This window comes from Streptomyces sp. NBC_00414, from assembly GCF_036038375.1.
GTDB lineage: Bacteria > Actinomycetota > Actinomycetes > Streptomycetales > Streptomycetaceae > Streptomyces.
Window position 1 is genome coordinate 4763906 of the sequence record NZ_CP107935.1, and the last position, 57408, is coordinate 4821313.

At 71.7% G+C, this 57408-nt stretch carries 49 protein-coding genes and 1 pseudogene (2 of these 50 only partly in view); 27 read left to right on the forward strand and 23 right to left on the reverse strand.

What is annotated here, in order from left to right:
• The 5 genes from OHS59_RS20440 to OHS59_RS20460 form a co-directional block, all read left to right on the forward strand.
• Window positions 1-120: the 3' portion of a roadblock/LC7 domain-containing protein gene (locus tag OHS59_RS20440; protein ID WP_328494855.1), read on the forward strand. It extends 363 nt beyond the left edge of the window; only the last 120 of its 483 coding nucleotides appear in the window; the start codon falls outside the window, past its left edge; its stop codon occupies window positions 118-120.
• Window positions 117-473, forward strand: a complete 357-nt coding sequence (locus tag OHS59_RS20445; RefSeq protein WP_328494856.1) for a DUF742 domain-containing protein — start codon at window positions 117-119, stop codon at window positions 471-473. Before OHS59_RS20440 ends, OHS59_RS20445 begins: the two co-directional genes overlap by 4 nt.
• A gap of 18 nt (window positions 474-491) precedes the next feature.
• Entirely contained in the window at window positions 492-1742 is a 1251-nt protein-coding gene (locus tag OHS59_RS20450; RefSeq protein ID WP_443061473.1) for a cytochrome P450, read from the forward strand.
• Between the two features lie 236 nt (window positions 1743-1978).
• The gene (gene serC / locus OHS59_RS20455) at window positions 1979-3097 is read left to right on the forward strand and encodes a phosphoserine transaminase (RefSeq protein ID WP_328494857.1); all 1119 of its coding nucleotides are present in this window, start codon (window positions 1979-1981) and stop codon (window positions 3095-3097) included.
• Window positions 3098-3351: 254 nt separating this feature from the next.
• Complete coding sequence (locus OHS59_RS20460) at window positions 3352-4296, forward strand: NADP-dependent oxidoreductase (protein WP_328494858.1); 945 nt, start codon at window positions 3352-3354, stop codon at window positions 4294-4296.
• Between the two features lie 82 nt (window positions 4297-4378).
• Here the strand turns inward: OHS59_RS20460 and OHS59_RS20465 are convergent, their stop codons facing one another.
• From OHS59_RS20465 to OHS59_RS20475, 3 genes are all read right to left on the reverse strand, one after another.
• Window positions 4379-5941, reverse strand: coding sequence for a cellulase family glycosylhydrolase (locus OHS59_RS20465; RefSeq protein WP_328494859.1), 1563 nt, complete (start codon window positions 5939-5941; stop codon window positions 4379-4381).
• Between the two features lie 195 nt (window positions 5942-6136).
• Window positions 6137-6916 (reverse strand): ABC transporter permease, encoded by a 780-nt coding sequence (locus tag OHS59_RS20470; protein WP_328499292.1) that lies wholly within the window; start codon window positions 6914-6916, stop codon window positions 6137-6139.
• Window positions 6917-7020: 104 nt separating this feature from the next.
• A complete protein-coding gene (locus tag OHS59_RS20475) occupies window positions 7021-8001 on the reverse strand; it encodes an ATP-binding cassette domain-containing protein (protein ID WP_328494860.1) in 981 nt (326 codons plus the stop codon).
• Window positions 8002-8109: 108 nt separating this feature from the next.
• Between OHS59_RS20475 and OHS59_RS20480 the strand changes: the two genes are divergently transcribed.
• The 3 genes from OHS59_RS20480 (at window position 8110) to OHS59_RS20490 (ending at window position 11016) form a co-directional block, all read left to right on the forward strand.
• Entirely contained in the window at window positions 8110-8877 is a 768-nt protein-coding gene (locus OHS59_RS20480; RefSeq protein ID WP_328494861.1) for a TetR/AcrR family transcriptional regulator, read from the forward strand.
• Between the two features lie 322 nt (window positions 8878-9199).
• Complete coding sequence (locus OHS59_RS20485; protein ID WP_328494862.1) at window positions 9200-10198, forward strand: ATP-binding cassette domain-containing protein; 999 nt, start codon at window positions 9200-9202, stop codon at window positions 10196-10198.
• Entirely contained in the window at window positions 10195-11016 is an 822-nt protein-coding gene (locus tag OHS59_RS20490; RefSeq protein ID WP_328494863.1) for an ABC transporter permease, read from the forward strand. The genes OHS59_RS20485 and OHS59_RS20490 overlap by 4 nt, the downstream gene beginning before the upstream one ends.
• On the opposite strand, the gene OHS59_RS20495 is transcribed toward OHS59_RS20490, so the two are convergent.
• Complete coding sequence (locus OHS59_RS20495; RefSeq protein WP_328494864.1) at window positions 10997-14212, reverse strand: ATP-binding protein; 3216 nt, start codon at window positions 14210-14212, stop codon at window positions 10997-10999. The genes OHS59_RS20490 and OHS59_RS20495 overlap by 20 nt on opposite strands.
• Before the next feature lie 120 nt (window positions 14213-14332).
• A complete protein-coding gene (locus OHS59_RS20500) occupies window positions 14333-15340 on the reverse strand; it encodes a YncE family protein (RefSeq protein ID WP_328494865.1) in 1008 nt (335 codons plus the stop codon).
• An 87-nt stretch (window positions 15341-15427) separates the two neighbouring features.
• Here OHS59_RS20500 and OHS59_RS20505 point away from each other — a divergent pair, with 87 nt between their 5' ends.
• Entirely contained in the window at window positions 15428-16129 is a 702-nt protein-coding gene (locus OHS59_RS20505; protein WP_328494866.1) for a GDSL-type esterase/lipase family protein, read from the forward strand.
• A gap of 42 nt (window positions 16130-16171) precedes the next feature.
• Here the strand turns inward: OHS59_RS20505 and OHS59_RS20510 are convergent, their stop codons facing one another.
• Together OHS59_RS20510 and OHS59_RS20515 are read right to left on the reverse strand one after the other, a co-directional pair.
• Window positions 16172-16510, reverse strand: coding sequence for a hypothetical protein (locus OHS59_RS20510; RefSeq protein WP_328494867.1), 339 nt, complete (start codon window positions 16508-16510; stop codon window positions 16172-16174).
• Between the two features lie 91 nt (window positions 16511-16601).
• Window positions 16602-17558 carry a hypothetical protein gene (locus tag OHS59_RS20515; protein WP_328494868.1) on the reverse strand — a complete coding sequence of 319 codons (957 nt, stop codon included), beginning with the start codon at window positions 17556-17558 and terminating at the stop codon, window positions 16602-16604.
• A gap of 396 nt (window positions 17559-17954) precedes the next feature.
• Here OHS59_RS20515 and OHS59_RS20520 point away from each other — a divergent pair, with 396 nt between their 5' ends.
• On the forward strand, window positions 17955-18419 hold the full coding sequence (locus tag OHS59_RS20520) for a DUF6924 domain-containing protein (protein ID WP_328494869.1): 465 nt from the start codon (window positions 17955-17957) through the stop codon (window positions 18417-18419).
• 101 nt (window positions 18420-18520) lie between these two features.
• Here the strand turns inward: OHS59_RS20520 and OHS59_RS20525 are convergent, their stop codons facing one another.
• Window positions 18521-19804, reverse strand: coding sequence for an MFS transporter (locus tag OHS59_RS20525; protein ID WP_328494870.1), 1284 nt, complete (start codon window positions 19802-19804; stop codon window positions 18521-18523).
• 60 nt (window positions 19805-19864) lie between these two features.
• On the opposite strand from OHS59_RS20525, the gene OHS59_RS20530 reads away from it, so the two are divergent.
• On the forward strand, window positions 19865-20857 hold the full coding sequence (locus OHS59_RS20530) for an aldo/keto reductase (protein ID WP_328494871.1): 993 nt from the start codon (window positions 19865-19867) through the stop codon (window positions 20855-20857).
• Between the two features lie 256 nt (window positions 20858-21113).
• Here the strand turns inward: OHS59_RS20530 and thpR are convergent, their stop codons facing one another.
• The 3 genes from thpR to OHS59_RS20545 form a co-directional block, all read right to left on the reverse strand.
• Window positions 21114-21737, reverse strand: a complete 624-nt coding sequence (gene thpR / locus OHS59_RS20535) for an RNA 2',3'-cyclic phosphodiesterase (protein WP_328494872.1) — start codon at window positions 21735-21737, stop codon at window positions 21114-21116.
• Between the two features lie 47 nt (window positions 21738-21784).
• Window positions 21785-23134 (reverse strand): MFS transporter, encoded by a 1350-nt coding sequence (locus OHS59_RS20540; protein WP_328494873.1) that lies wholly within the window; start codon window positions 23132-23134, stop codon window positions 21785-21787.
• 145 nt (window positions 23135-23279) lie between these two features.
• Window positions 23280-23717, reverse strand: a complete 438-nt coding sequence (locus OHS59_RS20545; RefSeq protein WP_328494874.1) for a MarR family winged helix-turn-helix transcriptional regulator — start codon at window positions 23715-23717, stop codon at window positions 23280-23282.
• 164 nt (window positions 23718-23881) lie between these two features.
• On the opposite strand from OHS59_RS20545, the gene OHS59_RS20550 reads away from it, so the two are divergent.
• Window positions 23882-24064, forward strand: coding sequence for a ribbon-helix-helix protein, CopG family (locus tag OHS59_RS20550; protein ID WP_328494875.1), 183 nt, complete (start codon window positions 23882-23884; stop codon window positions 24062-24064).
• An 80-nt stretch (window positions 24065-24144) separates the two neighbouring features.
• On the opposite strand, the gene OHS59_RS20555 is transcribed toward OHS59_RS20550, so the two are convergent.
• Window positions 24145-25596, reverse strand: a complete 1452-nt coding sequence (locus OHS59_RS20555) for an NCS2 family permease (protein WP_328494876.1) — start codon at window positions 25594-25596, stop codon at window positions 24145-24147.
• Between the two features lie 144 nt (window positions 25597-25740).
• On the opposite strand from OHS59_RS20555, the gene OHS59_RS20560 reads away from it, so the two are divergent.
• Complete coding sequence (locus OHS59_RS20560; RefSeq protein WP_328494877.1) at window positions 25741-25989, forward strand: DUF2530 domain-containing protein; 249 nt, start codon at window positions 25741-25743, stop codon at window positions 25987-25989.
• A gap of 676 nt (window positions 25990-26665) precedes the next feature.
• A complete protein-coding gene (locus OHS59_RS20565; protein ID WP_328494878.1) occupies window positions 26666-29113 on the forward strand; it encodes an HAD-IC family P-type ATPase in 2448 nt (815 codons plus the stop codon).
• Between the two features lie 138 nt (window positions 29114-29251).
• On the opposite strand, the gene OHS59_RS20570 is transcribed toward OHS59_RS20565, so the two are convergent.
• The 3 genes from OHS59_RS20570 to OHS59_RS20580 all read right to left on the reverse strand — a co-directional run bounded on the left by OHS59_RS20570 (window position 29252) and on the right by OHS59_RS20580 (window position 35032).
• The gene (locus OHS59_RS20570) at window positions 29252-30175 is read right to left on the reverse strand and encodes a hypothetical protein (RefSeq protein ID WP_328494879.1); all 924 of its coding nucleotides are present in this window, start codon (window positions 30173-30175) and stop codon (window positions 29252-29254) included.
• A gap of 241 nt (window positions 30176-30416) precedes the next feature.
• Complete coding sequence (locus OHS59_RS20575; protein WP_328494880.1) at window positions 30417-33617, reverse strand: sacsin N-terminal ATP-binding-like domain-containing protein; 3201 nt, start codon at window positions 33615-33617, stop codon at window positions 30417-30419.
• A gap of 491 nt (window positions 33618-34108) precedes the next feature.
• Window positions 34109-35032, reverse strand: coding sequence for a DUF3027 domain-containing protein (locus tag OHS59_RS20580; protein WP_328494881.1), 924 nt, complete (start codon window positions 35030-35032; stop codon window positions 34109-34111).
• Between the two features lie 368 nt (window positions 35033-35400).
• Between OHS59_RS20580 and OHS59_RS20585 the strand changes: the two genes are divergently transcribed.
• From OHS59_RS20585 to OHS59_RS20600, 4 genes are all read left to right on the forward strand, one after another.
• A complete protein-coding gene (locus OHS59_RS20585) occupies window positions 35401-36822 on the forward strand; it encodes an MFS transporter (protein WP_328494882.1) in 1422 nt (473 codons plus the stop codon).
• 123 nt (window positions 36823-36945) lie between these two features.
• Window positions 36946-37434, forward strand: a complete 489-nt coding sequence (locus OHS59_RS20590; RefSeq protein WP_328494883.1) for a hypothetical protein — start codon at window positions 36946-36948, stop codon at window positions 37432-37434.
• A 37-nt stretch (window positions 37435-37471) separates the two neighbouring features.
• Window positions 37472-38245: a futalosine hydrolase gene (locus OHS59_RS20595; protein ID WP_328494884.1), complete on the forward strand. Its 774-nt coding sequence runs from the start codon at window positions 37472-37474 to the stop codon at window positions 38243-38245.
• Window positions 38229-39116, forward strand: coding sequence for a 1,4-dihydroxy-6-naphthoate synthase (locus OHS59_RS20600; RefSeq protein WP_328494885.1), 888 nt, complete (start codon window positions 38229-38231; stop codon window positions 39114-39116). Before OHS59_RS20595 ends, OHS59_RS20600 begins: the two co-directional genes overlap by 17 nt.
• A gap of 139 nt (window positions 39117-39255) precedes the next feature.
• On the opposite strand, the gene OHS59_RS20605 is transcribed toward OHS59_RS20600, so the two are convergent.
• Window positions 39256-39639, reverse strand: coding sequence for a cold-shock protein (locus OHS59_RS20605; protein ID WP_107015351.1), 384 nt, complete (start codon window positions 39637-39639; stop codon window positions 39256-39258).
• A 188-nt stretch (window positions 39640-39827) separates the two neighbouring features.
• On the opposite strand from OHS59_RS20605, the gene OHS59_RS20610 reads away from it, so the two are divergent.
• The gene (locus OHS59_RS20610; RefSeq protein WP_328494886.1) at window positions 39828-40076 is read left to right on the forward strand and encodes a hypothetical protein; all 249 of its coding nucleotides are present in this window, start codon (window positions 39828-39830) and stop codon (window positions 40074-40076) included.
• Window positions 40077-40080: 4 nt separating this feature from the next.
• Here OHS59_RS20610 and OHS59_RS20615 read toward each other — a convergent pair whose 3' ends face one another.
• A complete protein-coding gene (locus OHS59_RS20615) occupies window positions 40081-40701 on the reverse strand; it encodes an HAD family hydrolase (protein WP_328494887.1) in 621 nt (206 codons plus the stop codon).
• A gap of 108 nt (window positions 40702-40809) precedes the next feature.
• Between OHS59_RS20615 and OHS59_RS20620 the strand changes: the two are divergent.
• Window positions 40810-40917: pseudogene (locus OHS59_RS20620) on the forward strand (cobalamin/Fe(3+)-siderophore ABC transporter ATP-binding protein); the annotation flags it as partial.
• A 31-nt stretch (window positions 40918-40948) separates the two neighbouring features.
• On the opposite strand, the gene OHS59_RS20625 reads toward OHS59_RS20620, so the two are convergent.
• Entirely contained in the window at window positions 40949-42028 is a 1080-nt protein-coding gene (locus tag OHS59_RS20625) for a hypothetical protein (RefSeq protein ID WP_328494888.1), read from the reverse strand.
• A gap of 141 nt (window positions 42029-42169) precedes the next feature.
• Between OHS59_RS20625 and OHS59_RS20630 the strand changes: the two genes are divergently transcribed.
• Both OHS59_RS20630 and OHS59_RS20635 read left to right on the forward strand, forming a co-directional pair.
• A complete protein-coding gene (locus OHS59_RS20630) occupies window positions 42170-44797 on the forward strand; it encodes a helicase-associated domain-containing protein (protein ID WP_328494889.1) in 2628 nt (875 codons plus the stop codon).
• Between the two features lie 417 nt (window positions 44798-45214).
• A complete protein-coding gene (locus OHS59_RS20635) occupies window positions 45215-45547 on the forward strand; it encodes a hypothetical protein (RefSeq protein ID WP_328494890.1) in 333 nt (110 codons plus the stop codon).
• Here OHS59_RS20635 and istB read toward each other — a convergent pair.
• Complete coding sequence (gene istB / locus OHS59_RS20640) at window positions 45525-47123, reverse strand: IS21-like element helper ATPase IstB (RefSeq protein WP_328494891.1); 1599 nt, start codon at window positions 47121-47123, stop codon at window positions 45525-45527. The genes OHS59_RS20635 and istB overlap by 23 nt on opposite strands.
• A 234-nt stretch (window positions 47124-47357) precedes the next feature.
• On the opposite strand from istB, the gene OHS59_RS20645 reads away from it, so the two are divergent.
• Window positions 47358-49001 carry a DNA repair helicase XPB gene (locus tag OHS59_RS20645; RefSeq protein ID WP_328494892.1) on the forward strand — a complete coding sequence of 548 codons (1644 nt, stop codon included), beginning with the start codon at window positions 47358-47360 and terminating at the stop codon, window positions 48999-49001.
• A 37-nt stretch (window positions 49002-49038) separates the two neighbouring features.
• Here the strand turns inward: OHS59_RS20645 and OHS59_RS20650 are convergent, their stop codons facing one another.
• Window positions 49039-49227: a hypothetical protein gene (locus OHS59_RS20650; RefSeq protein ID WP_328494893.1), complete on the reverse strand. Its 189-nt coding sequence runs from the start codon at window positions 49225-49227 to the stop codon at window positions 49039-49041.
• A 387-nt stretch (window positions 49228-49614) separates the two neighbouring features.
• On the opposite strand from OHS59_RS20650, the gene OHS59_RS20655 reads away from it, so the two are divergent.
• A complete protein-coding gene (locus OHS59_RS20655; protein WP_443061641.1) occupies window positions 49615-51678 on the forward strand; it encodes a HelD family protein in 2064 nt (687 codons plus the stop codon).
• A 170-nt stretch (window positions 51679-51848) separates the two neighbouring features.
• Here OHS59_RS20655 and OHS59_RS20660 read toward each other — a convergent pair whose 3' ends face one another.
• Both OHS59_RS20660 and OHS59_RS20665 read right to left on the reverse strand, forming a co-directional pair.
• Window positions 51849-52502, reverse strand: a complete 654-nt coding sequence (locus OHS59_RS20660) for a GOLPH3/VPS74 family protein (protein ID WP_328494895.1) — start codon at window positions 52500-52502, stop codon at window positions 51849-51851.
• A complete protein-coding gene (locus tag OHS59_RS20665; protein WP_328494896.1) occupies window positions 52499-54388 on the reverse strand; it encodes a S9 family peptidase in 1890 nt (629 codons plus the stop codon). The genes OHS59_RS20660 and OHS59_RS20665 overlap by 4 nt, the downstream gene beginning before the upstream one ends.
• A 240-nt stretch (window positions 54389-54628) precedes the next feature.
• Between OHS59_RS20665 and OHS59_RS20670 the strand changes: the two genes are divergently transcribed.
• Together OHS59_RS20670 and OHS59_RS20675 are read left to right on the forward strand one after the other, a co-directional pair.
• Window positions 54629-55312: a DUF3159 domain-containing protein gene (locus tag OHS59_RS20670; protein ID WP_328494897.1), complete on the forward strand. Its 684-nt coding sequence runs from the start codon at window positions 54629-54631 to the stop codon at window positions 55310-55312.
• A 132-nt stretch (window positions 55313-55444) separates the two neighbouring features.
• A complete protein-coding gene (locus OHS59_RS20675) occupies window positions 55445-56098 on the forward strand; it encodes a TetR/AcrR family transcriptional regulator (RefSeq protein ID WP_328494898.1) in 654 nt (217 codons plus the stop codon).
• A gap of 248 nt (window positions 56099-56346) precedes the next feature.
• Here OHS59_RS20675 and OHS59_RS20680 read toward each other — a convergent pair whose 3' ends face one another.
• Window positions 56347-57039: a copper homeostasis protein CutC gene (locus tag OHS59_RS20680; RefSeq protein ID WP_328494899.1), complete on the reverse strand. Its 693-nt coding sequence runs from the start codon at window positions 57037-57039 to the stop codon at window positions 56347-56349.
• A 179-nt stretch (window positions 57040-57218) separates the two neighbouring features.
• Between OHS59_RS20680 and OHS59_RS20685 the strand changes: the two genes are divergently transcribed.
• A protein-coding gene (locus OHS59_RS20685; protein ID WP_328494900.1) for a DUF5753 domain-containing protein crosses the window boundary here: on the forward strand, window positions 57219-57408 show its 5' end (the start). 587 nt of this gene lie beyond the right edge of the window; only the first 190 of its 777 coding nucleotides appear in the window; the start codon lies at window positions 57219-57221; the stop codon falls past the right edge of the window.

Here is a 57408-nt window from a genome sequence, read left to right on the forward strand (position 1 = left end):
GGCGCCCACCTGGCCGTGGTCACGGCCGAGGAGGCGGACACCGGGCTCGTCGGACACAACATGGGCCAGCTCGTGGAACAGCTCGACGGACACCTGAGCGCGCCACCGCGTACGCCATGAGCCGGCCGGGCAGGGACGACGCGCCCGACCGGCTCTACACCCTCACCCAGGGACGCACCCGGTCCGCGCCCGGCACCCCCTTCGACCTGTTGACGCTGGTCGTCGCCGAGTGCGATCCGGTGCCGGGCATGCAGTCGGAGCACGCGGCGATCCTGCGCCTCACCGGGCGGCCCACCGCCGTCGCCGAGGTCGCCGCCGAGCTCGGGCTGCCCGTCACCATCACGAAGATCCTGCTCTGCGACCTGCTCGCCGAGGGCCGCGTCAGCGCCCGCCATCCCCGCCGGGCCGAGCTCGGCGGCCGACCCGACCCCCACATCCTGGAGCAGGTGCTCGTTGGACTCCGCAACCTCTGACACCCCGGGGACGGCCCGGTGAACCCCACCCCGGGCCCCGGCCCCCACCTCGGCCCCGACCCCGTACGCCTCGGTGGTACTCGGTTCCTCTCCGCCGAACCCGCCGTGCTGTACCGGGAGTTGCGGCGCGAGTTCGGCGCGGTGGCTCCCGTGCTGCTCGACGCGGACATCCCGGCGTGGCTCGTACTCGGTTACCGCGAGCTGCACCAGGTCACCGGGGATTCCGTGCTGTTCAGCCGCGACTCCGGCCTGTGGAACCAGTGGGACCGCGTCCCCGACGACTGGCCGATGCTGCCGATGATCGGCCGCGGGCACTCCTCCGTCCTGCACACCGTCGGCGAACGCCATCGCGCGCGGGCCGCGGTGATCGGCGGCGCCCTCGAAGCCGTCGACCCCTACGAGCTGCGCGCCCTCGTCGAGCGGCTCGCCGACGAACTGCTCGACGAGGTCTGCGCGAAAGGCGAGACGGACCTCGTCGCGCAGTACGCGGCCCTGCTCCCCGTACGCGTACTCGCCACCCTCTACGGATTCGCCGACGAGCAGGGGCCGGGCCTCGTCGCCGCGCTGAACGACATGGTCGACGGACACGAGGACGCCCTCGCGGGGCAGTTGCACGTGGCCGCGTCCATGGCACGGCTGGTGGCCGACCGGGCGGTGCGGCCCGCGGACGACGTGGTCAGCCGCATGCTCGCGTCGGGGCGTACGGCGAGTGGGCCCGCCCTCACGCACGAGGAGATCGCCAAGGACCTGATCGTCATGCTGGCCGCGGGCCACCAGCCGACCGCGGGCTGGATCGGCAACTCGCTGCGGCTGATGCTGACGGACGCGCGGTTCGCCGCCTCGCTGTTCGGCGGGCGGCGCAGTGTCGCCGAGGCCATGAACGAGGTGCTGTGGGAGGACACGCCCACGCAGAACGTGGCCGGGCGGTGGGCGGCCCGCGACGCCCGGCTCGGCGGGCGCGCCGTCCGCGCCGGGGATCTGCTCCTTCTCGGCATCCAGGCGGCCAACCACGACCCGCAGGTCCGGACCCACGGGACGGCGCTGCCCGGGGGCAACGGTGCGCACTTCTCCTTCGGGCACGGGGAGCATCGGTGCCCGTTCCCCGCGCAGGAGATCGCGGAGGTGGTCGCGCGTACGGCGGTCGAGGTGGTCCTGGACCGCCTCCCCGACCTCGACCTCGCGGTCCCCGCGGCCTCCTTGACGCGCCGCCCCTCCCCTTGGCTGGGCACCCTGACCACCCTGCCGGTCCGCTTCACCCCGACCCGCTGATCCCGCGGGTCCGGTGGGGGCGGGCCCAAAGGATCGCGCGGTTCCCCGCGCCCCCGGATACCCGGGCCCTCAGGGGCGCGGGGAACTGCGCAAACGGGGGCGAGGGGCGCAGCCCCAGGCGGTGACGGGAAGGGTAGGGGCGGCGGGGGCGGGAATCAGCCGGTCAGGACGTCCCCCGCGTCTCATCCGACGGACGACGTTTCACCCAGGTTTCCACGAGCGGCTACGCTCCAGCTGTGGCTGATATCCAGATCCCCGCAGACCTCAAGCCCGCCGACGGCCGTTTCGGCGCGGGCCCCTCCAAGGTGCGAACGGAGTCGCTCAGCGCGCTCGCCGCGACCGGCACATCCCTGATGGGCACGTCCCACCGCCAGGCGCCGGTCAAGAACCTCGTGGGGAAGGTCCGCGAGGGTGTGAGCGACCTCTTCTCGCTCCCCGAGGGCTACGAGGTCGTCCTCGGCAACGGCGGCTCCACCGCGTTCTGGGACGTGGCGACCCACGGACTGATCGAGAACAAGTCGCAGCACCTGACGTTCGGCGAGTTCTCGTCGAAGTTCGCGAAGGCGGCCAAGCTGGCGCCGTGGCTGGCCGACCCGGACGTCATCACCTCCGAGCCGGGTACGCACCCGGAGCCGGTGGCCCAGTCCGGCGTGGACGTCTACGCCCTCACCCACAACGAGACCTCCACCGGTGTCGCCGCCCCGGTCAAGCGGGTCGCGAACGCCGACGAGGGCTCGCTCGTCCTCGTTGACGCCACCAGCGGCGCGGGCGGCCTGCCGGTCGACATCGCGGAGACGGACGTCTACTACTTCGCCCCGCAGAAGTCGTTCGCGGCGGACGGCGGCCTGTGGATCGGCATCTTCTCCCCGGCCGCGATCGAGCGCGCCGAGCGCGTCCACGCGAGCGGCCGGCACGTGCCGGAGTTCTTCTCGCTCCCCACGGCGATCGACAACTCCCGCAAGAACCAGACGTACAACACCCCGGCACTCGCGACCCTCTTCCTGCTGAACGACCAGCTGGAGTGGATCAACGGCCAGGGCGGCCTGGACTGGTCGGTCGGCCGCACGGCCGCCTCCTCGCGGACGCTCTACGGCTGGGCCGAGGACGTCAAGTACGCGAACCCGTTCGTCACCGACCCGGCCAAGCGCTCGCAGGTCATCGGCACGATCGACTTCTCGGACGACGTGGACGCCGCCGCCGTCGCCAAGGTGCTGCGCGCCAACGGCATCGTCGACACCGAGCCCTACCGCAAGCTCGGCCGCAACCAGCTGCGCGTCGCGATGTTCCCGGCGATCGACCCGGCGGACGTCGAGGCGCTCACGAAGTGCATCGACTACGTGATCGAGAAGCTCTGACTTCTCCGCACGAAGAAGTCGTACGCCGATGGGGCGCCCGGAGATCTCCGGGCGCCCCATCGGCGTACAGGAACAGTCCGTGCACGAGCGGTCCGTACTGGAGCTGGAGGAGCGGGCCCGGGCGCCGTGCGGAACCCGGCGCTTGCACTTGACACTGGTGTCAGGTCGTAGCGTCCGAGTCATCGGCAGGGCGCCGACGGCATGGAGCGGCCGACGAGCGTCGGCACCCATGGGACATGGTCCAGGAGATGACGATGAGCAAGGCGTTCGGGTTCCGCGAGTTCGGCGGGCCGCAGGTCCAGGAATTCTTCGACCGGCCGGATCCGGTGCCGAATCCGGCGGAGGTCCTGATCCGGGTCACCGTGGCCGCCGTCAACCCCCTTGATCACAAACTGCGTTCCGGCTTCCTGCCGGAGTTCTTCGGCGAACGGCCGTTCCCGCAGGTGTTCGGGGCGGAGGCCACCGGCGTGGTACTGGCCGTGGGAGCGGAGGTCGAGGGACTCGACGTGGGCGACACCGTGTTCGGCGGCGCGCTCACGGGGGCCGGCACCTACGCGGAGACCACCGTCCTGCTCGGGGCCAACACCGCGCGCAAGCCCGAGGGGCTCCGCGACGACTGGGCGGCCACCATCCCCGTGGCGGCCACGTCCGCCCTGAACGCGGTGGACCAGCTCGATCTGCCCAGCGGCGCGACGATCCTGGTCAACGGTGTCGGCGGAGGTGTCGGACTCGCGACCGCGCAGGTCGCCCGCGAGCGTGGCCTGAACGTCATCGGCACGGGCGGCACCGCCAAGCGGACACTCGCCGAAGCCGTCGGCGTGACCTTCGTCGACTACACCGACGGCCGTGTCGTCGCCCAGGTGCGTGCCCTCGCACCGGACGGTGTCGACGGCCTGGTGGACCTCGTCGGCGGCGAATCCCTGCGCGCCGTGGCACCGCTGGCCCGCGACCCCAAGAAGGTGGTGTCCGTCACCGACCCGACGGTGGCCGAGCTGGGCGGCGAGATGGTGCGCCGCCGCATGGACCGCGCCGACCTGGAACAGGCGGCCGCGCTCATGGTGCAAGGACACCTCGACCCGTACATCGTCAACACGTACCCCCTCTCGCAGGCGGCCGAAGCCGTGGCCCTGGTGGAGAGCGGCCACGCTCCCGGCAAGGTCGTCGTCGACCTGACCCTCGGGACCGCGTCCGAGGGCTGAGCGTCGGCCGGGCCCGGCGTACACGGGCGCCCGGTGATCCACCGGGCGCCCGTGTCTCACGTGCCGCAGGCAGCCCTACGGTTCACGTCGCCGTGCAGGTCACGGTCGGCGCACCCCCGCCCCCCGGCGCGCCCCCGAACCCGAAGGCCGCCGAACCGCCCACCGCGACCGAGCCGTTGTGGTCGGCGTTCGTGGCCGTCACCGTCGCGCCGCTCTGCGTGTACGACGCGTTCCACATGCTGGTGACCTTCTGGGAGCCGGGCCAGGTCCAGGTCGTCTTCCAGGACTTGAGCGCGGTCGTGCCGGAGTTGGTCACCTTCACCTCGGCGTTGAAGCCGCCGCCCCAGTCGCTGCTGACGGTGTACGCGGCGGTGCAGGCGGCCGTGCCCCCGCCCGGGTCACCGGGGTCGCCGGGGTCGCCGCCGCCCGGATCCGCCGGGAACCCCGGTGCCTTGACGCTCGCCAGGTAGCCGTCCTTGACCGTGTCCACGGTCGTCCAGTCGTCCTTCAGGATGCCTCCCGTGTCACCGGAGTTGGGATTCCACGACCAGAAGGTCCAGGAGATGCTGTCGGCGCCGTACGTGCCCGTGGGACGCAGGTAGCTCACCAGTGCCGCGAGCCACTTCTGGTCGACGGTCGACTGGAGTGTCGTGCCGAACTCGCCGATCCACACCGGTGCGATGTTCTGCTTGAAGATGTAGCCCCAGTACTTGTCCCAGATGCCCGGCATGTTGGCGGGGAAGGACGGATCGCTGAACCAGCTCTGCTGGGCCACGCTGGTGGCGTAGTCGTGGGCCGAGTAGACCACCCGGTTCGGGACGTCCAGCTGTACGGGGTACTGCGCGACCCCCATCAGGTTGCCGCCCCACCAGCCCGACACCCCGTCGACGGTCTGCACGCCCTCCACGAAGATCAGCAGCTCGGAGTTGACGGACAGGACCGCGTTCCCGGCGCGCTGGGCGGCGAGCCGCCAGTCCCTCGTCGTGTCGCCGCAGCCCCAGCAGGCCGGATCGTGCGGCTCGTTGTGCAGGTCGATGCCGATCACCGTCGGGTTGCCCTTGTAACGGGTGGCGAGGGCCTTGAGGTTGGTGATCCACGTCGTCTCGGGGACGGCGGAGGTGTACCAGAGCGCCGACTGGCCCGCCGCGTCCGGCCGGTGCCGGTCCAGTACGACCTTCAGCCCGTCCTGACCCGCGTACGCCACCAGCTTGTCCATGATCTGGAGCGGCGTCAGGCCTTGGAGGTCGGCGTTCTTGCCGCCGGAGAAGTCGATGCTGTTGGCCACGGCACCGCTCTTGAGGATGTCGTCGCTGTACGGCAGCCGGATGGTGTTGTAGCCGAGCGACTTCATCTGGTCGATCATGCTCTTGTAGTCGCGTGCCCAGAGTCCGTGCACGGCGTTGTTGGACGTCTCGAACCCGAACCAGTTGATGCCGGCGATCCGTACCGGCTGTCCTGCGACGTCCAGGATCTGCCGGCCGCTGGTGTGCCAGTAGCCGGCTCCGGGGGCCGCGGCCTCCGCGGCGGACCTCACGACGGCTGCCGTGTCCGCGTGTGCGGCCTGGACACCGGCCTGGACTCCGGCCAGCGGTAACAGGAGCGCCGCGGCGGCAGCACCCAGCGCTCTTCGCAAGCTGCGGAACATGTCGCTGCTTCCTCTCGGGGGGAGGCGCGGGCCCGGAACGCGGTGGGAGCGCTCCCACCGCACCGCGCACCCCCATGGAAGGGATCCTTCGTGGACACGTCAAGGCGTCGTGCGGCATTCGGGACACTCGAGTGAACGCAAGTGGACACCTGAGGTCCCGAACGCCGCACGAGTCCGCGCGGTGCGTGCGCCGCCCTACTTGCTGAGCTTCTGGAACCTCCGTACCGCCGGCGGGACGAAGACCAGCGTCAGGACCACCGGCCACACGGCCGCCATCAGCAGCGCGTGCTGCTCGACCCAGGTGTCGCCGCCGCCCACCGGTGTACCGAACAGTTCGCGGGTGGCCGCGGCCGTCGACGAGATCGGGTTCCAGGCGGCCACGTGACCGAGCCAGTCGGGCATCAGCTGCGGCGCCACGAAGATGCTGGAGATCATCGTCAGCGGGAACGCGACCGCGAACAGGCCGCCCGCCGCCTCCGGGTTGGGTACGAGCAGACCGAGCCACACCCCGAGCCAGATCAGCGCGAACCGCAGCCACAGCAGCAGCCCGAACGCCCCCAGGAAGGCGAAGCCGCCCTCCGGCCGCCAGCCCATGGCCAGCGCGGTGAGCATCAGGATCGTCAGCTCGGCGCAGGCCACGATGAGATCGGTGACCCCGCGCCCGGCGACGACGGCGGACGGCGACATCGGCATGGAGCGGAAGCGGTCGATGACGCCCTTCGTGGAGTCGTACACGACGAGCGTCGCCGTGTTGATGAACCCGAAGGCCATCGTCATGACGAACATGCCCGGCATCAGGAAGTCCCGGTAGTCGCCCCCGCCCGGGACGGTCATCGCACTGCCGAAGACGTATCCGTACAGCAGCACGGACAGGATCGGGAAGCCCAGCTGCCAGGCGATGTTGATGGGTTGGCGCTGGTAGTGGGTGAGCCCGCGCCGGACGACGTTCCAGCAGTCGGCGAGCACCCAGTACATGCGGCCACGGTCGCGGACGCGCAGGTCGTCGCGGCCGGCCGGCACCCCGGCCGCTTCGGTCACCTCGGTCACATCAGCCCCCTCGGGCGCATCGGTCACGTTGCTCATGCCGCCGCCTCCCCGGCTTCCTGGGAGTCGTCCGTGCGGTGGCCGGTCAGGCGCAGGAACACGTCGTCGAGGCTGGGCCTGCGCAGCCCGATGTCCTCCACGCGCACCCCCTCGTCCTGGAGGGTCCGCGCCACCTCGGTGAGCGCCGCGACCCGGTCGGTCACGGGCGCGTGCACCCGCAACTCCGTGTCGTCCGACTCCGGTTCGCCGTCCGACACGCGGGCGACGACCTTCACCGCCCGCGCGATGTCGGCCCGCTCGGCGACGACGACCTCGATGCGGTCACCGCCCACCCTGTTCTTCAGCCCGTCCGGGGTGTCGTCGGCGATGGCCCGCCCCTGGTCGATCACGGTGATGTGCGAGGCGAGCTTGTCGGCCTCCTCCAGGTACTGCGTGGTCAGCAGCACGGTCGTGCCGCGCGCCACCAACGCCCGTACGGAATCCCACACTTCGCCCCGGCCGCGCGGGTCGAGCCCGGTCGTGGGCTCGTCCAGGAACAGCACGGCCGGGGTGAGGATCATCGGCGCGGCGAGGTCGAGGCGCCGCCGCATGCCGCCGCTGTACTGGCCGACCCCCTTGTCGGCGGCGTCGGTCAGGTCGAACTGCTCCAGCAGTTCCGTCGCCCGCAGGCGCGCCCGGCGCCCGCCCAGGTGGAACAGCCGCCCGAACATCTCCAGGTTCTGCCGGCCGGTCAGCACCTCGTCCAGTGCCGCGTACTGGCCGGTGAGCCCGATCCGCGCCCGAACCTCCCGTGGCTGCGAGGCCACGTCGAGGCCGGCCACCCGCGCGCTTCCCCCGTCCAGCCCGACCAGCGTGGAGAGGATGCGGACGGCGGTCGTCTTGCCCGCGCCGTTCGGCCCGAGCAGGCCGTGCACCGTGCCCTCCCGCACGGCCAGGTCGAAGCCGTCGAGGGCGCGCTTTTCCCCGTACCTCTTTTCGAGCCTCTCGGCCCGCACCGCGTAACCACTCACTCCCACAGCACTCCTCCACCCGTGACATCCGCCGGAGTCCCCAAACTGAGTACACCGTACCCTTTTCAGAGTATGTCGTACTCAGTTTCAGTCCAAGGGATTATTCTGAGCTCCATGACAAGCGGCTCGGGCGGTATGGACACCAGCGGCAGCGGAGACATCGTCCGCACGCTCCACCTGCTGTGGGACACGGGTCCGCGTCCCAGCCGCGGCCCCAAGCCCGGTCTCACGCTCGACCGGATCGTGGACGCGGCCGTCCGGGTCGCGGACGCGGAGGGTCTGGAGGCGGTGTCGATGCGCCGGCTCTCCACGGAGCTGGGCACCGGCACGATGTCCCTGTACCGGTACGTGCCCGGCAAGGGCGAACTGCTCGACCTGATGCTGGACCGCGTCCAGCGCACGGAGGACGACCCCGCCGTCTTCGGCGACGACTGGCGCTCGGCCCTGGAGGCCCTCGGCCGCGAGAACCTCGCCCTCTACCAGCGCCACCCCTGGCTGCTGAAGGCCAACCAGTCCCGCCCGGTGCTCGGCCCCAGCGCCGTCGAGGGCATGGAGAAGGTGATCTCCCACATCAAGCCCATGGGCCTGAGCGACCCGGAGCTGGTCTCGGTGGTCGTCATGATCGACTCGTACGTCACCGGGGCCGCCCGCACCCAGCTGTACGCACAGGAGGCCGAGCGCAAGACCGGTCTGACGGACGCGGAGTTCTGGGCCGCCCAGTACCCGGTCCTGGAGAAGGTCATGGCCAGCGGCCGCTACCCGGTGATGGCCGCGCTCTCCGAGGACTCCTTCGGCCCCGACTTCGACCACTTCGAGTTCGGCCTCCAAAGAATCCTCGACGGCCTGACCACACTCGTGAACCGCCGCCGCGACAACGCTTGAACGGGCCCGCCGGAAGGGGCGCGAGGAACTGCGCACCCAGCCCCCACCCACCACAAGTCCAGCCACGACACCCCGCTAGGCCCCAGGGCCCCAAAGGGGCGCGGGGAACTGCGCACCCAGCCCCCACCGGCCCGCACCCACCACAAGTCCAGCCACCACACCCCGCCAGGGCCCCCAGGGCCCCAAACGGGCGCGGGGAACTGCGCACCCAGCCCCCACCGGCCCGCAGACGAACCACGCACCCGCTCCCGCAGGGCCCCGCAGGGACCCCTGAAACCGTCGTGAAACCGGGCTGAATGCGCCATGCCACAACCTCTGCGGCATGACGACAACGACCCCACACCCCCTGGCCATCTCGGCCAAGAGCCTGCGCAAGGCCTACGGCGACAAGACGGTCCTCGACGGAGTCGACCTGGCGGTACCGACCGGCAGCGTCTTCTCCCTGCTCGGCCCGAACGGCGCCGGCAAGACCACCGCCGTCAAGATCCTCTCCACCCTCATCACCGCCGACGCGGGCGAACTGCACGTCGGCGGCCACGACCTGGCCACCGCCCCGCAGGCGGTGCGGGCCGCGATCGGTGTCACCGGCCAGTTCTCCGCCGTCGACGGCCTGATCACCGGCGAGGAGAACATGCTCCTCATGGCGGACCTGCACCACCTGCCCAGGCCCGAGGGCCGCCGGGTCACCGCCGAACTGCTGGAGCGCTTCGACCTGGCCGAGGCCGCGAAGAAGCCCGCCTCCACCTACTCCGGCGGCATGAAGCGCCGCCTGGACATCGCCATGACCCTGGTCGGCAGCCCGCGGATCATCTTCCTCGACGAACCGACCACCGGCCTCGACCCCCGCTCCCGCCACAACATGTGGCAGATCATCCGCGAACTGGTCTCCGGCGGCGTCACCGTCTTCCTCACCACCCAGTACCTGGAAGAGGCCGACCAGCTCGCCGACCGAATCGCGGTGTTGAGCGACGGAAAGATCGCCGCCGAAGGAAGCGCCGACGAGCTGAAGCGGCTCATCCCCGGCGGACACGTCCGGCTCCGCTTCACCGACCCGACCGCCTACCGGTCCGCCGCCGGCACGCTCCGCGAGGCGGCCCGGGACGACGAGGCCCTCGCGCTGCAGATCCCCAGCGACGGCAGCCAGCGCGAGCTGCGCTCCATCCTCGACTGGCTGGACTCCGCGGGCGTCGAGGCGGACGAACTGACCGTGCACACCCCCGACCTCGACGACGTCTTCTTCGCCCTGACCGGCAACACCGGCAACACCGCCGGCACCAGCCCGACCACCGTCCCCAACCAGCCGACGGAGGCTGTCCGATGAGCGCTTCCTCCCCCTCCTCCCCCTCTTCCTCCTCCCTCTCCCTCGCCGTCCGCGACTCGTCCACGATGCTGCGCCGCAACCTCCTGCACGCCCGGCGCTACCCGTCCCTCACCCTGAACATCCTGCTGACGCCGATCGTCCTGCTGCTGCTCTTCGTCTACGTCTTCGGCGACGTGATGAGCGCCGGCATCGGAGGCGGCGGCGCCGACCGCTCCGAGTACATCGCCTATCTCGTCCCGGGCATCCTGCTGATGACCATCGGCGCCACCCCCGCCGGAACAGCCATCTCCGTGTCCATGGACATGACCGAGGGAATCGTCGCCCGCTTCCGCACGATGGCGATCCACCGCGGCTCGGTGCTCATCGGGCACGTCGTCGGCAGCGTGCTGCAGGCGCTCATCAGCGTGGTCCTCGTCGGCTGCGTGGCCGTGGCCATCGGCTTCCGGTCCACGGACGCCACCGCCCTGGAGTGGCTGGCCGCGTTCGGACTGCTCGCGCTGGTCTCGGTGGCGTTCACCTGGATCGCCGTCGGCATGGGCCTGGCCAGCCCGAACGCCGAGACGGCGAGCAACAACGCGCTGCCGCTGATCCTCCTCCCGTTCATCTCCAGCGCCTTCGTCCCCGTCGACGCGATGCCGGGCTGGTTCCAGCCGGTCGCCGAGTACCAGCCCTTCACGCCGGCCATCGAGACCCTGCGCGGCCTGCTGCTCGGCAGCGAGATCGGCAACAGCGGGTGGATCACGGTCCTCTGGTGCCTGGGCCTGTCCGCCCTCGGCTACTACTGGTCGAGGTCGCTGTTCAACCGCGACCCGAAATGAGTGTGCGGGCCGCCTCACACAGCTCGTCCCGTCCCAGGGCGGCGTACTCCGACACCGCGTCGGAGTAGGCCGCCCCGGCGGCGTTCCCGGCGGCGGCGACCGCCCGCCGGGCACGGTCCGCCGACATCGTCGGCTGGAACTCGCGCAGCACCCGCAGCCGTTCACCCAACGCGACCATCCGCACGGCTCCGGCTCCGGCACCGGCACCGACATCGGCACCACCGTGGCCGTCGCCACCACCGTGGCCGTCGCCGTCGCCGTCCGCAAGCGCCGCCATGCCGAGCGCATGCAGCACCGTCCCGAGCACCGGGAACTCCGCGGGCGAGCGCGACGGGCCGGAGAGCAGCGTCCACAGCCGTTGCCGCAGCTCACCGAGCAGCTTCGCGACCGGCTCAAGCCGGCCGGCGTGCGCGTGCGCCATCACCGCCGCCGCCTGGATCTGCAGCGCCCACGGGTCGAGCAGCGGGTCGCCGCCGTGTATCGCGCCGGCCCCGGACATCCGCTCCACGGCGCCGCGCCACAGCCCGAGCCCGACCTCCGTCAGCCCCCGGGTGAGCGCGATCTCGGCACGTACGCCGAGATCGGGATCGTAGAAGGCCTCCTGCTGCGGGGTGTTGATGCCCTCGGCGAGCCGCAGCCAGTGCTCGGCCCCGTCGGGATCGCCGCGCTGCAGACAGGCGAGGGCGAGGGCCGAGTGGATGCCGATGTAGTCGTGCTCGTCGCCGAGCCGCGGCAACGCCTTGAGCGCCTCCTTGAGGTGCCTGTACGCGGCCTCGCCCTCCCCCGTCTTCAGGCACAGCTCGCTCAGCCGGGAGTGGCCCATGACCTGCAGCAGCGGGGTGTCGACGGACGTCAGGGCGGCGGTCATCCGGCGGGCCGAGTCGAGCGCGCGGTCGACGTCGTGCTCGTACTCCCAGACGTAGGTGGCGACACACTCGGCGATGCCGGCGACCAGCGTCTGTTCGCTGCCGCAGAGTTCACGCAGCACCTCGTAGTCGGGGGGCAGCATCTCGGGGACCGCGCTCAGCACTGCCCCGGTGGCGCGCAGCAGCGTGTCCGGCGGGGCCGGGGGCAGTCGGCGGAGGGCGACGAGATGGCGGGTGATCCTGGCGTGCGCGCTGTAGTCCATGAAGAGGCTGGCCATGCACAACACCGCGGCGGCGCGGGCGACTTCGACGTACTCGGGCTCGGGACGGTAGTGCGACAGCGCGGGGCCCGTGTCGGCGGCGAGGACGGCGAGGCGGGGGTAGTTGGAGTCGGTGGACCACAGGGCGGCGAGGACGGCGGTGAGGGCGGCGGTGGTGGGGCCGTCGGTACGGGCCAGGGCGTACCGCAGGGCCGTCACGAGGTTGTCCTGCTCGGCCCTGATCCGCTCCCAGGCGGTCCGCGGTTCCGGCCCGAAGACCCAGTCGTAGTACGTGACCCCGAAGTCCCGGGCCCAGCCGAGAAACCGGTCGACGGCCTCCGCGTCCTCGCCCGCCTCCGCGCGCCGGGCCGCGCTGAACTCCCGTACGGTCTCCAGCATCCCGAACCGCACGCCGGCCAGGGTGTCGGTGACGGTGAGCAGCGACTGACCGGCCAGTTGCTCAAGGACGGACAGCGCGTCCTCGCCGAGCACCCGCTCCGCCGCTTCGCCGGAGAACCCGCCGGGGAAGACGGACAACGTGCGCAGTGCGGCCCGCGCTTCCTCGTCGAGCAGGTTCCAGCTCCACTCGACGACCGCGTGCAGGGTGCGGTGGCGCTCCGGCACGTCCCGCGTCCCGCCGCGAAGGAGCGCGAAGCGGTCGCCGAGGCGGCGGGCTATCTCCTGGACCGACAGGACGCGCACCCGTGCCGCGGCCAGTTCCACGGCGAGCGGGAGTCCGTCGAGGTGGCGGCAGAGTTCCGCCACGGCGTCCGGCGGCAGTCGCACGCCGGGCCGGGCGGCCCGGGCCCGCTGTGTGAACAGTTCGACCGAGGTGTCGAGTCCGAGTTCCGGCAGCGCGAACACGGCCTCGGACGTGAGGCCCAGCGGGGCCCGGCTGGTGACGAGGACCCGCAGGTCCTTCGAGGACGAGACGAGGGCCTGTACGAGGTCGGCGGCGCCCCGGACGACCTGCTCGCAGTTGTCGAGGACCAGCAGGGCGGGCCCGGAGCCGAGCACGCCGAGGACGCCGGACACCGGGTCGGCGGAGGCGTGGGCCGCCATGGCGCCGTGCCGTCCCTCTCCCGCGCCGAGCGCGGAGGCCACCTCCACGGCCACGTCCTCGTCCTCGGTGACGCCGGCGAGCGGCACGAAGTACACCACGCGCTGCTCGGCCCGGCGGCTGACGGCGTGCGCGAGCCGGGTCTTGCCGAGGCCGCCGGGGCCGACGACGCTGACTGTGCGGGAGGTGTGCAGCAACCGCCCCACCGCCGCGATGTCCTCGTCCCGCCCCAGCAGTTGGTTCGGCTCGTGCGGCACACCGTGCCTGACCACGGGGGCCTCGCCGCGCAGCAGTTCCCGCTGTACGGCCTTGAGTGCGGCACCCGGTTCCGTACCCAACCGGTCGCGCAGTTCACGGCGGTACGCCTCGTAGCGGGTCAGCGCGGCGGACGGGCCCGCCGTCGCCGCTTCGCCGCGCAGCAGTTCGGCGAGCACCTCCTCGTCACGCGGGTGCCGCGCGGCGGCCACGGCCAGCGGCCCGGCGGCCTCCGCGTGGCGCCCGAGGCGGGCGAGCGCGAGGGCCTGCGCGCGGACGAGCGTGCCGTGGACGGGGGCGCGTTCGGCGCGCAGCGCGGCCACGGGGTCGTCGGTGCCGCCGGCCTCGTCGGGGGTGCCCGCCCACAGTGCGAGCCCGGCTCCGGCCGCGGCCAGCGATGCCGCGTGGTCCCCGGCCCTGGCCCGGTCCGCGCTCGCGGTGGCGTGCAGCAGCAGGGCGGAGCTGTCGACCCGGTCCTCGGCGAGGCCGAGCCGGTATCCGGTCGGGGTGCTGACGACGACGTCGGCGCCCAGTTGTGCCCGTGCCCTGGACACGAGGACCTGGAGCGCTTTCCCCGGCCGCTCGGGCAACTCGTCCGGCGACCACAGCCCGGCCACCAGCCGTTCGGTGCTGCAGCCCGTGCGCAGGTCGCCCGCGAGGAGCGCGAGGAGGGCGCGGAGGCGGGGAGCGGTGACCTCCTGTCCGCGGTAGGCGACACGCGGCAGCAGGATCAGATCGGTCGGATCGGTGGTCACCCGTGCACATTAGTCCCGCGCGCCCGGCCCACCCGTCGGCCGTCGGCCGTCGGGAACACGTACCTGGTCACCACCTTGAACCACGTGCCCGGCCGTCCCTCGAACACGACCGCACACGGCCTAGTCGCCGCGCCGGAACAGCCGCTTGAGCCCGTAGACGATGGCGAAGGCGACCACCACGACGATCGCGCCCGTCTTGAAGTCGCCGTTCGGCCCGTCGTCGCCGCCGTCCGCCGAACTGCCGCCGCCGGACGAGGACTTGCCGTCCGAACCGCCCCCGCCCGGGACGGTCCCCGCCTCGACGGAGCTCCCGGCGCCCTCGCTCCCGTACAGCAGGGTGGATCCGTCGGGGGTGTACGTCATCGACTCGCCCTGCCGCTGGAGCGGCACGTTCAGCTGCCCCTGCCGTTTGGGCTTCCCGTTGTTCCACGCGTACGCGATACCGCCGAAGTAGCCGCGTACGGCGAGCTGTTCGCCGTCGGGCGAGAAGGCGCCGTCGGTGACCCACAGGCCGATGTCGGCGGTGCGCTCGAAGGTGTTGGTGCCGGCGGCGGAGAGCTTGGCGGGCCCCTCGTACAGTGCGCCGCCCTCCTCGTTCTTCGAGACGATGTAGACGCGCCCGGTCTTGGGGTGGACCATCAGCGCCTCGGCGTCCCGGGCCCCGTCCGCGTACTTCACGTCGTACTGCGTGGCGCGGACGGTCTGGTCCTTGAGCTCCTTCGGCTCGGGCAGTTCGTAGATCCACACGTGGTCCCACGTGCCGCCGAGGTTGTCGCCGATGTCGCCGACGTAGAGGTGGCCGTTCGGGCCGACGGAGATGGCCTCGACGTCCCGGGGCCGCCCGACGCCCGTCATGGTGACGGTCGCGACGGTCTTGCCGCTCCTGCTGTCGACGGCGTAGAGGAAGGCGCCGTCGTCGCTGTCGTTGTGGGTCCAGTAGACGCCGGGGTGGGCGCGGGAGGCGGCGAGCCCGCTGGACTCGGTGATCCGGGGGTCCTGGAGCGTGAACCCGTCGGAACCGTCCGAGCCGTCGGATCCCTCCGCCCCGGCCTGATCGGCGGCGACGGCGGGCGCGGCGAGCACCCCGGCGAGAAGGGCTCCGGCAAGGAGAACGAACGAGCGACGCATGCCCCAAGCCTGCCACCCCTCCGACGGTTCGGCGGGCGTGTCCAGCTTCACACCCCGCCTCCGCCGGTGATCGTCCATCATGAGCGGATGCTCAGGTTCATGCCAGTCGGTGATTCCATGACGATCGGAAGCGCCGGCGAACACACGTGGCGCTACCGGATGTGGCAGCACCTGCGCGCGACGCACGGGGGCCCGTTCCAGCTGGTCGGTCCCCGGGAGACGCTCTACGACAAGGCCACGGGCGCCCCGGACTCGTACGAGTACGCCGACCCGGACTTCCCCCGTGCCCACCTCGCCGGGTGGGGCGAGGGCTGGCACCATCTGAGCCCGCTGATAGCGGACGCGGTGCGGGCCTCGCGGGCGGACGTGCTCCTCGTCTCGCTCGGCCTGATCGACCTGGGCTTCTACACGAACGCGTCCCAGACGTCCGACAACGTCCGCGCCTTCATCGAGCGGGCCCGTTCGGCGAACCCGCGCATCTCGATGGCCGTACTCCCGGTGATCCCGAACATCCGGGCCCGGACCGACGCGCCCTTCGCCCGGGAGGTCGGCCTGTTCAACGAACTCCTCGCGAAGACGATCGCGAACCTGGACGAACCGGCCTCCCCTCTCCTCCTGGCCTCGCTCCCCGACGCGTCCGCTTCCTCCCACGCGTACGACATCCACGTCGACACGTACGACGGCACCCACCCCAACGCCTCGGGCGAACACAAACTGGCGGCGGCGTTCGCGGAGGCGATGCGTCAGGGGTGGGGCGTGGGCGGCCGCTACACGGCCGAGAGCGCCTGACCGAATCCCTCGGCGCCCTGGCACCATCGGTCTCGGCTCGGGTCAGGCCTTGCCCCTCAGCATGTCCTCGACCTCGGCCTGGGTGAAGGTGCCGCCGCCGGCCGACTTGGCCCGGAGCGCGGTCGCGAGGTCGGCGAAGTCGATCGCGACGGCCTGGGCGTCGACGTCCGTGGCGAGGTCGACGAGTGCCTGTGTCCACCAGTGGTCGAGGAACGCCTCGAAGGCGGACCCCTCGGAGAGGACCGCCAGTTCGGCTTCGAGGTCCGTCAGCCGGTCCGGGCGGACGGCGGCACGAATCCCCTCAAGGTTGCGCGGAATCACCTCTTTGGTGAAGCCCACGGCCTCACGCGCCTCCTGGAGGATCTCGCTCCATGCCGCCATGTCCCTGCTCCTCCACGAGGCTGCCTTCCCGGCCGGGGCAGCAGCGTACGACCTCCTACCCACCGGAGACACACTCCTGTACGCGCGTCCGTCACTGCTCGGAGAGCGGCTGGAGTGTCGCCTCGAACGCGGCGGCCGTACGACAGCGGAGGCAGAGCGGCTCGTCACCGCGGGGCCGGAAGACGTGCTCGTCGCCCGGCCCCGGGCAGGTCACGAGGTGCCGCCGGGCCGGAGCGACGCTCCCCCCGGACGGCGGTGCGGGGGCACCGCCCTGGGCTCTTACCGCCGGGAGCTTCTGCAGCAGACGGTGACGCAGGAAGCCGACCGCCGAGCGGATGCCGTCCGCCGGCAGGCCGGTCGTCAGGGCGTGACGCAGATCGGCCGCCGATACGCCTCGGCGCAGCCACTCGGCCGCCGCGCCGGCCAGCAGCCGGGCCTCACGCACCCCGAGGAGCAGGTCGCGGTTCACATGCCGCAGGGAAAGCAACACGCCCTCGGCCTGCACAAGTTGGACCTCGACCTCCATGTCGATCTCGACCTCCGCGTCGACCTGAACCTCGTCATCCGCTTCCTCGGCTTCCGGGGTGCGGTCTCGGGGTGGCGGGTGGGGAAGTTTCTTCTCTCCCGGTTCTTCTTCCTGGGGACAGTGACCGACCGACCGCTCCCCCGACCCGCCGACCGTCGGTGAACGCTCACCCGGTGGTACGGCCGCGTCGAGCTCCCCCTCGCGGGCCCGGGACGCCTCTTCAGGCGTGAGGGTGAGGTTGGCGAGGAGCTGCTGTGTGACCCAGCGGCCCCGCGCACCCTGCTCACGCCACTCGTGCAGGTAACCGCAGTCGGTGAGGAGTTGCTTGGCCTTCTGGTACGCCCGGCCCTTCAGGCCCAGCCTGCCCGCGTGTTCGCTGAGCGGCTTGGGGGGGGTGGCCTCCGGCAGTCCCTGTACGTACAGCAGCAGGATCTTCGCGTCGCTGTTGAGCCGCGAGTGCCGTACGACGTCGTGTGAAGCCTTCGTGTAGCGCCGGACCGGCGCGATAGCATGCCGAAGCATCCTGGGTGGACCTCGCTTAAGACCACTCGGTGGTGAAGGTCCTCGGGCGGTGTTGGTAGCACCTCCGGGGACCGCTCCACACCCGGACGAGTACGGAGTGTGATGTCGCGGTCACCGTACATGACCGCTCACGCGACCCACCACTTCCACCGCCAACCCCTCACCCCCGAACGGCACTTCGGGCAACGACTCCGTCCGCCGGTCGACGGAGGAAGCGCCTCGATAACAATTCAGGCGATGGGTCGTCCCCGCGGGCACGGCGGGCTGAGGCGCTCGCTGCCCGGCCCGCGCTTCCCGGTCCGGGCCGGACTGGCCCGGTTGTCAGACCCTCCCCCTACGCTTCGGGGCACCGTCAACGCGGCCTCTGACGCCGCCCGTTGGAAAGTGTGCCGACCCGTGCGAGTTCTGCCGAAGACCGATGCCGACTATCCGCCCCTGCTGCTCGTCCGCACCGACTACCGGGACGACGGCGCCTGGCAGCGGGTGCGTGACGCCCTCGACAAGCCGTGGGTCTTCGACGAGGACGACGAGGACGACGGCCGTCTCAAGGAGGACATCCTCTGTGTGGACGACCCGGCGTGGGCGGACGCCACGCCCTCCGACGTCCTTGCCGCTCTCGCCGCGCCCGAGGGCGGCTCGGAGGGCTCGGAGCCGGTCGAGTGCGGGTGGGCGGTGGTCTTTCTCGCCGACCGGGCCGGCATGGTGGGGGCGGAGCCGACGCTGCTCGCGGTGAGCGCCGACCCGGACGAGCGGGCTGAGCCGTATCGCGTACCGGCTCTGGAGACTCCGCATGCGATGCACTGCAATTTGGCTATCGCCAACATGGACTTCTGGGAGTTCGGGGGCCGGCCGGCCCCCTGACCGCCCCTGAAGACGAAAGACTGCGCCGTTCCCCGCGCCCCCCAAAGGCAAAAGACTGCGCCGTTCCCCGCGCCCCTGGGGGTGGGTCGCCCCTGGGTCGTTCAGGCCTCTCGCACCGGCTTTGCCTTTCGGGGGGCGGTCGACGTCGCGTCGGTCCTGGGCTCGGGAGCCTCGGGTGCGCGCAGCGACCGTACCTGTGGTGACAGCAGGGCCGTCGCCGTGGCTGTCACCACCAGGATCGCGCAGCCTGCCAACGCCGGGCCCGTGCCCACCGTCGAGGCGAGGGGGCCCGCTGCCAGGAGGCCCAGCGGGGCGAAGGCCAGGGAGCCGAACCACTCGTACGAGCTGACGCGGGAGATGACCTCCTCGGGGATCTCGCGGTGGAGGGTCGTGGTCCACAGGACGCCGAAGACGTCCGAGGAGACGCCCGCGCAGAACATCGCCACGGCCACGCCCCAGACGGGCGCGCGCAGCGCGAGCAGCGCGATCGGCGCCGCCGCCGGGAACGTCGCCAGGACCGCCACCAGTACGGGCCTGGCCACGCGGACCCGTGCGGCCAGGCCCGCCCCCGCGATCGTGCCCAGCGCCTGCGCGGCGACGATCAGCGACCAGGCGCGCGCCCCGCCGAGGTGCTGCTCGGCCACCAGGGGACCGAGGACCCCGACGTTGGCGTTGAGGGCGGCGACGACGAACGCGTACTGGACGACCACGACCCACAGCCACTGGCGGGACGCGAACTCCCGCCAGCCGTACCGCAGATCGGCCCAGCCGGAGGATGTCCCGCGCGGCCGTGCCTTCACCCGCAAACCCCTGATGAGCAGGGCGCTCGCGGCGAAGGACGCCGCGTTCAGGGCCAGTGCCCAGCCCGCGCCGACCAGCGCGACGGTCACACCGGACAGCGCGAGCCCCAGCAGCATCGACGTGTTGGTCCCCATCTGCAGTACGCCGTTGGCCCGTTGGAGCCGTGACGCGGGCACGATCATGGGCACCACACCGGTCATCGCCGGCGCGAACAGCGCGGTCGCCGTCCCCGCCAGGACCGCCAGCAGACACATGGCCGGTAGTGGTGCGTGCCCGGTCAGCACCATCAGGGCCAGACCCGCGTAGGCGGCGCCCCCGAGGAGGTCGGACACCACCATGAGCCGCGACCGCGAGACCCGGTCCGCGATCACACCGCCCACCAGGATGAACAGCAGCTGCGGCAGGGCCTGGCACGCCAGCACCAGCGACAGCCGTCCCGGGCTCGCCCCCGGCAGTCCGAGCACCGCGAACGCCAGCGCCACCCGCGCGAAGGCATTGCCCAGCACCGAGACCGTACGGGCCGAGAAGAGCAGCACGAATCGCCGGTCGCGCCACAGGGGCGGAACCGCCAGGGGGGTTGTCATGGGCGATCACAGTAGAAGGGGTGTTGCCTGGAGCGCACTCCAGCACGTTGGCTATGAGCCATGAAGTACACGCAGCTGGGACGCACAGGACTCAAGGTCAGCCGACTCGTCCTCGGCACCATGAACTTCGGTCCGCAGACCGACGAGGCCGACAGTCACGCGATCATGGACGCGGCACTGGCCGCGGGCATCAACTACTTCGACACGGCCAACGTGTACGGCTGGGGCGCCGACAAGGGCCGTACCGAGGAGATCATCGGAAGCTGGTTCGCCAAGGGCGGCGAGCGGCGCGACAAGGTCGTGCTCGCCACCAAGGTGTACGGCAACATGGCCGCCGAGGGCGACGCCTGGCCCAACCACGACAAGCTCTCCGCGCTCAACATCCGCCGGGCGGTGGACGCCAGCCTGAAGCGGCTGCGGACCGACCACATCGACATCTACCAGTTCCACCACGTCGACCGCAGCACCCCCTTCGAGGAGATCTGGCAGGCGATCGACACCCTCGTCCAGCAGGGCAAGATCCTCTACGTCGGATCGTCCAACTTCCCCGGCTACAAGATCGCCCAGGCCAACGAGATCGCCGCCCGCCGAGGCGGCACGATCGGCCTCGTCAGCGAGCAGTGCCTCTACAACCTCGCCGAGCGCCGCGCCGAGATGGAGGTCATCCCGGCCGCGCAGGACTACGGGCTCGGCGTCATCCCGTGGTCCCCGCTGCACGGCGGACTGCTCGGCGGTGTCCTCAAGAAGGAGATCCAGGGCGGGCGCCGGGCGGGCGGCCGGGCCGCCGACACCCTCGCCGACCCCGCAGGGCGCGCGCAGGTCCAGGCGTACGAGGACCTGCTCGACAAGCACGGCATCGAGCCCGGCGAAGCCGCGCTGGCCTGGTTGCTGACCCGCCCCGGCATCACGGGCCCGATCGTCGGCCCCCGCACCGCCGAGCAACTGGATTCGGCGCTGCGGGCCGTGGAGCTGGAGCTGAGCCAGGAACTCCTGACCGGCCTGGACGAGATCTTCCCGGGCCCGGGCCCGTCCCCCGAGGCCTTCGCCTGGTAACAGCCACACCTGAGGGCAGCCCCGAAGGGGCGCGGGGTACTGCGCGACCAGCCACGACGCACCCGCAGCCACAGCCACAGCCGGGACAGCAACCGCAATAGCAACCGCACGCTACGGAACGCACCCCGGCGTGGCGGCGGCCGTCACCGCCCGATGGCCGCCGCCAGGGCCACTACAACGAACATCAGCACCAGCACACCGGCCATGATCCGGTTCCGCGTCTTCGGGTCCACGCACCGAGCGTAACCGGCCGCCCTCAGTCGCCCCCGACGCGGGGCCCGTCGAAGGACCGGCCCAGCGGCCACCGCGCGAGCGCCTCGTACCGCGGCTGCTCCCCGGGCACCCCCGAGACGGGCAGCCGGCTCCGCATCAGGCACAGCTCGTCCACCGTCCAGGCCCGCCCCGCGAACCCGTCCAGCGCGGACACGTACGGGGCGAAGTCCGCCGGCTCTCGGCTGCTGCGGGCGAGCGTGAGATGCGGCCGGTAAGCGCGGTGCTCCTCCCGCGTCACGCCCGCCCTGCGCCCCGCCGCCTCCGCCCGGTCGGCGAGCAGCCGCAGGGTCCGTACGTCACCCGCGGCGCCCGCCCACAGCGCCCGTCCCCCGAACCGGCCTCCGCCGCGCAGGGACAGGGGGAAGGGGTCCGTCCGCCGCGCCGCCCGCTCCAGGCGGACCGACAGCTCCGGTACGACCTCCTCGGCGACCTCTCCGTAGAAGGCGAGCGTGAAGTGCCAGCCGGGCCGGGTGGTCCAGCGCATCCCGGCACCCGCTCCCGCACCCGTTCCCGCTCCCGTTCCCGGGAGTCTCCGCAGCTCATCGACCATCGAACCGAGTTCGGCGGTCGCGTCCTCCGGCGGCAGCACAGCGGCGAAGAGTCTCATGCGGTCACCCTGCCAGGCGGACAGGCAGGGTGACCGGCCCGCAGGCTCTACGCGGCAGTCGCCAGTTCCCGCTCTCGCGGTACGAAACGGACCTGCGGGTGGCCGCGGTGCCAGCCCACCGACAGGCGCAGGCCGCCCACGCGGGCCAGGACCACGCCGACGGTGGCCGCCGCCAGGGCCGAGACGACTCCGCCCATGGCGAAGCCCACCCGGGGGCCGTACGCGTCCGTGATCCAGCCGACCACGGGCGCCCCCAGCGGCGTACCGCCCATGAAGACCATCATGAACAGCGCCATGACACGGCCGCGCATGGCCGGGTCGGTGCCCATCTGGACGGCGGTGTTGGCCGTGACGTTGACGGTCAGGCCGGCCATCCCGATGGGGACCATGAGGGCGGCGAAGAGCCAGTACGACGGGGCCAGCGAGGCCACGATCTCCAGAACTCCGAAGGCGACTGCGGCGGCGATCAGCACGCGCAGCCGGGCCGTGCCGCGCCGGGCGGCGAGCAGCGCGCCCGCGACGGAACCCACGGCCATCAGCGTGTTGAAGAGGCTGTACGCGCCCGCGCCGCCGTGGAAGACGTCGTCCGCGTAGGCCGAGAGCCAGACGGGGAAGTTGAAGCCGAAGGTGCCGATGAAGCCGACGAGGACGATCGGCCAGATCAGTTCGGGGCGGCCGGCGACATAGCGCAGGCCCTCACGGAGCTGTCCCTTGCCGCGCGGGGCGCGCTCGACCTGGTTCAGCTCGCCGGAGCGCATCAGGAGGAGGCCCGCGATGGGCGCGACGAACGACAGTCCGTTGAGCAGGAACGCCCAGCCGGTGCCCACGCCGGTGATCAGCAGGCCCGCGACGGCGGGGCCGATCAGGCGGGCGGACTGGAAGTTCGCGGAGTTGAGGCTGACCGCGTTCTGGAGCTGGCCGGGGCCGACCATCTCGGCGACGAAGGACTGCCGTGCCGGGTTGTCGATCACCGTGGCGAGGCCGACGACGAACGCGGCGACGTACACGTGCCAGACCTGGACGTGTCCGCTGAGGGTCAGGAAGGCGAGTGCGACGCCGGTGAGGCCCATCGCGGTCTGGGTGACCAGGAGCGTCGGACGCTTCGGCAGGCGGTCGACGAGGACGCCGCCGTAGAGGCCGAAGAGCAGCATCGGCAGGAACTGCAGGGCCGTGGTGAAACCGACGGCGGCTGACGAGCCGGTGAGGCTCAGTACCAGCCAGTCCTGGGCGATGCGCTGCATCCAGGTGCCGGTGTTGGAGACGACCTGGCCGGTGAAGAACAGCCGGTAGTTCCTGATCTTCAGCGAGCTGAACATCGAGGAGCGGGTCTTGGGGGTGTGCGGGGTGTCGTGGGCGGCAGGTGCGGGGGCGGAGTCTGCTCCGGGTCCCGTACTCAACGGCGTTCGCCTCCTTGCGTGGTGCGTGCGGTGCGGGTGGTACGTGCGGCGAGGGTGTTGCTGGTGGTGCGTGCAGTGCGAGTGGTGCTGGTGGTGCGTGCCGTCTCACAGCCGTCCGTGGGTGCCCACGGATGACCGAGGCCGCCTACAGGTGCGCGAGCTTCTCCAGGACGGGGGCGGCTTCGCGGAGCTTCGCCCACTCCTCCTCGTCGAGGCCGTCGACGAGGGAGGCGAGCCATACGTTCCGCTTCATGCGGCTCTCCGCAAGCATGGCCTCCGCGCGCTCGGTCTGCGTGACGACCTTCTGGCGGCGGTCGTCCGGGTGCGGTTCGAGGCGGACCAGGCCCTTGGCCTCCAGCAGCGCCACGATGCGGGTCATCGAGGGCGGCTGCACGTGCTCCTTGCGGGCGAGTTCGCCCGGCGTGGCCGTGCCGCAGCGGGCGAGGGTGCCCAGGACCGACATCTCGGTCGGGCTCAGTGACTCGTCGACCCGCTGGTGCTTGAGTCGGCGCGACAGACGCATCACGGCGGAGCGCAGGGAGTTCACGGCGGCAACGTCGTCGCCATGGGTGAGGTCAGGCATGTTCTTTAGAGTAACTCATTACCCTACCTAAAGACCACCGCGACACCTCGCGAATAGCCGTGAGCCCGGCCACTCACGCCCCCACCGACCCCGACTTCACCCATACGAGTGAGACGGGCGCGGAAAGTGACACAGGGCACCGCCCGGCCGCGACCCTCGTACCCATGGGGACCACTGTGCTCAGCCTGCGGATAGACGAGGAGCTGCTCGACCGGCTCCGGCAGCACGCGGCGAAAAGGGGAATGAGCGTCCAGGACTATGTCGTCCGGACGCTCATTCGTGATGACTTCGACGAGCGGTTCCAGACCGCGGTCGAGGAGACGGAAAGGTTCTACGGGGTTCCGTAGAACTCCACGGGGCTCCGTGGGGCTCCACGGGGTTCAGCAGGGCTCTACGGGGTTCCGTGGAGCCCTGCCCGCGCCCCTGCTCACGTCAGGCCCAGCGCCGGCATCAGGTAGTAGAAGGTGAAGACCGCCGACACCACGTACATGGCGACCGGCACGTCACGTCCGCGCCCGGCCGCCAGCCTCAGCACGACGAACGTGATGAAGCCCATGCCGATGCCGTTCGTGATCGAGTACGTGAACGGCATCATCAGCATCGTCACGAACGCGGGGATCGCGATGGTGTGGTCGGCCCAGTCGATCTGCCGGATCGAGCCGGACAGGATCAGGAAGCCGACCGCGAGCAGGGCGGGGGTGGCCGCCTGCGACGGGACCATCGTGGCGATGGGGGTCAGGAAGAGCGCGACGGCGAAGAGCGCGCCGGTGACCACGTTCGCGAAGCCGGTGCGCGCGCCCTCGCCGACGCCCGCCGTGGACTCCACGAAACAGGTGGTCGCGGACGACGAGGTCGCGCCGCCCGCGGCGACCGCGATGCCGTCGACGAAGAGCACCTTGCTGATGCCCGGCATGTTGCCGTCCTTGTCGGTCAGCTTCGCCTCGTCGCCGATGCCCATGATCGTGCCCATCGCGTCGAAGAAGCACGACAGCAGGACCGTGAAGACGAACAGCACGCCGGTCAGTACGCCGACCTTGCCGAAGCCGCCGAAGAGGCTGACCTGCCCGACGAGCCCGAAGTCGGGGCTCGCGACCGGGTTGCCGGGCCACTTCGGGGTGGTCAGGCCCCAGGAGGGCACCTTTGCGACCGCGTTGATCACCACGGCGACGACCGTCATCGTGACGATGGAGATGAGGATCGCGCCGGGCACCTTGCGCACGATCAGCGCCAGTGTGAGGAGCGTGCCGAGGACGAAGACCAGGACGGGCCAGCCGTCGAGGTGGCCGGTCGCGCCGAGCTGCAGCGGCACGGTCGTCTGGGCGACGTCCGGGATGCGCGACACGAAGCCCGAGTCGACCAGGCCGATCAGCATGATGAACAGACCGATGCCGATCGCGATGCCCTTGCGCAGGCCGAGCGGTACGGCGTTCATGACGCGCTCACGCAAGCCCGTGGCGACCAGCAGCATCACCACGAGGCCCGCCAGCACCACCATCCCCATCGCGTCCGGCCAGGACATCCGGGGTGCCAGCTGGAGCGCGACGACGGTGTTCACGCCGAGACCGGCCGCGAGGGCGATCGGTACGTTGCCGATGACACCCATCAGGAGCGTCGTGAAGGCGGCGGTCAGCGCGGTCGCGGTGACCAGCTGGCCGTTGTCGAGCTGGTGCCCGTACATGTCCTTCGCGCTGCCCAGGATGATCGGGTTCAGCACGATGATGTAGGCCATCGCGAAGAAGGTGGCGAGACCGCCGCGGATCTCGCGCGGCAGGGTGCTGCCGCGCTCGGAGATCTTGAAGTAGCGGTCGAGGGCGCCGTGGGCGGACGCGGGGTCCGGCTCGTTGGGCGCGGAAGCCTTGGCGGGGGCCGAGGTGGGCATCGGAGACCTTTTTGGAGTTTCGTACGAGCAAAAGTGGCCAGAGTCAGGCAGATTCAGTATGAACATATGACGGCTTTGGCGCTATCTCCGCGCGTAGACCGCTGCGGTCGCTGTGCTTTTCCGCCCTCCTCGTAAGCTGTCCCCATGGCGAAGTGGACACCGACACATGAGGCACCGGAACCGCTGGAGGGTCCCGTGGTCGCGACCGTCACGGGCGGTGCGATCCTCTGGTTCGTCCTCTTCCTGGCCCAGCTGCCGTTCTACGGCTGGCTCGACGACCACGGGCACCTGTGGTGGCTGTGGACGTGCCTGGCCGGCGCGGGGCTGGGCCTGATCGGGATCTGGTACGTGCGGGGGCGCGAGGCGGCGATCAAACGGGCCTCCGCACCGTAGGGGGGTTTGCCGGTTACGCGCCGGGCCGCGGGCGGCGGGGTCGCAGGGGCGGGTGCCGGTGCACGGGTGGCGGGGTCGCACGGTTGCGCGCCGGCCTGCGGGGCAACGGGGCAGGGTTGCGCGCCGGCCTGCGGGGCAACGGGGCAGGGTTGCGCGCCGGCCCGCGGGGCAACGGGGGCGAGGTTGTGTGCCTGCCCGCGGGGGCAGCGGAAGCAAGGTTGTGCGCCGGCCCGCGGGGCAGCGGGGGCGAGGTTGTCTGTCGGGTGCGGGTCTGTGGGTGCTGGCCGCGCAGTTCCCCGCGCCCCTGAAAAGCGGGGCTACGCCCCTGCTTGTATCCCTCGCCCGACCCGCACACAACATCAAACGCCGCCCCCCGCCCCCTCAGGGGCGCGGGGAACTGCGCAACCCGCCCAGTCCGACCCGCACACGACATCACACGCCCACCCCCACCCCCCAGGGGCGCGGGGAACTGCGCAACCCGCCCAGTCCGACCCGCACACGACATCGCAGGCCGAGCCCACCCCAGGGGCGCGGGGAACTGCGCGACGAGCCCCACCGGCCCGCAGGGGACAGGTCGCGTTGATGTACTACCAGGGCATCACCCCGACTCCTCCCCTGGTCGGATCTTGACGCACTCACCGGGTGAACCCGCATATCCCCCCGTACCGTCGAAGACATGACGCACATCGACGCGGGCGCCGAACTCGACCCCGTGCACCCCGTCCCGCTCCCCGCGAGCGCGAAGACGGGAAGCACGAAAGGCCTCACCGCCGCCGAGGTCGCCGAGCGGGTCGCCCGGGGCGAGGTCAACGACGTCCCCGTGCGCAGCAGCCGCTCCACCGCCGACATCATCCGCGCGAACGTCTTCACCCGGTTCAACGCCATCATCGGCGTGCTCTGGCTGATCATGCTGGTCGTCGCACCGTTCCAGGACAGCCTGTTCGGCTACGTGATCATCGCGAACACCGGGATCGGCATCATCCAGGAGCTGCGCGCGAAGAAGACCCTGGACTCGCTCGCGGTGATCGGCGAGGCGAGGCCCACCGTCCGCAGGGACGGCACCGCCACCCCCATCGGCACCTCGGAGATCGTGCTCGGGGACCTGATCGAGATCGGCCCCGGTGACAAGATCGTCGTGGACGGCGAGTGCGCCGAGGCCGACGGCCTGGAGATCGACGAGTCCCTGCTCACCGGCGAGGCCGACCCGGTCGTCAAGCGGCCCGGCGACCAGGTCATGTCGGGCAGCTTCGTGGTGGCGGGCGGCGGCGCGTTCAGCGCGACGAAGGTGGGGCGCGAGGCGTACGCGGCGCAACTGGCCGAGGAGGCGAGCCGTTTCACGCTCGTCCACTCCGAGCTGCGTACCGGTATCTCCACGATCCTCAAGTACGTGACCTGGATGCTGATCCCGGCCGCCGTGGGCCTGGCCATCACCCAACTCGTCAGCAAGGACAACGACTTCAAGGACTCCATCGCGCGTGCCGTCGGCGGCATCGTGCCCATGGTCCCGGAGGGCCTGGTCCTGCTCACCTCCGTCGCCTTCGCGATAGGCGTCATCAGGCTCGGCCGGAAACAGTGCCTCGTCCAGGAACTCCCGGCCATCGAGGGCCTCGCCCGCGTCGACACGGTGTGCCTCGACAAGACGGGCACGCTCACCGAGGGCGGCATGGACGTCACCGAGCTGCGGCCCCTGGGCGACGAGAACGGCAAAGGCGGCGAGGGCGGCGACGAGTCGTACGTACGGAAGGTGCTGGGCGCCCTCGGCGCGTCCGATCCCCGGCCGAACGCCTCCCTCCAGGCCATCATCGACGCCTACCCGGACAGCGGGGACTGGCGCCGCGAGGGCGCGCTGCCCTTCTCCTCCGCCCGCAAGTACAGCGGAGCGTCCTTCGTGGAGAGCCCGGAGGGCGAGGGCGAGTCGAGTACGTGGCTGCTGGGCGCCCCGGACGTACTGCTGGCCGACGACGACCCCGCACTCGCCGAGACGGAACAGCTCAACGAGCAGGGGCTACGGGTCCTGCTGCTCGCCCGTGCCGTCAAGGACCTCGACGACCCCCGGGTGCAGGAGGGCGCTCGGCCGGCCGCGCTCGTCGTCCTGGAGCAGCGGCTGCGGCCCGACGCGGCGGACACCCTGCGGTACTTCGACGAGCAGGACGTACGCACCAAAGTGATCTCCGGCGACAACGCCGTGTCGGTCGGCGCGGTCGCCGCCAAGCTCGGCCTGCCCGGCGCCTCCGCGACGGTGGACGCGCGGCGGCTGCCCGCCGGGCAGGAGGAGATGGCCGAAGCGCTGGACGAGGGCTCGGTGTTCGGCCGGGTCACCCCGCAGCAGAAGCGCGAGATGGTGGGCGCGCTCCAGTCGCGCGGGCACACCGTGGCGATGACCGGCGACGGGGTGAACGACGTGCTCGCCCTCAAGGACGCCGACATCGGTGTCGCGATGGGCTCGGGGTCCGAGGCCACGAAGGCCGTCGCCCAGATCGTGCTGCTCAACAACAGCTTCGCGACGCTGCCCTCGGTGGTCGCGGAGGGGCGCCGGGTCATCGGGAACATCACGCGGGTGGCGACGCTGTTCCTGGTGAAGACGGTGTACTCGGTGCTGCTCGCGGTGCTGGTGGTGTGCTTCCAGGTGGAGTACCCGTTCCTGCCGCGGCATCTGACGCTGCTGTCGACGCTGACGATCGGGGTGCCGGCGTTCTTCCTGGCGCTCGCGCCCAACAAGGAGCGGGCTCAGCCGCATTTCGTGCGGCGGGTGATGCGGTACTCGATTCCCGGCGGGGCCGTGGCGGCGGTGGCCACGTTCACCACGTATCTGCTGGCCCGGCATCACTACACCGGTGAGGGGGCGTTGGACGCGGAGACCAGTGCGGCGACGCTGACGCTGTTCCTGGTGTCGATGTGGGTGCTGGCGATCATCGCGCGGCCGTACACGTGGTGGCGGGTGTGCCTGGTGGCTGCGATGGGGCTCGGGTTCTTGCTGGTGCTTGTGGTGCCGTGGCTGCAGTCGTTCTTCGCGCTGAAGCTGGTGGGGACGACGATGCCGTGGACTGCCGTCGGGGTCGCGGTGGTGGGGGCGGGCGTCCTCGAACTGGCATGGAAATGGGTGGACCGCCACGTCCCCGCCTAGCCCCGGCGGGGGGTGCGCAGTTCCCCGCGCCCCTAAAAGCCAAAGACTGCGCAGTTCCCCGCGGACCCGCGCCCAGGGACGCCGACGGCCCCACGCCAGTGGCTGGCGTGGGGCCGTCGGACAGGCGGGGCGGAAGAGTTAGTTCACGTCCACGAAGTCACCCGCGGCCTTGACCGCCGGAGTGGTCGTGGTGCCCGCGAAGTTGTACCGGAAGTACCCGTCAGCCGCAGCCTTGACCGTGGTCTTCAGCGCGCCCTTGGTACCGGACTTGACCGTCTTGACGTCCACGTACGTGGACGTGCCCTTCTTCTTGAACTGGAGCTTCACCGACTGCACGGTGTACCCCGCGTACTTGTTCGTCTCCCAGTTGGCGCGCGTCAGGGCACCGGTGACCGTGATGGTCTTGCCCTTCTTCACCGGCTCCGGGGAGGCGTTCACGGTGAGCTTGGAGTAGCGCTGCACCTTGGTGCTGCCGACCTTGGCCTGCTCGACGACCCCGACCTTGGTGACGTCGAAGTCGACGGCCTCCGGGTCCTCGCCGTTGAAGGCGATGGCGTAGGCGTTCGCCGACCACGCACCGGCGTCGGAGTTGCGCAGCTCACCCTCGCCCGGGTACACGTCGATGCTGCCCGTGCAGGAGGCGGTCGTGGTGGTGACCACCTTGCAGGTCGGCCACAGGTCGCCGAACAGGTAGTTGTCCGGCTCCGTGTAGGAGCCCTTGTAGATCTCCACGTCGACGAGGAAGTCGGCGGCCTTGATGTCCACGTCGGCGGCGTGCGTCAGCGTGAACGTCGTCGGGACGGTGACGTGCTTGGTGGTGCCGGCCACGATGGCCTTGCCACCGTTGACCTTCACGTTGGAGATGCTCGCGTCGAGCGCGTACGGCGCGTCGGCCGCGGCGGCGCGGGCGCCGGTCTTGCCGGACGCCGCGTGGGCGGCGTCCAGAACCTTCGCGGTGTCCTCGCGCGTGATCGCGGGACCGTCGGCCTGCGCGGCCGGCACGGCGAAGGCGGAGAGGGCCAGGGCGCCGGTGACGGCGGCCACGGTGGCACGTATGCGCATGCAATCCCCTGATGGAGAAAGGGGCCCCGACGGTAGGTCTTCACATTGGGGCCCGAGTGATCGGGGAGTCTGTTGACTCAGGTGATCAGATTCGTGACGGGGGTGAATGGTTGTACGTGTGGTGAAGGTTTTGCGAACTCGTGATCAAGGTCGCCCCATCCGCCCCCGAAACCGACCGATCGAGCCCTCGAACCGGGCCGACCGAGCCCACCCGGCCCGGCCGACCGGCCCGCCCCGGCGCTCAGTCGAACCAGCGGTCCCGGGCCAGTTCCGCCGTCCTGGACGGGTCCTCCAGCAGGGCCGCGACCTCGAAACGGCGGGGCCACTGTCCGGCCGCCCAGGCGAGACCCGCGGCGACGCCCTCCACGGTGGAGGCGTGCAGCACTCCGTCGCGGGTGCGGCGCCAGTCGAGTTCGGTGCCGTCGACGACGAGTTCCTCGTGCTCGAGGTAGGTCGCGGGGGTCGAGGGGCCCAGCAGGACCCGTACGGACTCCGGTACGTCGTGTTCGGCGCCCTCGCTGGTCACCTCGCCGGTGACGGACTCGCTCAGCCGCCTGACCTGGAACAGCTCGGCGAGGTCGGCGGCCCGCGCGGGCCGTACCGGGAGCAGGGGCGTGCCCGCGGTGAAGGGCAGCAGGTCGGGCGAGTCGACGACCACGGCGTCGGCCGCGTCCACGACCCGCACCTCGCCGTCCACGACGGCCCGCAGTTCGTCCGGCAGGGTGACCTGGTCGGGGTCGAGGTCCGCCAGCGCGCCGTAGAGGGCGTGCAGTTGGGCGGCCGAGACCTCGCGGTCGGGGTCGGCCAGCCGGTCGAGCAGCTCCGCGCCGCCGCCCGGTTCGGCGAGCAGCGCGGCCACGGACGTACGGACTCCGAGGGCCCGCAGCACCTGCTCGTCGTCGAAACCGGCCGCGTCGGCGGCGTCGTACAGGCCGTGCAGGAGCGGGTCGCCGCCCTCGGCGCGCAGGCCGGCCGGGCGGCGGCCGTCGAGGACGGGGTGCCCGCGCAGCCACCAGGCGGTGTAGGAGCGGATGATCTCGTGCGTGCCGTCCGGCAGCAGGACGCGGACCGGCTGGGTGAGGGCGTCACGCAGCGGCGGGCGGGAGAGCAGGGCCAGGGCCTCGGGCCAGCGGTCGTCGTCCACGAGGTCGAGGTCGCGCACGGCGACGATCTCCGTGGCGACGGGCGGCACCGGTGATTCCGGCAGCCCGTCCAGGGAGTCCTCGCACCACACGTCCACGGCGTCGAGCAGCCCGGCGTCGTCGGGTTCGGCGAAGTCGCCGTCCCGCGGCTCCAGTTCGTCGGGGTCGAGGACGACGTCCGTGGCGCGTACGAGGGCGAAGTTCGCCAGTACGCCACAGGCGGCGAGGGGCTGCTCGCCCCAGCGTTCGGCCAGTTCGGGGTCGACGGAGGCGAGTTCGTCCTCGCGCATCACCTGGGCGAAGGGGCTGCCGGGCAGGACGAGTTCGCCGGCGGGGACGAGTTCGCCCTCGTCGTCGGGGAGCGCGAGGGCGCCGAGCCAGGGCTCGTCGCCGGGTTCGAGGTTCGCGTCACGGACGAGCGCGAGGACGGTGTCGGCCAGTTCCTCGGCGTCCGGGGTGGTGTCGTCGTCCCAGCCGCCGCGGTCGTCGTCGAGGGATCCGGCGACGGCCGCCCGGACCTGCGGAGTGGTGAGGACGGCCCGTGCGGTGGCGGGCAGGGCGCCCAGCTTCTCCAGGAGTGGATGGACGGCGTCCGGATGGGCGACCTTGAGGCCGAGCCGGGCGAGCGCGTCGGGCGCGGCCCCGGCTCCGCTCCCGCTCCCGGTTCCGTTTCCGGTTCCGTTTCCGGTTCCGTCGGCGGTGGGCAGCAGGATCTGCCGGGGGCCGATCGTCGTACGGCCGTCGGCGAGCGGGACGGGCAGCCCGGAGAGCCGGTCCGGGTCGACCCCGGCGAGGCTGTCGTACAGGCGCCGCCACCACTCGGGGGCCTTCTCCAGACCCGCGAGCCGGTCGACCGCCTCGGCCAGCGGCACCCGCGCGACGCCCAGGGTGCGCAGTTCGGCACGCCGTTCGAGTCCGGCGGGCAGCAGGCTGGGCAGCACCTCGGCGAGCACCTGGACGGTCTCGGCGCCCGCGCCCTCCACCACTTCGGCGTCGCGGGGCCGCAGGGCCTCGGGAAGGTCGGAGTCCTCGGAGTCGGGGTCGGCGTCGGCGGGCGGCTCGATCGCGGGCGGCAGGAACACGGTGCGCGGCAGCCGTTCGAGGATCGCCTGCCGCAGGGCCCCGTCCAGTTCGCCCTTGCCGAGCGGGCCCGGCACCAGGCCGATGATTCCGGTGGTCACGGGCCGCCAGGCGGCGAGCAGCCCGACGTACGCGTCCGCGGCGCGCTGCACCAGGAAGTCGGTCAGCGGGCCCGGGGCGGCATGGCGGCGGGTGGTGTCGAGCGGCAGCGAGGCGATGAGCAGCGCGGGCACGCCGAGGGGCTCGTCGCTGGGGGTGGGCGCGTGCACGACGGGGCCCGTGCGGGGGCGGCCCGGGGTGCCGTCGGCGTCGACCGGGACGGCCCAGGTGACCGACCAGTGGGGGCGCAGGCGCTCCTCGACGGGCCGGTCGGCGAGCAGCGCGGGCTCCAGGGATCCGTGCGCGGCGACGGTCCGCCAGCGGGTCGTACCGTCGCGGGAGTCCTCGACGATCACGTCGCCGACGCCCTCGCTCGCGTCCTCGGCGCGGCGCCGGATCGTCCGTACGCGGCCGTCCCCGGTCTCGACGACCACTTCCTCAAGGCCGGGCAGGGCGAGCAGCAGGGCGTCGTCGATCCCGTCGAGCAGCCGCTCCGCGAGATCCTCCGCGGCCGGGTCCCGCAACGGCAGGACCACGACACTGTCGTACGGGTCCGGCGCGGAGCCCTCGGCCGCGAACGGCAGCCGGAGCAGCGGCACATGGCCGTCGCGGCGGCGCAGTTCGTCGCCGAGCCCGGGGCTGTGGCGGGCGATGTCGACGGCGAGGTCCCGGGCCTCGACGAGCGACCAGCGGACGCCGCCGTGCCTGCCCAGCAGGGCGGGTTCGTCGGTCACGGCGAGGACGGCCGCGAAGCCTACGCCGAAGCGGCCGACCGCGCTGTCGCTGTCGTCGCGCTTGGCGGAGGCGCGCAGGGTGGAGAGGGATTCGACACCGGTGGCGTCCAGGGGGGCGCCGGTGTTGGCGGCGGCGAGGACTCCGTCACGGAGGGTGAGGCGGAGCCGGCCCGGGACGCCCGCGCGGGAGGCGGCGTCGGAGGCGTTCTGGGCGAGCTCGACGACCAGGCGGTCGCGGTAGCCGCCGAGTACGAGGTCCTCCTCGGAGTTGGCGTCCTCACGGAACCGCGCCGGGCTCGTCGCCCAGGCGTCCAGCACCCCGCGTCGCAGCCGTGCTGTCCCGAACGGGTCCGCGCCCTCGGCAGCCGGCCGCACGAAGTTGCTCACGCTTGACACTCCCTCTCGTCGTACGCCCGCACGCTTCGGCCGGCCGCGGCAAGAAGGTACCGCGCGGGTCCCTTGGCAGGGGGCCAGGGTCGGGGGCACCCGGGGTGGGAGGGGCTGTGGACCAGCGCGGCCCGGTGGGGGACTGGCCGCGCCGTTCCCCGCGCCCCTAAAGACCTAAAGACCCAAAGACAGAAAGACTGCGCCGTTCCCCGCGCCCCTGAAAGGGCGCCCTTTCAGGGGCGCGGGGAACGGCGCGACAAGCCACACACAACCCGCACATGCGAACCGGGCCGAGCCCTTTGGGGGGCGCGGGGAACGGCGCAGTCTTTTCGCTTTCAGGGGCGCGGGGAACCGCACGGCCGGCTCCCACCGCCCGCACCTGGCAGCCGGGCCCAGCTTCGAGGGGCGCGGGGAACTGCGCAGACCGCCCCACCGAGCCGCACCTGACAGGCCGGGCCCAGCCCACCACCGACAGCCCAGCCGCAGGCGGCCTAACTGTGGCCGTACTCCGCGGCGGAGCCGTCCGGCCCCACCGGCACCGAACCCGAGTCGGGCGAAGGCCGGAGCGGGAACGGATCCACCCGCGTCTCGTCGATCACCGGAGGTGCCGGCCGCGCGGGCGTAGGCATGACCGCGGCCTCCGAATGCCCACCGCACCCGTAGGAAAGCGACACCACACGCCCATCGGCGGGCGAGAACTCGTTCGCGCACAGACCGAAGGCCTGCCCCAGCGAACCGCCGATGGGATTGAGGAACCCGCAGCTGACGCACGTGGCGGGTGCCGCCTGCGCCATCGCGGTCTTCGCCCCGTACGACTCCTCCCACCGGTCGGCCGCGACATGCAGCCCGTACCGGGACAGGACGCGGGCCCGCCGCATGCCCAGTTCCTCGGCCACGGAAGCGATCGAGCCGCGCGAGGGCACGAGCGGCAGCGCGGCCGGCGCCTGCGCCGTGATCTCGGCGTCCTCCGCCTCGGCCAGCTGGGCCATCTCCTCGGAGATCGGCGCGTTCGGAGCGGGCTCGTCCTCGCCGGAGTAGCCGGGTTCCAGACGCAGATCCTCCGCGTCCGTGGGCAGCAGGTCCCCGGGGCCCATGTCTCCCGGCCGGAGCCGCTCGCTCCACGGCACCCACTCGGGCGCCAGCAGGGCATCGGTGCCGGGCAGCAGCACGCTCTCGTCGAGGGTGACGACCTTCGCCCGGGAGGCCCGGGCCACCGTCACGGCCCAGCGCCAGCCGCGGTAGCCCATCTCCTTGCACTCGAAGAAGTGCGTGACGACGCGGTCCCCTTCGCTGACCATGCCCGCGTGCTCCCCGACGACGCCGGGAGCGGCGGCCTCCTCGGCGGCTGCCCGGGCGAGGCCCACGGCCTCGGCACACAGACGGTCGGGGGTTCGGCTTCGCGTTGTCGCGCTCACAGGTATCGCTTCTCTCCTACGCCGTCTCACGAGTGCGCCATCCCTCGACGGGGGTGCGGACGGAGCGGACCGGAGGGCCGCGTCGACGTCCGCGCCCGATCGCACTCGGGCGCACCTACGTCATCCATTCTGCGGGATGACCGAGAGGCGCGCGGCCGAGAACAACCGCCGCGGGCGCGCTACGCACGCTACCGCCTCGTCGGCGCTGGGCCTACACCGGCGTTGCCTTCATGCCTTCGCGGCGTTCCCCCGGCCGGGTGCCCGGGGCACCTTTCAGGCGTGCCCGGCGCCGGATCCACAGCCCCCACTCAGCCGCTATACGTGCGGTAACTGCGCTACTTCCACCGTTCTCGGGGCACTATTGCGGAGTGGCAGCCGCGAGGTCACCCCAAGGAGCCACCGGAATCGGTGGCGCCGGGGCAGGAGACAAGAGCGGGTCGGGTCCGGTGCGCGGGGCCGTCCGTTCCGTCGGGCATGCCCTGCGACTGCCGTTCAGCGGTACGGCGAGAGGCATCAGAAAGGCGACACACGCGCACGGCGCGGGCGAGTCGGGCCTCGGCAAACTGATCGAACTGCACGGGGTGAACGGCGCCGGCGACATGTTGATCACCGTGGCGCTCGCCTCGACGGTCTTCTTCTCGGTCCCCACGGACGAGGCCCGCGGCCGGGTGGCGCTCTACCTGGCGATCACCATGGCCCCGTTCACGCTGCTCGCCCCGGTCATCGGCCCGCTCCTGGACCGGCTCCCGCACGGCCGGCGCGCCGCGATGGCGGGCGCGTTCATGGCGCGCGCGTTCATGGCCCTGCTGCTGTCGGGCGCGGTCGTCACGGGCAGCATCGAGCTGTATCCGGCGGCCCTCGGCGTCCTGGTGGCGTCGAAGGCGTACGGCGTGGTGAGAAGCGCCGTGGTGCCCCGGCTCCTGCCACCCGCGTTCTCCCTGGTGAAGGCGAACTCGCGGGTCACGCTCGGCGGCCTGCTGGCCACCGGTGTGGCGGCCCCGATCGGCGCGGGACTCCAGGCCCTCGGCCCCCGCTACCCGCTCTACGGCGCCTTCCTGATCTTCGTGGCGGGTACGTTCCTGTCGTTCTCGCTGCCGCACAAGGTCGACTCGGCCAAGGGCGAGGACAAGGCCCTGCTCGCTTCGGACGAGCAGCATCTGCACGGGCCGCACCTGAAACAGCCCAAGCGCCCCGGCCTGCGCACGGTCGGTACGGCGGTCACGCATGCCCTCGCCGCGAACGCCGCGCTGCGCGGCCTCTCCGGCTTCCTGATCTTCTTCCTGGCGTTCCTGTTGCGCGAACACCCCCTCGCCGGCGCCAGCGCGGCGGTCTCGCTGACCATCGTCGGCGTGTCGGCCGGTGTGGGCAACGCGCTGGGCACGGCGGTCGGCGCGGCGCTCAGATCCCGCGCGCCGGAACTCATCATCGTCACGGTGGTCGCGGTGGTGCTGGGCGTGGCGATCACGGCGGCGGTGTTCTTCGGGGTGCTCCTGGTGGCGGTGCTCGCCGCGTTCGCCGGATTCGCCCAGGCGCTGTCCAAGCTGTCCCTGGACGCTCTGATCCAGCGGGACGTGCCGGAACTGGTGCGGACCTCGGCGTTCGCGCGCTCGGAGACGATCCTTCAGATGGCCTGGGTGGTCGGCGGGGCGATCGGTATCGCGCTGCCGCTCAACGGCACGCTCGGGATGGCGGTGGCCTCCGCGATCATCGCCCTCGGCTGGCTCACCACGGTCCGCGGGCTGCTGAGCGCGGCCCGGCACGGCGGACGGCAACACGCGCACCTGGTCTGAGCCGCGCGGTGCCCGCCCGGCGGCGGCCCGATCGCCGCCTGCTCACGTCCGTTCCGGTCCGCGGCACGCCGCGTATCGCACCCACATGGCCGGGCCGCCCGACCCGCCCGATAACCTTCGGCCATGAGCTCCCAGCGTCCCCTTGCGCGCCGTCGCCGCGCCGTCGCCGCCGCCGGCGCCGTTTCCGCCGGACTTCTCGTGCTGTCCGCCTGTGACAAGCCGACGCCGATGGCCACCGTCACGGTCGGCAAGAACTCGATCAGCTCCGAGGCCGAGTGCTACGAGGACGGCAAGAACATCGGCAAGGAGGAAGCGACCAAGTGCGCCCTCAAGAAGTCCTCCGACACGATCAGCGTCTCGCAGGGCGAGACGCTGCGGATCGGTGTCGACCCGGAGATCGCCGACGAGGGCTGGGCCCTGTGGCTCAACGGCCAGCAGGTCACCTCCCCGTTCAAGAAGACGTACTACGCCTTCGAGGGCGTCGACCTCTTCGCCGAGCAGTCGGGCCAGGCCGCCCCGAAGACGATCTACATCAGCGTCGTCCAGCAGAACAAGAGCGGTTCGCAGTTCAAGGGCGTCTGGAACTTCAAGCTGGAGAACGCGGACGCCTGAGCCGGCCGAACCGCCCGTTCCCCGTGAAGCGCCGCTCATGCGTGTCCTCGTAACCACCGCGGTCCCCGCCGAACGGGACGCGGTGGCCTCGGCGTTCACGGTCCCGGTGTCGGCGCACCCGGTTCCGGGGGCGGCCCTGAGCAGGCTGACGCTCGTGGCGGACCGCTCCGACCTCCGCGACCGTCTCGTGCTCGATCTCCTGGCCGGTGGCGTGGGTCCGGCCGCCGCCGCCGCGTCGACCGCCGCCGCGCTCACCGCTGCCGCGCTGGCCGGTGAGCCGTACGACGTGGTGGTCTCCGCCGGTATCGGCGGCGGGTTCCAGCCCGACGCGCCCGTCGGATCGCTCGTCCTCGCCGACGACATCACCGTCGCGGACCTCGGCGCGGAGACCCCCGAGGCCACCGGGACCACCGGGACCACTGTCGGATTCACGCCGGTCACCGAACTGGGGTTCGGAGCCGTCACCCACCGGCCGCCGGAATCACTCGTACGAGAGCTCGCGGCCGTCACCGGAGCGCGTCGCGGGTCCGTCCTCACCGTCAGTACCGTGACCGGAAGCACGGCGCGCGCCGCGGAACTGCGCCGTCGCCACCCGCGGGCGCTCGCCGAGGCCATGGAGGGTTTCGGGGTCGCCGAGGCTGCCGCGGCGCACGGCGTCCCCGTCCTGGAGATCCGTGCCGTGTCCAATCCCGTGGGCCCCCGCGACCGCGCCGCCTGGCGGATCGGCGAGGCCCTCGCGGCGCTCACCGGGGCCTTCGGGAAGCTTGCGCCCGTACTGGAGAGTTGGAACCCACATGACCTCACCCACTGAGCCCTCGCAGAACACGCGGAACTCGCGGACACAGCCCCTGAGGATCGCCTACTCGCCCTGTCCGAACGACACCTTCGTCTTCGACGCCTGGGCCCACGGCCGGATCCCGGGAGCACCCGCGCTCGATGTGACCTTCGCGGACATCGACATCACCAACGGCATGGCGGAACGCGGCGAGTTCGACGTCCTGAAGGTGTCGTACGCCGTCCTGCCGTACGTCCTGGACGAATGGGCCCTGCTGCCCTGCGGAGGCGCTCTCGGGCGTGGCTGCGGGCCGCTGGTCCTCACCCGGGAGCCGGGCGTGGACCTCACCGGCCGCACGGTCGCCGTGCCGAGCGAGCGGTCGACCGCGTACATGCTGTTCCGCCTGTGGGCCGCGGACACGGTCCCCGGCGGGGTCGGCGAGATCGTGGTCATGCCGTTCCACGAGATCATGCCCGCGGTACGGGACGGGAAGGTGGACGCCGGACTGGTCATCCACGAGGCCCGTTTCACGTACCAGAACTACGGTCTGCACAAGCTCGCGGACATGGGCGAGCACTGGGAGTCGACGACGGGCCTGCCGATCCCGCTGGGCGCGATCATCGCCAAGCGGTCGCTGGGCGAGGCCGCGCTGGGGCTGCTCGCGGAGTCCGTCCGGGCGTCCGTACGGGCGGCCTGGGACGATCCCGAGGCCTCGCGGGCGTATGTGCTGGAGCACGCGCAGGAGATGGACTCGTCGGTCGCCGACCAGCACATCGGGCTGTACGTCAACGAGTTCACGGCCGACCTGGGCGAGGACGGGTACGCGGCGATCCGTGGCCTTCTCACGCGGGCGGCGGCGGAGGGGCTCGTGCCGGCTCTCGCGCCGGGGGCGCTGACCTTTCCCTAAGGGGGATGGGCGGGCGCAGAGTGTCCGTGCGGGCTGGCGGGAACTGGTCGCGCCCCGCGGCGGAGCCGCAGATGTCACGGCCCCGCGCCCCTTGAAGGGCTGCGCCCATCGGAGCGCAGCCCGGACCGGTGCGGGGCGGTTACACGTCCAACTGGTCCGCCACCGCGCGCAGCAGGCCTGCGATCTTCGCGCCGGAGGCCTTGTCGGGGTAGCGGCCGCGCTCGAGCATCGGCGTGATGTTTTCCAGAAGGGTCGTCAAATCCTGGACGATCGACGCCAGTTCGTCCGGCTTACGGCGCTGGGCCGCCGCCACGGAGGGCGTGGGGTCCAGAAGCGTCACCGAAAGCGCCTGGTCACCGCGCTGTCCGGCGACCACACCGAACTCCACACGCTGCCCCGGCTTGAGAACATCGACTCCGGCGGGCAGGACCGAGGAATGCACGAAAACGTCGCCGCCGTCGTCGCGGGAGAGAAAGCCGAAGCCCTTCTCACTGTTGAACCACTTGACCTTGCCGGTAGGCACGTCTGTCCTCGTCCTCGTACTCGTCGGAAACTGCGTCGGAAAAAATACGGCTGAAAACTGCTCGGGAAACAGGTCCGTACAGCACTACAGCGGGTCGTCGGACCCGCCGGTACCAAGGCTAATGGTCCGGCGGCTGCTGACAAGACGTCGCCGGATTGTTCTCCCGGGCAGGGAACTACCCTGGTCGAGTGCGTGACAAAACCCAACCGAATTCCGCCGCGGCCGGAGACCGACTGATCCGTGCCGGTGCCATCGTGTTCTTCGTCGGAGCTCTGGCCACACTGGTCACCGTGGCCCCGCTGCTGCTCGACACGACGCCCTTTCCTACGTACATGTTCGGTCTGAGCATGTTGATGGGCGTCGGATTCCTCATCGCGGGAGCGGGGGTGTTCCAGTCGATCGCCAGTGGGCGCCGGCAGGCGCGCGGAGGTTTGTGACCGTTTACCGGCGGGCCGCCAGCCAACTCGGGAACTCCAGCAGGTCCTTGAGCACCACGTCGGCGCCCGCCGCGCGCAGTTCCTCCTCGTCGCACGGGCCGGTGGCCACCGCGACGGACAGTGCTCCGGCGGTGCGCGCGCCGCGTACGTCGCCGGTGTGGTCGCCGACGTAGACGTCCGCGTCGTACTCGCGCAGGGCCTCCGCCTTGCGCTCGGCCCACAGGTCGCCGATGACGGCGTCGGCGTCGATGCCGAGATGGCTGAGATGCAGCTTGGCGTTGGGCTCGTACTTCGCGGTGACGACGATCGCCCGGCCCCCGGCCGCCCGCACCGCCGCTATCGCCGCACGGGCCCCGGGCATCGCGGGCGTCGGGGCGATGGCGTGGGTGGGGTACATCTCCCGGTACACGTCCGCCATGCTCGCGACCTCCTCGGCCGGAAACCAGTTGATCAGCTCCTCCGCGAGCGGGGGCCCGAGCCGTGTGACGGCCAGATCGGCATCGATGAAGGTTCCCGTCCGCACGGAAAGCGCCTCGTAACAGGCACGGATCCCCGGCCGGGAATCGATAAGGGTCATGTCGAGGTCAAAGCCAACGGTCAACACAGCAGAGGTCATAAAAACCATTGTGCCCACCACGCACAACGCGCCCTGAAGGGGCGCGGGGAACTGCGCGACCAGCCACAAGGCACCCGCACCCGACAACCGCCCCGCACCCCCCGCATGCACTCGGCACGGGAGGTCTTCGGCCTGGAGTGCGTGGGCGTGCCCGATCCGGTGCCCGGGTCGCCGCTGGTGGTGCCGGGGGCGCCGTGGGGCGCGTCGCCGGAGCAGACGCGCGGGGAGACCGGGGTCCCCGCCCAGGAGGGGGCCGCTACCTCCGTCGCTGCGACCTCCACACCAGGTACAGCGCGGAAGCGACAGCCGCGCTCCGCAGGACCCACGGCCAGGTCTCGGCGATCGCGCCGCTCATCTGGTCCTGCGCGATGGGCTCGCCCCAGCGCTCCTCCGTACGGCCCCAGATCCAGACGATGCCCCCCGCGGCGACGATGCCGGGCACGACGAGGACGGCCCACTTCGACTCGGTGGGGCTCAGCCGGCGCGAGAGGTAGGCGATGAGCCAGCCGAGGGCCAGCATGACGAGGTTGCCGATGACCGCGCCGGCGACCAGGAGGGCGGCGGCGAGCAGCAGCAGCGGGTTGGACCAGCCCCCGCCGCCTCCACCGCCCCCGAGGGACGGCAGGCGGGGTACGAAGCGGCGGGGTACGAAGCGGCGGCGTACGCGCCCGGCCGGTTCCGCCGCCTCGACGGGTGCCGCCGGCTCGAGGGCCGCCGCGGACTTCTCCCCGGGCCCGTCGGTGTCGTCGGGGTCGTCGCCGGGCGGCGGCTTGAACAGTTCCGGGATCTCCACGCCCCCGGTGAACCCCGGCACGCTGTCCGTCGCCCCGAACGGTCCGCTCTCCACACGCCACCAGTCGGGCTGGGGGCCGGTGCCGAGCTCGTCCGTGCTGGCGAGGTGCGGCGGGGTGGGCGTGGGGCCGACCATCCCGTTCGGTTCCGACTCGGCGAGTTTCGACTCGGCGGAGCGTGGCCGGGGCACCGCGCGGCGCAGGCGCCCGGGCCGGCCCTCCGGCTCCTGGGCGCGCTGGGCGGGGACGGCGGACCGCCTCGGCGGGGCCGGGGTCTCGCCCGTGTCGGCACCGGTGCCCATGCCCGTGCCGTCGGCCTTCGAGTTGGCGTCCGCGACCACCGACTCGGGGGTGCCGATGCGGTCGAGGAGGCGGCGGACCGCGGCCGGGCTGTCGATGGCCGCCTTGGCCCGGCGCCGGTCGATCTCGGTGCGCAGTTCCGACACGAGCCGCATCCGCGTCCCCGACGGCAGCTGCCTCTGCTGGGCCAGGTCGCCCACCCGGCTCAGATAGTCGAATACGAGCTGGTCGCTCTCGATCCCCACGAAGTCCCCTCCGGGGCGCCCGCGTTGTCATTCCCCGTGCGACCGACGGTACCGCGCCCGCCGCCGGTGGCGGGTCCCGGCACGGCGGTGACGCACGTCAACGGGAACGGCGGCGGGGGCCCACCCGCTAACGTGGATCGGATGAGCGTCCAGGAGCAGTCGTCAGAGGAGCCCGGCGGGGCGTCCACAGAGGAGCCCGCCCCCGCCGGGGCACACCCTCGTTCGCTCGCGGAGGACCTGCGGGCCCGCGACGACTCCTCCCTGTCCGCGCTGCTGCGGGCCCGCCCCGACCTCATCACCCCCGTACCGACCGACCTCACCCAGCTGGCCACCCGGGCCGGCACGCGGGCCTCCGTGATCCGTGCGCTGGAGCGCCTGGACCGGTTCGCCCTGCAGAGCGCGGAGGCGCTGGCCGTGGCCCCCGAACCGGCGCCTTACGGCACACTCCTGGACCTGCTGGCGGGCGACGCCCGCGACCCGGCGGTCGTCGAGGCGCTTCCCCGTGCCGTGGCCGTCCTGCGCGAGCAGGCCCTGGTGTGGGGCTCCGACGACCGGCTGCGGCTGGTGCGCACGGCCCGCGAACTGCTCGCGCCCTCGCCGCAGCACCCGTCCCCGACAGGGCTCGGTCCTACGGTCGCCGAGGCCACCGCGGGCATGTCCCCGGGCCGGATCCAGGAACTCCTCACGGCGGCCGGGCTGGCCACGACGCACGACGCGGTGTCCGCGGTGCGGTCGCTGACCGGGCTCTTCACCGACCGCGCCCGGATGGCCGCCCTGCTCGACACGGCCCCACCGGACTCCCTGGAGGTCCTGTCCCGGCTGGTCTGGGGGCCGCCGTACGGTCAGGTGACCGCCGATCCGGCGTCCCGGCTGCGCTGGCTGCTCGACCGCGGGCTGCTGCTGCCGACGGCGCCCGGCACGGTCGTACTCCCCCGCGAGGTGGCCCTCCATCTGCGCGCGGGACGGGCGCACCGGACAACGGAACCGTTTCCCCCGCCGGTCGAGCTGGCCTCCGTGCACCGTCCACAGGTTGTGGACAGCACGGCGGCCGGACAGGCGTACACGGCGCTCGCCACCGTCGAGGAACTGCTGAAGGACTGGGACGAGGGCGGCCCGTCGGCGCTGCGCGCGGGCGGGCTGAGCGTGCGCGACCTCAAGCGGACGGCCGTGGCCCTGGACGTACCGGAGCCGGTCGCCGCCTTCTGGGTGGAACTCGCCTACGCGGCGGGCCTGCTGGCCCCGGACGGCGAGGCCGACGAGCGGTACGCGGCGACGCCCGCCTACGACGAGTGGCTGGAGCTGCCGGCCGCCGAGCGCTGGACCCGGCTGGCCACGGCGTGGCTGACGGCGACCCGCACGTCCGGCGTGGTCGGCGGGCGCGACACCAAGGAGCGCACCCTGGCGGCGCTGGGCCCAGGCCTGGACCGCTCGGCGGCGCCCGAGGTCCGGCACCGGGTCCTCTCGCTGCTCGCCGCGCTGCCCGAGGGCGGCTCCGCGTCCGCCGACTCCCTCGTCGCGCGCCTCCACTGGGAGCGCGCCCTGCGCGGCGCGGCCTCCTCGGACGACCTGCGGTCCCGGATCGCCCGGTGGACGGTGACCGAGGCCGAGTACCTGGGGATCACCGGGAGGGGCGCGCTGTCCGCACACGGCCGGGTGCTCATGGGCGCGCCGCCCGGCGCACCCGCCCCGGAGCCCTCGACCGGCCCGGAGCGCACCTCGGGGCCCGGTGCCAAACTCCCCGTCCACCACCGGCATCACCACCACCCGGTGCCCCCGTTGGAACCCCGTTCGCCCGCCGAGGTGGCCGCCGCCGCCGGCCGGGCCGCCCAGCTGCTGGCCCCGCTGCTTCCCGAGCCCCTCGACCACGTCCTCCTCCAGGCGGACCTGACCGCGGTGGCCCCCGGCCCGCTGCGGCGCCCCCTGGCTGATGTGCTGGACGTCCTCGCGGACGTGGAGTCGAAGGGCGGGGCGACGGTCTACCGCTTCACACCCGGCTCGGTCCGCCGCGCCCTGGACGCGGGCCGCTCGGCCTCCGACCTCCAGGCGTTCCTCACCGCCCACTCCCGTACGCCGGTACCTCAGCCGCTCGCCTACCTCATCGACGACGTGGCGCGCAGACACGGCCACCTGCGGATCGGCGCCGCGTCGGCGTACGTGCGCTGCGACGACGACGCGGTCCTGAACGAGATCATCGCCGACAAGCGTTCGCAGGGGCTGAGGCTGCGCCGCCTCGCGCCCACGGTGCTGGCCGCCCAGGCCGATCCGGCCACGCTCCTCGAAGGGCTGCGCGCGATGGGCTTCGCACCGGCCGCCGAGTCCGCCGAGGGCGATGTGCTGATCACCCGCGCGCACGCGCACCGCACGCCCCCGCGCACGGCGCCCGAGCCGGTCCCCGACGGGCCGCCGTCCCCCGACACCACTCTGCTGGGTGCCGCGATCCGTGCCATCCGGGCGGGTGACCTGGCGTCCACAGCACCGCGCAAGCCGTCCGCCGCCTCCTCCTCTTCCGCCGTGCCCGAACGGAACGGCGCCCTCCCCCGCACCACCTCCGCCGAGACCCTCGCCACCATGCAGGCCGCCGTCCTCACCGGCGGCACCCTCTGGATCGGCTACGTCAACGCCGAGGGCTCCGCCAGCCAGCGCGTCATCGCCCCCGTCCGGGTGGAGGGCGGTTTCGTCACGGCGTACGACCACACCGCGGACGAGGTACGGACGTATCCGCTGCACCGGGTGACGGGCGTGGCGGAACTGGCCGACGAGCAGGCCTGAGTCCCGCTCACGCACCGGAAACCCGTCTCACTCGTCCGGGTGTAGGCGGCGGTTCATGCACGCCACGCCGGACGCTTCCCACCCATGAGGGACGTTGCGAGGTCCGCCGCATCGCGGTGCGAGCCGTGGGGCAGCCACTGGGGGATCTGCTCACGCAACGGAGAGGGAATCCCATGCGCACCGCCCGTCGTGTCGCCACCGTCCTGATCGGTACCGCCGCGCTGCTCGGCGCACTCGCCTCACAGGCCGCGGCGATCGGCATCGATCTCGGCGGGGGTCTGACGCTCTGAGTCGCCCCCGCACGCCCCGCGGGCCGGATCCGGCAGTCCCGGGTCCGGTCCGTCCCCTCCGTGGGCCCCCGCCCCGGCCCAGCAGCCTCCGAAAGGTTCCGCACCCCTCATGCGTCCCATCCGCTCCATGCTGCAACCCGCTTGTCCCGCGGCCTCCGTGCGCTCCGAGGGTCCGGTGAGCGCCGAGCGCCGCATCCACCACGCGCGCACCGCCGCCACGGTCGCCCTCATCGCGTCGGCCGTGCTCATCGGCGTACTCGCCCCGCAGGCCGTCGCCGCCCGGACGGCAGCCCAGCCGGCCCGACCCGTTCAGACGGTCCAGCCGGCCCAGACGGCTCGGACAGCGCAGTTGGCCCTGCCGCTGCCCCTGCCGGTGGCCGCCGTCGAACCGCTGGTGACCGAGGGGGTCGGCATCGAGGGGCCGCTGATCAACAACCTCACTCTGCCCACGCTGAAGTGACCCGGCGCATGCGGTAGCTGTCCCCTTCGAGGCGGACGATCTCCGCGTGGTGCGCCAGCCGGTCGACCATCGCGGGGGCGGCGCCGCCGAAGACCTCCTCCCAGCGGCCGAGCGGACGGTCGGTGGTCACGATCAGCGAGGACCGCTCGTAGCGGTGCGCGACGAGCTGGAAGAAGAGGTGGGCGGTGTCCTGGTCGAGAGGGGTGTAGCCGACCTCGTCGACGATGAGCAGCGGGCGGGCGTCGAGGTCTGCCAGTTCTTCGGTGAGCCGGCCCGCCGACCGGGCCCCCGCCAGCCGCGCGGCCCACTGCGCCGCGGTCGCGAAGAGCACCTGATGCCCCGACTGGCACGCCCGCACGCCGAGACCGACGGCGAGATGCGTCTTGCCGGTGCCGGGCGGGCCGACGAACACCACGTTGCGCCGGGTCGCGACGAAGTCCAGGGTGCCGAGCCGGGCCACGGCCTCCCGGTCGAGCACCCGGGGGTACTCCTCGTCGAAATCCTCCAGCAGCTTCCGGGCGGGGAACCGGGCATCACGGATCCGGGCCTCCGCACCGGGCTCGGTGGAGTCGTACACGTCGCAGGGATCGTGCGGGTCGTACGCGTGGTGCGAGTCGTACGGGTGGTGCGTGTCGTACGAGGAGGAGAGCGCCTGCGCCGGGATCGGTGCGGTGGCCTGTGCGGTGGACGGGCCCGCGACCGGGACGGTGACCCGCGTGGCGGGCGCGGTCTTGATCGCGAACGCGAACTCGGCCGGGACGGACGAGGTGGAGGGAGCGGGGGACGCGGAGGAGGAGGGGTACGCGAACGGGCCGGGAGCCGCGGAGGAGGCGGAGGGGGCGGACAAGCCCGCAGAGGCGGAGGACTCGTAACCTGTCATCGCCTCCATCGCCCTTCCGGGGCCCTCGGCACCGGGCCGTGGACCGGAGACCTGGACATGCCCGAGCCCGAGCCCGAGGCCGTGCCCCTGCCCGAGCCCGTGTCCGAGCCCGTGCCCCTTGTGCAATCGCTCCCCGTGCGCCGCCATCGGTCCCGACATGTACGCGAGGATCGCCGCCGAGGCGATGAACGCCATGTGGATGACGGTCCCCCACAGCAGTGAGTGGTGCGAGGTGTGGTGCACGTCCACGAACATCTGGAGCAGGTGCACGGACGAGATGCCCACGATGGCGGTGGCGAGCTTCACCTTGAGCACGTTGGAATTGACGTGCGAGAGCCATTCCGGCTGATCACGGTGGCCCTGGAGGCCGATGCGCGAGACGAACGTCTCGTACCCGCCGACGATCACCATGATCAGCAGGTTGGCGATCATGACGACGTCGACCAGTTTCAGCACGGCGAGCATCACGTACGTCTCGTTCGCCTGCCCGGTCACGCTTCTGATGATTAAAGTCCACAGCTCTCTGAAGAACTTGTAGACGTACACACCCTGGGCGGCCACCAGTCCGAAGTACAGCGGGGCCTGTAGCCAGCGGGTGGCGAAGAGCGAGTACCCGAGTGTCGCGCTCGGCTGCGAGGAGGGCGACGACGTCCCGGGCTGCGGCTCGGGCGGCGGGGCATGGCTGTGATGGGGCAACAGTGAGCTCTCCCTGGGCGGCGACCTGAGCAGTGACCTGGGGCAGTGACCTGCGGGATCGCCATTCTTCGGGGCAGCACCCGTAAATCTGAATTCTCACCACTCATTGGAATGAATAGACATTCAGTAGGACAGGACCGGGGGCAGCGGTCGTCCGCGACGGCTGACGTCGGCGATCAGGCACACTGGACGTTTGGCCGTGCACATCGCACGGCTGTGCAGAAGGGGACGCGCGTGAATGGTCCACTCATCGTCCAGTCCGACAAGACCCTGCTCCTGGAGGTCGACCACGAGCTGGCGGACGAGTGCCGCCGGGTCATCGCTCCCTTCGCCGAGCTGGAGCGCGCGCCCGAGCACATCCACACCTACCGGGTGACCCCGCTCGGGCTGTGGAACGCGCGCGCGGCCGGACACGACGCCGAGCAGGTCGTGGACGCGCTCGTGCAGTACAGCCGCTATCCGGTGCCGCACGCGCTGCTGGTCGACATCGCGGAGACGATGGGCCGCTACGGCCGTCTCACGCTGAGCAAGCACCCGGCCCACGGGCTCGTCCTCACCACCACCGACCGGCCCGTCCTTGAGGAGATCCTGCGCTCGAAGCGGATCACCCCGCTCGTGGGCGCCCGGCTCGACCCGGACACCGTGGCCGTGCACCCCTCGGAGCGCGGGCAGATCAAGCAGACGCTGCTGAAGCTGGGCTGGCCGGCCGAGGACCTCGCCGGGTACGTGGACGGGGAGGCGCACGAGATCGGGCTCGCCGAGGACGGCTGGTCCCTGCGGCCCTACCAGAAGCAGGCTGTGGAGAACTTCTGGCACGGCGGTTCAGGGGTGGTCGTACTCCCCTGTGGCGCCGGCAAGACGCTGGTCGGCGCGGGCGCCATGGCCGAGGCGAAGGCCACCACGCTCATCCTCGTCACCAACACGGTCTCGGCCCGGCAGTGGAAGCACGAGCTGGTCAAGCGCACAAGCCTGACCGAGGAGGAGATCGGCGAGTACAGCGGTACGCGCAAGGAGATCCGGCCGGTCACCATCGCGACGTACCAGGTGCTGACGACCAAGCGGAAGGGTGTCTACCAGCACCTGGAGCTGTTCGACTCCCGCGACTGGGGGTTGATCATCTACGACGAGGTGCATCTGCTGCCCGCGCCGGTCTTCAAGTTCACCGCCGACCTCCAGGCGCGCCGCCGCCTCGGTCTGACGGCCACCCTGGTGCGTGAGGACGGCCGCGAGTCGGACGTGTTCTCCCTCATCGGGCCGAAGCGTTTCGACGCGCCCTGGAAGGAGATCGAGGCGCAGGGGTACATCGCGCCGGCCGACTGTGTCGAGGTCCGGGTGAACCTCACGGACTCCGAGCGGCTGGCGTACGCGACCGCCGAGGCGGAGGAGAAGTACCGCTTCTGCGCGACGACGGCGACGAAGCGCAAGGTCACGGAGGCGCTGGTCCGCCGCTTCGCGGGGATGCAGACGCTCGTCATCGGCCAGTACATCGATCAGCTCGACGAACTGGGCGAGCATCTGGACGCGCCGGTCATCAAGGGCGAGACGTCGAACGCGCAGCGCGAGAAGCTGTTCGAGGCGTTCCGTCAGGGTGAGATCAGCGTGCTGGTCGTGTCCAAGGTCGCCAACTTCTCCATCGACCTGCCGGAGGCGACGGTCGCCATCCAGGTGTCGGGCACCTTCGGCTCCCGTCAGGAGGAGGCTCAGCGCCTCGGCCGGGTGCTGCGTCCGAAGGCGGACGGCCACCAGGCCCACTTCTACTCGGTCGTGGCCCGCGACACCATCGACCAGGACTTCGCGGCCCACCGCCAGCGCTTCCTGGCGGAACAGGGTTACGCGTACCGGATCGTGGACGCGGACGAACTGCTGGCCGACAACTGACCGGCCGGGGTTCCGGGTTCCGCGGGGCCCGGGGTCCCTACCGGCGGCGTACGCCCGCTTCCTCTCCGTACTCGCCGAGGAGGACCACTCCGAGGGCGGCGCCGGCGAAGACCTTGACGGCACGCAGGGTGTCGCCGAGGCGGTGGCGGTGACTGCCCCGCAGGGCGGTCGCGCCGGTCGGCGGGCGGGGGCGGGCGGGGGCCTGGGTGAACGTCGCAGTGCTCATGTGTCCATGGTGGAACGCGGGCGCTCCGCTTTCATCGGCCTGCGGGTGTGAACTCCCTCGTCCCCACGTACGACTCCGGGCCGACCTCTACCCCGTAGGGAGGGGGCGACATCCCCTAGGGGATCAGGGGCTCGGGGGTTCCGAGGAGCGCAGGCTCAGGGGAGTGCGCCGGGCGTACCGGCGGGGTGACGGCCGGTGCACGGGAAAACGGTTGGCCCCGACCGACCCGGTTCGCCTAGGATCTCCGCTCTTGCCCGCCTCCCGTCGTGGAGCGCCGCCGACCGGACGGAAACCGGCCGGCCCATCGCCACTCAGCGGGGTCCACCAGGCCCCGGCTCTCGCAGGCCCCGGAGGCAACCGCCCGTGTCCACCCCGTCCGACTCCGCCATGCCGTCCGACGACCCGCTCTCGCGCGAGCGGTCCCATCTCGCGCACTCCCGCGCCGCGCTGCGTTCGATGCGCGAGGACGTCCAGTCCCTCGACATCCGGGACGTCACCGCGAACTGGGTCAACGCGGAGGTCCTGACCCGCCAGATCGACGAACGCATCAAGGCCCTCGCCGACCTGTCCCACACCCCGCTGTTCTTCGGCCGCCTCGACTACCTGCACGCGCCGGGCGCCGATCAGGCCGAGGGCGCGCGGGGCGAACGCTTCTACATCGGCCGACGGCACGTGCACGACGCGGGCGGCGACCCGATGGTGATCGACTGGCGGGCCCCGGTGTCCCAGCCCTTCTACCGGGCCTCCAAGAAGACCCCGATGGACATCGCGCTGCGCCGCCGCTTCGGGTACACGGGCGGCGACCTCACCGCGTACGAGGACGAGCACCTCTCCGACCCCGCCGAGGCCGCCGCCACCAGCAAGCTGCTCCAGCAGGAGATCGAGCGTCCGCGCGTGGGCCCCATGCGCGACATCGTGGCGACGATCCAGCCGGAGCAGGACGAGATCGTACGGTCCGGTCTCGGCGGCACGGTCTGCGTGCAGGGCGGTCCCGGCACCGGCAAGACGGCCGTCGGCCTGCACCGGGTCGCCTACCTGCTCTACGCCCACCGCGACCGGCTCGCCCGCACCGGCACCCTGGTCATCGGGCCGAACGCGTCCTTCCTCCACTACATCGAGCAGGTGCTGCCCGCGCTGGGCGAACTGGACGTCAAGCAGGCCACGGTCGACGACCTCGTCGCGCATGTCGAGGTACGGGGCACGGACGAGGCGGCGACCGCCGTCCTGAAGGGCGACGCGCGCATGGCGGAGGTGCTGCGCCGGGCGGTCCGCGCGCACGTGACCCTGCCGGCCGAGCCCGTCATGGTGGTCCGCGGCTCACGGCGCTGGCGGGTACCGGTGTACGAACTGACGGACATCGTGCAGGAGTTGCTGGACCGGGACATCCGGTACGGCGCCGCCCGCGAGGCCCTGCCGCAGCGCATCGCGCACGCCGTGCTGGTGCAGATGGAACGGTCGGGCGAGGCGCCGGACGACCGGGTGCAGGACGCCGTCGCCCGCAACCCCGCGGTGAAGGCGGCGGTGAAGGCGATCTGGCCGCCGGTCGACCCGGCGAAGCTGGTGTTCCGGCTGCTCTCGGACGCGGACTTCCTGGCCCTGCACGCCGAGGGCGTCCTCACCGAGGACGAGCAGGAGACGATCCGCTGGGCGAAGCCCCTGCGGTCGGTGAAGTCCGCCAAGTGGGCCGCCGCGGACGCCGTCCTGATCGACGAGGCCACCGACCTCGTACAGCGCACGCACTCGCTCGGGCATGTGGTGCTCGACGAGGCGCAGGACCTGTCGCCGATGCAGTACCGGGCGGTGGGGCGGCGGTGCACGACCGGTTCGGCGACCGTGCTCGGTGATCTGGCGCAGGGTACGACGCCCTGGGCGACGCGGAGTTGGGACGAGGCGCTGGCCCATCTCGGCAAGTCGGAGGCGGTGGTGGAGGAGCTGACGGCCGGTTTCCGCGTACCGACGGATGTCATCACGTACGCGTCCCGGCTGCTCCCGCACATCGCGCCGGGTCTGACGCCGGTGGCGTCCGTGCGGGAGAACCCCGGCTTCTTCGAGGTACGCGAGACCGCCGTGGACGTCGCCCCCGCCGAAGTGGTCGCGGCCTGCGAGGAGTTGCTCGCGCACGAGGGGTCGGTGGGGCTGATCGCGGCCGACGCGCGTGTGCCGGTGCTGGCGGAGGCGCTGGCGAAGGCGGGGCTCCCCCATCTCGCCCCCGGTGAGGAGACGACCGTCGCGGCGCGCCTGACGCTGGTGCCGGCGTCCCTCGCCAAGGGCTTGGAGTACGACTACGTGGTCCTGGACGAACCCCAGGCCGTCGTCGACGCCGAGCCGGACGAGCGGACGGGGTTGCGTCGCCTGTACGTCGCCCTGACCCGAGCGGTGTCGGGGCTCATCGTGACCCATGCGGGGGCCTTGCCGGCGCAGTTGCGGGCAACGGAACCACAGACTTGGTGAGCGCCGCCCCTCCCCGCCCAGGGGCGCGGGGAACGGCGCGGTCTTTGGCTTTCAGGGGCGCGGGGAACGGCGCGGTCTTGCGTCTTGAGGGGCGCGGGGAACGGCGCAGTCTTTCGGACTCGCGAGTCGGCGTGGTGTCACGGACCGAGGGCGCGGCGGCGACTGCGTGCTCACGCACCCCAGCCGCCGCCGACCGCCCGGCTCGCCAGGTACGAGTCGCGGAGCGCCTTGCGCAGACCGGGGACGATCTCGTCGTACCGCGCGGCGAGTGTCCTGAGCGGCTGCTTGTGGGTGCGCAGGTCCGCGCGGCTCCATACGCAGGTGACTTCGAGCTCGACCGTGAAGACGGCCAGCGCCAGTTCCTCCAGCGGGATCGACGCCGGGTCGGACCTGTCGACGACGGTGGCGCGTACCCGTCCCTGGAGGGCGCGCACGTTCTCCGGTTGGGTGACGGTGACACGGTCGGACGGGATGAGTCCCAGCACCTTGCTGCGGGAGACGGTGACCTCTCCCGCGGCGGCGAGCTGGTCGCGTACCGGTTTCTCGGCGGTGTGGGCCTTGTTGTGCACGTACTGGAGCCAGCTCTTCGGCTTGTGGTCGGGCAGGTCGCTCCATACCGACGCGAGGAAGGAGTCGTGCGGCGTCTTCCCCGCCTTTCGGATCACCTTCCCGCCGGTGGCGTCGAGGAGCCCGTCGCGGGCGAGTTCGGCCAGGGCGCCGGCGCGCAGCAACTGGCCGCGGCCCTGCAGGTTGTCGAGCTGGAACTTGCCCTTGTCCACGGTGTAGCAGAGCAGGTAGAGCTGTTGCGGCAGCGTCAGGATCATGTCGTCTCCGTCTCGAAGCGCAGGTGTTCGGCGAGGAAGCGTTCCGCCGCGGTGTAGAGGGCGATCACGTTCTCCGGGTTCTCGATGGCGTGGCCCTCGTCCTCCATGACGATGTAGTCGACCGGAACGTCCCGCGCACGGAGTGCTTCGACGAACCGGTCGGACTCGGCGAGGACGACCCGGGCGTCGTTGGCGCCGTGCACCACCATCAGCGGTGTGCGCACGCGGTCGACGCGGCTGATCGGGGAGCGGGCCAGCATGTCGGCCTCCTGCTCCGGATCGGCCGGGTCGCCGACGTACGCGAACCAGTTGTGGACGAGCATCGGTTTGACGAAGTCGGGCTGGCCGCGCATGAAGTTGGCCAGGTCCGAGATCCCGACGACGTCGACGGCGGCGGCGAAGACGTCCGGGGTGAACGTGATGCCGACCAGTGCCGCGTAGCCGCCGTAGGAACCACCCATGATCGCCACGCGGTCCGGGTCGGCGTAGCCCTGGTCGACCGCCCACCGCACGCCGTCGATGAGGTCGTCGTGCATCCTGCCCGCGAACTCCCCGATGCCGGCCCTGGTGTGGGCCTTGCCGTAGCCGGTGGAGCCCCGGAAGTCGACCTGCAGCACCGCGCAGCCTCGGTTGGCGAAGAGCTGCGCGGCCGGGTTGTACCCCCAGCTGTCCCGGCTCCAGGGACCGCCGTGGACGAACAGCACCAGCGGCAGCCGGGACGGCTCGACACCGACCGGCAGCGTCAGGTGCACGGGCAGGGTCAGGCCGTCGCGTGAGGTGATCGACACCGGCCGCGTCGGAGCCAGCGCCTCGGGGTCGAGGTGCGGCTTCGCCCGGTGGAGCAGGCGGCTCTCGCCGGTGGTGTGGTCGTAGAGGAAGGTGACCCCGGGATCGCGGTCGTGGGTGAAGGCGGCCACCCACCGCTGTCCGCTCTCGTCGGAGGACACCCCGGCGATATCGCCGTCGGACAGCTTCTCCAGGTTCTCCAGTACCTCGGCGAAGTGCGGGTCCAGCGCGTGGACGACCTGTCGCTCCCCGAGGTAACGGACCGCGAGCAGCTCACCTGTGCTGCGGCTGCGGATCAGTGGAGAGGGGAGGGCGGGGAAGACCAGCGCACGGGTGTCCAGGTCGTGGCTCGGATGGGAGTCGACCTCGTGCTCCTCGCCGGTGGCCAGGTCGAGCCGGGCCAGGCGCAGACGATCGCTCCCACGGTACGAGCCCAGCCACACCCCGGTGCCGTCCGGTGTGACCTCCATGGGGTAGATCCCCAGCGGGGCGTCGCCGCCGTCGAACCGTGCCACCGGGGTCAGCGCACCCGTCGCCGCGTCCCACCGGGACAGCTCGATGTCGCCCTCGGCGGTCGTCGCCGTCGCGAACAGCCCGCGCTCGCTGTAAAGCCATCCGTCGACAGCGCCCCCGGGGTTCTGGGCGAGGGTCGTGAGCTCGCCGGTGGCGATGTCGAGTTCCACCAGGTCGAACCGGGCGCGGTCGCGCAGGTTCAGCTGGGTGACCACCTTGCCGGGCCGCCCGGCGGGCAGGTCCAGGCCGACGGTCCGTACCCCGGGGTAGGGGGTGAGATCCACCGCGGCGGCGTCGGGGTCGTCCAGGTCGCCGCGGTAGAGGTGCAGATTCTCGTCGCCGCCCTGGTCACGGCAGTAGAGCAGCCAACGCGGGTCGCGGGTCCAGTGGTAGCTCACCACTCCGCGGTCCTCGGTGGTCACGCACCGGGCGTCCCCGGGCGCGTCGACGCTCTCGATCCAGACGTTCATACGGTTCTTCCACGGCGCCAGGTACGCCATGTTCCTGCCGTCCGGCGAGAGGGTGGTCTTCGCGCGGGGCGGTGGTCCGAAGAACTCCTCGACGGAGATGGTCTCCGGCTGTGCCATGTCGGTCCCTTCTGCTTCCGGGGTCAGCGCCTGTCACTTAATGACAGTGTCACTTAGTGACAGGTGCTTCAAGCGCGACCTTTGAAACCTCGGGCCGCGATCCGCGATCCGCGATCCGGCAGGAGTGTGACCCAGGTCACATGAGAAGGGAGGTGTAGGAATGTCACTTACTGCCAACCCGTCATTAAGCGACAATCACAGTGCACCTCGGCCCCAGACGACTCGGGAGAACTGACCACCATGAAGACCAAGAGCTTCCTGGAGACAGAGTCCGACACGCAGGCGGAGCAGACGGCACCCCGGCAGCAGCCCTCGGTCCTCGACCAGGCGGGAGGCACCAAGGGAGTCGTGTACTCGGCACTGCCCGCGCTGGCATTCGTCATCGCCCACAACTTCAGCGGGATCACGGCGTCGATCGTCGCCGCCCTCGCCGTCGCGGTGGCCATCGGCGTGGTGCGCCTGCTGCGCAGGGAATCGGTACAGCCCGCGATCGGCGGCGTGTTCGGCGTGGCGATCGCCGCCGGCATCGTCTGGTTCACCGGGTCCGCCAAGGACTACTTCCTCATCGGCATCTGGGCGAGCCTGGCCGGTGCCGTCCTCCTCCTCGTCTCCGTCCTGGTGCGGTGGCCGCTGGCCGGCGTGGTCTGGAACGCGGCCACCGGCAAGGGGAACGTCTGGCGCGCGGACAAGCGCTCGCGGTTCTACTACGACGTCGCCACCCTTGTGCTGGCCACCGTCTTCGGGGCCCGGTTCGCCGTCCAGCAGTACTTGTACGCGACCGACCAGGTCGGTTCGCTGGGCGTCGCCAAGATCGCCATGGGCTTCCCGCTGCTCGCCCTGGCCCTCCTGGTGGTCGCCTGGGCGGCCCGACGCTCGAACAAGCGGCTGACGGCCATCGGCCTGCTGCCCGCCGAGCGCGGCTGACCCCGCCGGGAGGCCGCCCGCGCCTCGCTGGGGCGGGCGGCGCGTTGGTTCCGGGCGTCACTAAATGTCATTGTGTCACTGACAAGCCGGCTCACTGACATGCCGGCGGGGACACGAGCGGAGGTGACCCGCATGGCGACGGCCAAGCGCGGCAGAAGCGGAATGAGCGACCAGCGGCGCCACCGGCTGCGTCTGGAGATCTCCCGGGAGGCGTCCCGCCTGTTCTGGGAACAGGGAGTGGACGCCACCAGCGGTGACCAGATCGCCGCGGCGGTGGGCCTGTCCACCCGCACCATCTGGCGTCACTTCCGCAGCAAGGAAAGCTGCGCCGAGCCCATCGTCACGCAAGGCGTGGAATGGGAGATGAGCACGCTGCGCGACTGGCCCTCCGACCTCTCGCTCGAAGAGCACTTCAGTACGGAGGCGAGCCGGTTCCGCCGTGAGGCCAGCGCGGTCGAGCTGGCCGACAACGGGCTCGCGATGCGGATGATCCGGCTGGCCGACACGGAGCCGGCCCTGCGTACCGCGTGGCTGATGGCCTGCGACCAGGTCGAGCACGAGATGACCGAGATCATCGCGAAGCGGCTGGACCGCCCGGCCGCCGACCTCCAGGTACGCCTGCACGCCGCGGCGGCCTCCGCCGCCCTCCGGGTCCTCAACGAGGACATCGGCGCGGCCCTCCTCGACGGCGCCGACCCAGCCCAGTTCGCCGACGCCCCGCAACGCGTGGCACGCGCCGTCCGCGAGGCCACGGGCGGAGCGGTAGGAGACCCGGTCACCCGCTGACTCCCCCCCGTCAGGGGCGCGGGGAACGGCGCAATCTTTTGCCTTTCAGGGGCGCGGGGAACGGCGCAATCCTTTGCCCTCAGGGGCGCGGGGAACGGCGCAATCTTGTGCTTTTGGGGGCGCGGGGAACGGCGCAATCTTTTGCCTTTGGGGGCGCGGGGAACGGCGCAATCCTTTGCCTTTGGGGGCGCGGGGAACGGCGCGGCCAGCCACAGCGAACCCGCACCCGATACCCCACCCCACCCCACTCAACCCGCATCCAACACCGCCCGCCACCCCCGCACCGCCGCCGCGGAAACAGCCTCCCCCCAGCCCCCCGGCCGCGCCGCCCCACCGATGTGGAAAGCGTCAACCCCCGCCGCCCGCAGCCCCGGCACGTGGTCCAGCCGAAGCCCACCCCCGACAAGAAGCTGCGGCTCATAGCCGGGCTCCCCACCCCGCGCCACCTCCGCGAGCAACGTCGGCAACCCCTCGTCCACACCCGCCGCCGACCCCGCCGTGAGATACGTGTCCAGACCGGGCAGGTCGGAGAGCGCCTTGCGCAGGGCGTCACGGTCGGCGGCCCGGTCGATCGCCCGGTGGAACGTCCAACGGCAGCCGTCCAGTTCGGCGAGCACCGACTCCAGCGCGGGCAGGTCCGGCTCCCCGGCCTCGTCCAGGAACCCGAGCACGAACTCGTCCGCCCCGGCCCCCCGCAGCTCCCGCGCCGCCCGCACGAGCGCCCGTACGTCCCCGGCGTCGAAACCGTCCGCCAGCCGCAGCATCACGCGCAGCGAGATACCGACGGCGGCCCGGATCCCGGCGAAGGTCTCGACCGGCGGAGTGAGCCCGTCGGCGGCCATGTCGGTGACCAGTTCCAGCCGGTCCGCGCCTCCGGCCTCGGCGGCGACCGCGTCCTCGACATCGAGGGCGATCACCTCCAGGACTGCACGCTTGCTCATAGGACCTCTTCCCTCGGGCGGACAGGTGGACGGCTACAGGTCTAGTCCAATACTCAGCCTACGCGCACCCCGACGGAGATCAACGGATATCACCATTCGCGCACAGCCCGTCACTGTACGCAACTACCCTCGATGTGACGCCGTCCGGCAACGCCAGCCGCGCGAAAGGGAGTTGTTGCATGCCCGTACCGAAGCGACTCGACCCGTCCCAGGAGGGTCTGGGCAGCACTCGCATGTTCGCCAGCGGCTCGTTCGTCGGCGGCTCCACCGTCGGTCAACCGGAGGCCGACGTCCGCCGGTTGCGGCCGGAGTACGCGCCGCTGGCGTCGGCGGACGTCGCCGCGTTCGAGTGTCTGGCTCAGTCGGTCA

Bases quoted from the DNA above. Each gene is read 5' to 3' on its own strand.
- OHS59_RS20445 (WP_328494856.1), top strand. From the start codon at position 117: ATGAGCCGGCCGGGCAGGGACGACGCGCCCGACCGGCTCTACACCCTC.
- OHS59_RS20460 (WP_328494858.1), top strand. From the start codon at position 3,352: ATGAGCAAGGCGTTCGGGTTCCGCGAGTTCGGCGGGCCGCAGGTCCAG.
- OHS59_RS20465 (WP_328494859.1), bottom strand. From the start codon at position 5,941: ATGTTCCGCAGCTTGCGAAGAGCGCTGGGTGCTGCCGCCGCGGCGCTC.
- OHS59_RS20470 (WP_328499292.1), bottom strand. From the start codon at position 6,916: ATGTACTGGGTGCTCGCCGACTGCTGGAACGTCGTCCGGCGCGGGCTC.
- OHS59_RS20480 (WP_328494861.1), top strand. From the start codon at position 8,110: ATGACAAGCGGCTCGGGCGGTATGGACACCAGCGGCAGCGGAGACATC.
- OHS59_RS20485 (WP_328494862.1), top strand. From the start codon at position 9,200: ATGACGACAACGACCCCACACCCCCTGGCCATCTCGGCCAAGAGCCTG.
- OHS59_RS20490 (WP_328494863.1), top strand. From the start codon at position 10,195: ATGAGCGCTTCCTCCCCCTCCTCCCCCTCTTCCTCCTCCCTCTCCCTC.
- OHS59_RS20500 (WP_328494865.1), bottom strand. From the start codon at position 15,340: ATGCGTCGCTCGTTCGTTCTCCTTGCCGGAGCCCTTCTCGCCGGGGTG.
- OHS59_RS20505 (WP_328494866.1), top strand. From the start codon at position 15,428: ATGCTCAGGTTCATGCCAGTCGGTGATTCCATGACGATCGGAAGCGCC.
- OHS59_RS20510 (WP_328494867.1), bottom strand. From the start codon at position 16,510: ATGGCGGCATGGAGCGAGATCCTCCAGGAGGCGCGTGAGGCCGTGGGC.
- OHS59_RS20515 (WP_328494868.1), bottom strand. From the start codon at position 17,558: ATGCTTCGGCATGCTATCGCGCCGGTCCGGCGCTACACGAAGGCTTCA.
- OHS59_RS20525 (WP_328494870.1), bottom strand. From the start codon at position 19,804: ATGACAACCCCCCTGGCGGTTCCGCCCCTGTGGCGCGACCGGCGATTC.
- OHS59_RS20530 (WP_328494871.1), top strand. From the start codon at position 19,865: ATGAAGTACACGCAGCTGGGACGCACAGGACTCAAGGTCAGCCGACTC.
- thpR (WP_328494872.1), bottom strand. From the start codon at position 21,737: ATGAGACTCTTCGCCGCTGTGCTGCCGCCGGAGGACGCGACCGCCGAA.
- OHS59_RS20545 (WP_328494874.1), bottom strand. From the start codon at position 23,717: ATGCCTGACCTCACCCATGGCGACGACGTTGCCGCCGTGAACTCCCTG.
- OHS59_RS20550 (WP_328494875.1), top strand. From the start codon at position 23,882: ATGGGGACCACTGTGCTCAGCCTGCGGATAGACGAGGAGCTGCTCGAC.
- OHS59_RS20555 (WP_328494876.1), bottom strand. From the start codon at position 25,596: ATGCCCACCTCGGCCCCCGCCAAGGCTTCCGCGCCCAACGAGCCGGAC.
- OHS59_RS20560 (WP_328494877.1), top strand. From the start codon at position 25,741: ATGGCGAAGTGGACACCGACACATGAGGCACCGGAACCGCTGGAGGGT.
- OHS59_RS20565 (WP_328494878.1), top strand. From the start codon at position 26,666: ATGACGCACATCGACGCGGGCGCCGAACTCGACCCCGTGCACCCCGTC.
- OHS59_RS20570 (WP_328494879.1), bottom strand. From the start codon at position 30,175: ATGCGCATACGTGCCACCGTGGCCGCCGTCACCGGCGCCCTGGCCCTC.
- OHS59_RS20590 (WP_328494883.1), top strand. From the start codon at position 36,946: ATGAGCTCCCAGCGTCCCCTTGCGCGCCGTCGCCGCGCCGTCGCCGCC.
- OHS59_RS20595 (WP_328494884.1), top strand. From the start codon at position 37,472: ATGCGTGTCCTCGTAACCACCGCGGTCCCCGCCGAACGGGACGCGGTG.
- OHS59_RS20600 (WP_328494885.1), top strand. From the start codon at position 38,229: ATGACCTCACCCACTGAGCCCTCGCAGAACACGCGGAACTCGCGGACA.
- OHS59_RS20615 (WP_328494887.1), bottom strand. From the start codon at position 40,701: ATGGTTTTTATGACCTCTGCTGTGTTGACCGTTGGCTTTGACCTCGAC.
- OHS59_RS20630 (WP_328494889.1), top strand. From the start codon at position 42,170: ATGAGCGTCCAGGAGCAGTCGTCAGAGGAGCCCGGCGGGGCGTCCACA.
- OHS59_RS20635 (WP_328494890.1), top strand. From the start codon at position 45,215: ATGCTGCAACCCGCTTGTCCCGCGGCCTCCGTGCGCTCCGAGGGTCCG.
- OHS59_RS20650 (WP_328494893.1), bottom strand. From the start codon at position 49,227: ATGAGCACTGCGACGTTCACCCAGGCCCCCGCCCGCCCCCGCCCGCCG.
- OHS59_RS20655 (WP_443061641.1), top strand. From the start codon at position 49,615: ATGCCGTCCGACGACCCGCTCTCGCGCGAGCGGTCCCATCTCGCGCAC.
- OHS59_RS20660 (WP_328494895.1), bottom strand. From the start codon at position 52,502: ATGATCCTGACGCTGCCGCAACAGCTCTACCTGCTCTGCTACACCGTG.
- OHS59_RS20665 (WP_328494896.1), bottom strand. From the start codon at position 54,388: ATGGCACAGCCGGAGACCATCTCCGTCGAGGAGTTCTTCGGACCACCG.
- OHS59_RS20670 (WP_328494897.1), top strand. From the start codon at position 54,629: ATGAAGACCAAGAGCTTCCTGGAGACAGAGTCCGACACGCAGGCGGAG.
- OHS59_RS20675 (WP_328494898.1), top strand. From the start codon at position 55,445: ATGGCGACGGCCAAGCGCGGCAGAAGCGGAATGAGCGACCAGCGGCGC.
- OHS59_RS20680 (WP_328494899.1), bottom strand. From the start codon at position 57,039: ATGAGCAAGCGTGCAGTCCTGGAGGTGATCGCCCTCGATGTCGAGGAC.